The sequence below is a fragment of the Pseudoalteromonas sp. T1lg22 genome (assembly GCF_002964645.1).
Taxonomy (GTDB): Bacteria; Pseudomonadota; Gammaproteobacteria; order Enterobacterales; family Alteromonadaceae; genus Pseudoalteromonas.
The window spans coordinates 117431-175101 of record NZ_PQBY01000013.1 but is presented as its reverse complement, the minus strand read 5'-3'; the positions used below and the strand labels follow the sequence as shown (position 1 = coordinate 175101).

Genomic DNA, 57671 nt, shown 5'->3' with positions numbered 1-57671 from the left:
GGGTACCGAACCATTATGTAAAAACGGCGGTGTGGCCCAAATGCCTTCTAAGGGTCTGGCCTTGTAGATCATTTTTTGTTGCGGCAAATCCAAGGCGCCAAAGCCGTCCATACAGGCTTGCTTTTCCGGCGAGAAGTTTTTGTCTTGATAGTACTTCTCTCTTAAATAGATGCCGGTAATGTTGAGTGCTTCCCCCAGACTGAGCGTGTCCACACTGAGCTTGGCTAACGCATCGTCCAAGGAGCGCAGTTGCTGCTGAATTAGGGCGGTTTTGATGTCTTGCTGAACATCATTATCGCCTTGCTCAGCAATGAGCTGGTCCAAATCCGCTAACTTGGCATATTTGTTTTGCCAGTTGTTAAAGCGTTGCTCTATATCCTGGTATTGCTGCGGATGGTCGCTTATCCAGTTGGTAGTTAAGGTTAACGTCTCGGCTTGGGGCTCGGGTTGTTGCAAAAACTGCTCAAGGCGCGGCGATTTAAGAAGCACCTTGGCCAGTCGTTGTAACTGCCTGATATTCATTTCTCGGACTTTTTGCGCTATTTCGCTGTTACTTAAGCCTGTTTTACTGAGATCAAAACGGTAGTTTAGAAAGTTGTAGGCGGCATTGGGGTCTGTGCCGACCTCATTGACGGCCAGCTCGCTCATTATCCACAGTGGTTGCTCTTTGCCTTTTAACGGCGTTTCGATTTGTTTAACCAGGTCGCTGGCCGGGTGTGGACCATGACAACCGGCGCAATGGCGCTGAAAAAGATGTTGTCCCTCGGCCGCTTTGACTCTATCGACCGGGCCAAAAATATCTTCCGGCCACTGCGGAGGCGTGAGTTTTTGCAAGGTAGTTTCTATGGTGAAGATTTGCTCGGGCAACACCGAGGAATCGAAGCGCTGCTCAGGAGGTAATGGATTACCGTAGCTGTCGGTCAGTGCGATGTGCGCGCCGACCCCAAGCGCTTCACCCATATTGCGCGCCATGGGTTGTTTTACCGAGGCGCCATATTGCACCCAGTTAAATTTCCAGATATTCCAAAGCGGCGGGTAGTTAACCGGGCCGGTGGCCTTATGATAATTCTCTGCCGACAGATTATCGCCAAAAACGGTATTGCCGATGCGGGCCAGGGCATCGGTGCGGCCAAAGCCCTCGGTCACCGGATACAGGCCTTTACTGGTATCGTTAAAGCCCTGGGTTAAAAAGCGCATTAACACCTTGCCGAATTTTTTCCTGAGGACGGCCTTGTTGTGGTCGTTATATTGCTCGCCCAGTACCTGGGTAGCAAAGCGATCAAATTTAAGCGGGTTGATATAGGTACTGGTCATAGATGCCACCAGGGTTGGCACAAAGTGACCCAGTTTCATGGTGGTAAAGGCATGCATGGCCTGGCCGCCATCGATGCGCAGTGCATAATGTTTGCCGTCTTTTTTGTAGTTGAGCTGACCGTTATGACAGGCAGCGCAGCTTAAATCCAGCAGTTCACTGGCCGATGCCTGGTCGAAGTGCTTGGTAAAGCCCAAGGGGTATTGATAGGGGTTTTCAGGACTTGGGGTGTCATCGACGATAAAGCCGTAGGCCTTTAAATGTCCTGGCTCGGCAAATCGCGTCTCCCCCCAGGGCATTTCCAGGTGCGCCAGCCAGTCATATTCCATGCCCTTTAATCTGGTGCCCTGTGGTGTGTAATAGTAGGTTTGACGCTCGGGCGAATGTGCCTCGAGCCCCCAGCCCTGATCCAGATAGCGGGTTTCTTCTGTCGGCACATAGTCCGGGATTTGCGAGGCGGGATAATGCACCAAGGCAAATACACCAAGGCCAGCCAGTACGATTACACCCGTCACATAGACCAGGATACGCTTTGTTATTTTTATGAATGTCATTGTATTAACCAAGGTTAAGAGGAAGAGAGGGGAGCCCCTCCACCGAGTTATTCCCGAACTAGCCGTTAAACGCCAAGGTTAAACCGGCATTTTTCATTTGTGCTTTTACCAGCATGCCGCTGGCACCCAAGGTGATATAAGCGGTTTTATTGTCTTCGCCACCAAAGCAGATATTCGAGGGCAATGGCGCATACAAACCCTCGCCCAGATTGATCTCGATATATTCCAGTACCTCTCCTTCAGGAGATACGACGGTAATACCGCCATTGCTGTAGGGGTTATTGCCTTGCGGTAACATGGTGGCCAGATACAGGTTACCCAGCTCATCGACCGCCATGGAGTCATAAATAGCCTGGCCTTCAAAGCCTGTGAGCAGGTAAGTGCCATCGAGCGAGTTGGGGTTTGGGGCAATTTCACCGGGGGCGGACAGCTCCCAGTAGAGCAGTCGTCGTGTATAGGTCTCCACCGTGTACAGGCGCTTGCCATCGGGCGACAGGGCGATGCCGTTTGGTGCATTGAGCGGAAAGACCATTTGCTTGATGCTGGTGCCGTCGGCTGCGGCATAGTAAATGCCCGTGATATCGCGGGCACGGCCATCGTCTTTGCCCCAATCGGTAAACCACAGGCCGCCTTTGCTATCAAAAACCAGATCGTCCGGCCCGCGCAGCGCAAACTCAGGGGTAAGGGGCTGGTCCTGCCACTGCATCTTGATCATATTTAACCGCCGGCCGGTATGGCAACTTGTATAAAGAGTTTCAACGTTCGCCGTAGCCAGGTTGACCTTATCTATGCTGCCACCTTTATATTCGGGTGACTTTCCTGTGCCGATAAACAAGGTTTGTTTCGGCAGAGGGACCGGCAGCCATTCAAAACCGCCACTGTTACAGATATAGACCTGGCCATCCGGCCCTATGGCGGCACCGTTTGGGCCACCGGCTATTTTAGCAACTAGGGTTTTATCGCCCTGGGGCGAAACCCGGGTTAGTTGCTGGTTTTTGATTTCAACCAGCAGCACGCTACCGTCTTGCATATAGACAGGACCTTCCGGATAGCCGAGTTGATCACAAACGATTTCAAAGTTGGAACATAAAAGACTCGACATTATTGCTCTCCGCTGGTGGCCGTGGTCGCTAAATCAACCGACTTAAGCATTTGATGGGTAAGTTCGAAGCCTAACTCCCGGTAGGCTTCAAACTGCATTTCATCAAAAAATTGATTACTGGTGCTCTGATGTGGGAAATCAGGGTTTATGCGTTTATAACTTTTCAGCTCTTCATTCACATGTTGGATCATGCTGGCCTTCACATAGATAAAGCGGCCATAGCTGCCATCGTCGTAGGAAATTTTGCCTTCGGTCCAGGCAATATTAGATGTGGCCGCTTTTTGATTAATGGCACTGACATCGATGGCTAGCTTGGCACCAAAATCAACCCGAGCCAGCTTAATGAGTCTGGCCAGATCCTGGTATTGGTAGTTGGGATCGGCACCGGCATCGCAACACACGATAAGCTTGCATTTACGGCGGATTAGTTCGTAGCAGGCCAGGTTTTCAAAGTGGCCGCCATCGGAGAGATGGATGTAGGACTGGTGTTCATTCAAGCCCTGGCCGAACATATCCTTGAACATATACATGTACCACCAGGGTTTATTGAAAAAGTTTGCCGGTTTGGTGGGTTTATTCGGGTTTTTCAGCCAGCAGCCCAAACGCAGATTCAGCAGTGACATGATAAAGTTCAGCTGCTTAGAACGGGTCATGGGCGTATTGGTGGCGATGGCTGCGCCGGAAATAGCACAGGCGCTGGCCAGGTCTAACTTACCGCCCATGTAATCCTTGGTCGCCCTATATCCCGTGCTGTCGGAGCCCGAATATAAAGGCGTCAGGGTGAAGCAGTCGCCGCCGCGGTTCTTATATTTAGCATTGGTTGAGCCCAGCAATTCAATGTTGCAATTAATGATGGGAAAGGGCGCGTCTGTGGCTTTAAGCTCGCCCAACAATAGCTGCTTATCATAGTTGAGCGTTTGTTCGCACTGCTCGTCATTAGTATCGCGTTTGGACAAATGACAGGGCATAAAGGCGTCTCTTAATCTGTCTCTGTAGTAGCCGTGCATAGACACGGCATTGATATTACAGCCCAATACCAGGAACACAGATAAAAACAGTAAGGGATAAAATAGGGCGGGTAGCAATTCCCACTGCACTGCAAAGTGATAACTGATCATCACAAAGCCAAAGCAGGTCAGCAGTAGGCCCAAGTCTATCAATATGCTGGTCAGCGAATATTTAATATCGGCGCTGCCGTTTCTGTGCGCCGCATACCGGGTGATCAGCATACCAAGTAAAGAAATACTAAAGCTGGTGTGCACCAGCCACTCGGCAAAGCGCTCAAAAAACTTATGGAAAATAGGTATATAACCAAAGGCTAACATGGCCAAACCCAAGGGAAAGAGGTTACTTAAGTAATATCTGAGCGTTTCTGTGCGGTGGTTCGCCCGCGCAGACTCGAAGCCCGTGCTGATGGCGGTCAATAACATCAACCCAAAGCTGGCAATGAGTGTTATAAAGCCCGCGCCCCGTAACAAGGAAAAGCCATTAAAGGGAGCATGGATGGCTATGGCCCAGAGATCCGTAGAAAATTCATAACTTAATAGAAAGAGCAGCAGCAGGAGCACGGGCACCATGATCAACATATTGATCAGGGTCCCGGTTAAGATGGCCGTTAATAGCGAACTTTTATCGACGCCAAACCCGGGCGTTAAAAAGCTACTGTGCGCTCTGAGCCAACCAAGAATGTCGCTTGCGCGCTTATCATGGCGATTGGTGCTAAAGGGGAACTGACTGGGAAAACGGGATTTAAACCAGGTAAAGGAAGTAGCTATGTAACTGCCGCCGGACACCGAAGACAGGTAATCAAACTGCGTGAGTTGGTCGTTTTTCGCCAATGCCTGCAACACCCCGAGGTTGAAGGTCGCCGAGCGGATACCGCCGCCGGAAAACGCCAGTGCCTTGGTATCTTTGCTGCCGTCACAGCCTAGGTTGCAGGCGGCTCGTCGATCGCTCAGCCATTGCTGCTCCTGATTTTCAATATCCGGATTAAATGTTTCTTGGAAGGAACTCATTGTTAAGTTGTTGTTATTATTTTGCTTGTATTATCTATGTTTCCACAATTAACTCAAACGATACCTGTGTTTATTGTTATTAGTAGCGGGGAAAGGGCTGGAGTAGGGAAGGCCTGCCACGCAATTTAGCCACCAGAACTCAGAAGGCTGGTGGCTATTTACTTATGATTCGGCCGTATGTGAGCGGTTAAGGACTCTTCTATCAGAACAATGTAACCTAGCTAGTCCATACAAGCGTCGATGGAAAGACCCAGTTCATCGGCGACGAATTGGCCCAAGGCTTCCATGGTGTCATCATCGATAATTCCAGCTTCATAGAGTAGCCGCGCCAAATTACGTAAGCCCATTCTCGGTGTGGGTTGCTCACTGCTGTGCTCGCCCATAGCCCCGGTTTGTGCAAAGACCTTGGTTGCCTGTCCCCAGCATGCCTGTTGCGGATTTTTTGCCTCCGCAGCGACAGCAAACGACGACGCTAAAAGTACTGCTGATACCATGGTGTAAGAAATTATCTTCATTGAATTGATCCTTATGATGGGGGAAGTATCTGTACGTACTGCGCGTGTACGAATAAAAGAATAGACCATCACAGGAAGTCTGTTGAACCTGTAGAGTAGGCCGCAAGCTTGTGAGGTAAGTGTTCTTCGATTACTTTATGATTTAGCTTGCATCTTCTTATGAAAATTTTAATTGCTAAAAACTAATACGACTCAGTATATGACTTTTAACATGCTTGAAATCACCTTTCTTAGGCAAGGAGGAGGCTTGAATCCTCAAGGTTCCGCCATCATGATAGATATTTAGAAACCGGTTCCCTTTTACGCTAGTCTCTGTGTAATTATTTATATTTTCAAAATCAACAATAACTATTTTATTACTCGTTGGAGTTTTAGGCGCTTGGATATATTTTTCTGTAAGAAGTAGCTGGTTTTTTGATGTGATACTTTTGAAGATATTAAAAAAAGCAACGAGGGAGATAGACGCAAATAACGCTGAACAAGTCAAATATAATTTATTGGCACCGCCTGGAGATAATTTAATAAAACTAGTTAATATTAACGAGCTATCGTTATCAATAGTCATATAGTAATACCAGTACGAAAAAAACGACATAAACAGAAAACAAAATATGTTTAAAATTAAGTGAGGTTTATATGGGTATCTTATCTCGTTCACAACTTACTTTCCTTGTAATTGATAGTCTGTAGATAATTAGACTCACTTAATCGTTCTAGGTATAGTGAATACGAGGGTTTCTATCTAGATACGTCTAGTAAGTTAAAGTCTGAAGTTGTCGGTATTGACTTGGCAAAAAATGTTTTTTTCTAGTTTATGAATATGACAATAATTCATTATTTTTTAAAAAGTTAGTGATTTGTAACATTTTTATTTTTATTCATATAAAGAATAAAAAATATAGTCATGGACTACGGTGGAAATCTTCCCAAAGTTTTTTATTTTGAGTTTGAATTGGCCGTCGCTCATTCTTTGCGGGTTACGGCCTGCATGGTGCAGGCGCCATAGCGATTATTTAAAATTCGCACAAACCTGCCTGGCTATTTCCATATTTTGTTTAGTAGGTTCCTTTTCGTATAAATCATAATACGTTTTGCACATACTACTGCCATTGGCACTAAGGCCGTTTATGTCTGGATTAGACTCGACAGAGTTAAGTGTATCTTCAAATACGATTTTTATTTTTTGCCTGCGATCGAACTCAGGCTTTAGTTCTTCCATGCGCTTCTGAACTTGCTGCTCAAATGTTGGAGAAGTTGATTGGTAAATAGGGGTAGAAAACAATTGCTCAAGTTGTTTGAGTTCCTGTTTTTGAGTCTCATGTTTTACATATGCAAAAATAGCCAAGAGCAAAAGGCTAACCGATAAAACGGCTAAAAAGACGACTAGATAGAGCTTATTGTAATTTACAGGTTCACGTTCCATGTTTAATCCCCTTGTTAAGTTAGCTAAGAATAAACAAAAAAGAATAATACTACCAGCTAGTTAGCGGTTAAAAGGTCTTCATAAACTAATTGCTCGTCTTGTAATCAATTATCAGCCTGTGGCTGATGAGCAAGAATCTACACGGATAGGATTGCAATAAATATCATCTGGTTGCTTATCTATGTAAATTTTCGTCCGGCAACTTGATAAACCAACATTAAAGCAGGTACTAGATACCTAACCGCAGAGCAAGCTTTGTTCATTGCAAATGAAGCCAATCTGGCGAGCAAGAAGTAAAAATTAACCTGGACTTTGATAAATCGAAATCAGGAGAAGAAAAAATCGTTTACGAGGCTATTGTAAAATAGATTAAGCAGTCTCCGCATTATCGCTCATAAATTAGATTATGTTAAATGCTATATGATTCTATAGAATGCGGGTAAAGTATCAGAACGGGAAGCGCTAAGGCGCTGAATGAAAAAGGATAACACAAAAAAAAGCGGCCTATTTAATCTAAAATAGACCACTTTCCAACCATAAGACTTTAAAAATGTTAGTTTAGCTCATTATCTACCCAGAATTTAGTCCCTTTTAACACTGCTTGCAAGGCTAAACCGGTTTCGGTGAGAGAATAAACAGTCACATCATCAACAATGGCCTCGGCGGTAACCGCGCCACCATTGTCTTTATGCTTGGCCGCGGCATCGGCATTACCGCCAAACGCCCAACCATGATCAATAAATCGGTTTAATGCCGCTTCGGTGTGAAACACCATGACCACATTAAAATCTTTAACTCCCAGGCCCAGGCCTAAACCCGCCTCGCCCATGTTCATATAGGTCCATTTTCCGGTGCGGTTATTTTTTACCACACCATAGCCGCCGCCGAAACTAGCAAACAGAACATTGACGTTGGCATTATCGAATACCGCATAACCGGCACTGGTGGCAATTTGGTTTTGCACATCGGGTTTGCGCACATACAAGGTTTTCAATGTTTCGCTGCGCATACTTTGTACCATCTCTCTTTTTGCTTGCGGACTGGCATTGCTGGAGGTGGCACAGCCGTTTAAGGTAAGCACGGCAACCGCTAATAGCATGATGTGAACAAATGAAGCTCTAATTTTCATGGAGTACCCCTTCTTTAATGTCCAATACTAGACAGTATCGGACTTTGTGATAAGCTAAGACCATAAATTTTTTAGTTATTTATCTTATGCTTACCCCTTTAGTTGATACGTTCAAGCAATTGCGCTATCAAATCGCCCATCTTGAAGATGGCACCTTGAACAGCGAATATCCCGAACTAGCTTTATTTATAGACCAACAAAGCTTAAACCTTGCTGAAATTTCGAAAGATTTATCATTTATTTACCAATATTTGTATGTTTATGGCCGTAAATCCGATGCCACCTTTACCCGTTTTCGCAATGAAATAGAACGTTTTGCCCTTTGGTCCTGGCTGATCAAGGGGGCCTCTGTGCTGGCGCTAAAGCGAGAAGATATTGAGCACTACATAGATTTTGTTGTTGAACCCAGTGGTGACTGGTGCTCGGACTCGGTGCAGTGGCGCTTTAAACAAAAACTGGGTCAGCGTATCGCAAATCCCAAATGGCGCCCTTTTATGGCCAAGGAAACCAAGCCGAGCCAGCAAACTCTCAATTCAACCTTCACGGCGTTGAATGTGTTTTATAAATTTGCGATTTTAGAGGAACGCTCCTTTACAAATTTTGTTCCCGTGGTTAAAAAGAACTGCCCTTACCTGGTTGTTCAATCCCAAATAAATCAACCAGATACGCTAAGCGATCTGCAATGGGAATATGTATTGCGGGTGACCGAAGAACGTTGCGAAGAAGACCCGCAACTTGAGCGCAATCTTTTTGCCCTGGCCTGTTTAAAGGGTTTGTACTTACGCATCTCTGAATTATCGGAGCGCCCCAACTGGTCACCGGTTATGTCGCACTTTTGGCAAGACGCCGATGGCTTTTGGTTTTTGCGGGTCATGGGCAAGGGTAATAAGTTACGGGACGTGACGCTAAGTGAAAGTTTTACTGCCTACTTAAAACGCTACCGTTTATATCGAGGCCTCAGTGCCCTGCCTCGGGTCGATGAGCCCTACCCGCTCATTCATAAATTGCGCGGCAAAGGCGGTATGACGGTTAGACAAATTCGTCGTTTGGTACAGCAAAGTTTTGATTTGGCCACAGCCGCACTTCATCACGATGGTTTTACCGAAGAGGCTGAAAAACTCATGGCGGCAACCGCGCACTGGCTGCGCCATACCGGTGCTACCCATGATGCGCAAACCCGGCCATTAAAACATTTATCTGAAGATTTGGGTCATGCTAAGTTAGCAACCACAGATCAAATTTATATTCAGACTAATATAAAAGAACGAGCTAAGTCAGGCGTTAAACGTAAGCTTTAAGCACGCTTTAAGCATGCTTTAAGCGAACTGTGAGGACAAGCCATGGAATATTACATCGCAATCTTGTTAGCGCTGGCATTTTTTATCTACTCCATTTCATTTCGTCAGTTGGCGCGGGCCGAACTTACCGGTCCCATGTACTTTGTTCTGACCGGCATGGTGGTCGCGGCTATCTTTTTGGCGGAATTTAAAATCGGCCAACCCTTAGAGCAACTCTTACCTTTGGTGGAGTTGACCTTGGCTGTGGTGTTATTTTCAGATGCGGCGAAAACCCGACTGGCCATTTTAAAACGCGCCTATAAATATCCCGTGCTGCTTTTGTTTGTTGCCCTGCCACTTACCTTCTGCGCCACCGTGCTAACCGGATACCTGCTTTTTCCAAAGATGAGTGTATTGGCCTTGGCGTTATTGGCAATTATTTTAACGCCAACCGATGCCGCCTTAAGTAAAGGGATCTTAGAAGCCAAAGCTGTGCCGTTAAAACTCCGGGAAGCCATTAATGTTGAAAGTGGATTGAACGATGGCCTGTGCGTGCCGATTTTTCTATTTCTGTTTTTGTCCTGGCAACTGGGCAGTTGGCAACCGCCAATGAAGATGCTGGAGTTTATGTTTCGTGAAGTCGGGATAGCGCTTGGGGTTGCAACGCTTATCACCTGGTCAGCAACTTACTTAATACGATACAGCGCCCGACGTCATTTTTTTGAAAAGGCCTCCAGTCCATTTTTAATTTTGTCATTGGCGATTGTCAATTACAGTGTGGCTGAAGCCTTGGGCGGCAGCGGATTTGTGGCCGCCTTTGTTGCCGGTTTGCTGTTTGATTATTTGTATCGGCCGAGTAAGGATATGCAGCTGATCGAGGAAAGCGAGCACATTGCCGAGTTTTTTTCGTATTTGATTTGGTGTTTGTTCGGCGCCTACAGTTATTCGCAGTTGCAGAGCATGGATCTAAGCTGGAGCAAGTTGGCCTTTGCCCTGATAGCCGCAACCCTGGTGCGGGTTATCCCCGTTCTATTTAGTTTAATTGTATTTAACGGGTTAAATTTTAAAGAGAAATTCACCTTGGCCTGGTTTGGTCCGCGGGGCTTGGCATCCATCGTCTTTACCTTGATGGTGTTGGACTCCGCCGACGGTTTACTCAGTGAGTTGGCGACGCTGACCATAATGACCAGCGTCTTTATTCACGGTATTACCACTCGCCCCATCGCTAACTCTTTCAGAAAAAAGGGCGTAGCGAAACGAAACTAGTGCAACACTTTGGCCAGTACTTCGATGGGATGCTGCGGTTTATATTGGGCAAAACGTTTCACCTGGCTGCGGCATGAAAAACCCGTGGCCAATAACTGAGCAGGCTCTGTGCTTTCTACCTTGGCCTTCCAACTAAGATCATACAAGGCCCTGCTGTTTTCCTGGTTTTGCAGCTCGTGGCCATAGGTGCCGGCCATACCACAACAGCCGGTGGCTTGCGGATCCAGTTGTAATCCCAAGGCCGAGAAAATACTTTGCCACACCTTGGCGCTGTGCGGTAAGGCGGTGGTTTCGCTGCAGTGGCTCAGCAATATATAGCTTGCTTGCGGCTCGAAAACTTGTTGTTTAAAGGTCTGCTCGCCAAGCCATTCATGGGCCAGCAAGACATTGAAGTCCCCTCTTTGCTCGCCCAAAACCGTGTTGTATTCATCGCGATAACACAAAACCAATGAGGCATCGAGGCCAACCATGGGAATGTCCAACTCACTGACCTTCTCTAAAAATTTAGCACTGGTTTTAGCGGTGCGGGCAAATTTATCTAAGAAGCCTTTTACATGTTGTGGCTTGCCATTCGGTTTGAAGGGTAAGATGATCGGCTTTTTGCCAAGAGCCTGAACCACCTTGGCAAAGCTCTCAACTAGTTCGGCTTCATAAAAACTGGTGAAGGGATCTTGCACGATAAGCACATAATCTCGGCGCTGCTCTTCGCCTAGCCCTCAAGTTTATTAAGGTCGAATTTCTCTAAAGTCGCGGTGCGCGTAGCCAGGTTTGGATGACTCGGGGTCGGCGTATCCACATAACCCAGAGTCTTTTTAATGGCCCATTGTACAGGGGATGATTTAACCACTGGATTGGTAATGGCCGAGAACTTAGCCAGCAATGGCGCCGTCTGTTCTATGCCGGCAACCAGATAATCTTTTAACGGGCGGTTGTATTGGCTGTAGTAAAAATTCAAAAAGCGGGCACGGAATGTCGGCACATCCACCTTAATCGGGCAGGCCGTGGTGCAGGCTTTACAGGCCAAACACTCATCCATGGACTCTTTCACTTCGTGCGAAAAGTCATACTGACCCTTGCGCTTATTCTGAGTATTAAGGAAGCGCTCCCACCAGGTTGGACCGTCTTTTTTGCTGATCACCTTTTCTTCTTCAAGCAGGTCAACGCCCTGCTCCGCCTGCAGTCGCAGCCATTCGCGCATTAGTCCAGCGCGCCCTTTTGGCGAGTAACGGCGATCGCCGGTGGCCTTGTATGAAGGACACATGGGCGAGCTGACATCATAGTTAAAGCACAGGCCGTTACCATTACAGTTCATGCTGTTGGCAAAACTATCCCGTACCTGGACATCAATTTGACGGTCGAACCAGCCACGCTTTTTATCATCAACGCTGACCAAGTTGTCGTTACTTTCAAGTGGTGTACATATCTTGCCTGGGTTGAGCTTATTGTTTGGATCGAAGGCCGATTTAATGCGGCGCAATTCCTGAAACAGCTCATCGCCAAAAAACGCCGGGCCGTACTCACTACGATAACCCTTACCGTGTTCACCCCACATCAGGCCACCATACTTGGCGGTCAATGCCACCACTTGATCGGAAATCTGGCGCAGGGTTTTTTCTTGCTCCGGATCGCACATATCCAGTGCCGGGCGCACATGTAATACACCGGCGTCGACATGGCCGAACATGCCATAGTCAAGTTGGTGACCATCAAGTAACTCACGGAATTCACTGATAAAGTCGGCAAGATTTTCCGGCGGTACAGCCGTGTCTTCGGCAAAAGCTATCGGCTTTTTCGCACCCTTGGTATTACCAAGCAAGCCAACGGACTTTTTGCGCATGGCATAGATTTTTTGAATATCGGCAACATTATTGGTGAGCTGATAGCCAATCACCCCAGCTTCTTTATTGGCAATGAGGTTATCAAGCTTGGCACACAGGGCGTCAATCTTGTCCTTCATATCCCCTTCTTGCTCGGCATTAAACTCAACCATGTTTAAGCCTTGCATTTCTTGCCCGGGTACATCGGTAATTAAGTCCGATACTGAGTGCCACACTATGTCTTCGCGGGCCAGGTTTAATACCTTGCTATCAACGGTTTCTACCGAGGTCGCCTCGGCTGCCACTAAAAATGGTGAATTACGCAGGGCAGAGTCGAAACTGTCGTACTTAATATTGATCAGGGTTTTAAATTTAGCGATGGGCGTAATATTGAGCTTGGCTTCTGTCACTATGGCCAAGGAGCCTTCGGAGCCGGTCAGTACGCGGCCAATATCAAACTCGGTCATGGTCTCATTAAAGACATGCTCTAAGTCATAACCGGTTAAAAAGCGATTCAGTCGTGGGAATTTTTCTAAAATTAAATCGCGCTTACTGCTGGCCACATCCAAGACAGTTTTGTAAACCTTGCCAACAGCGGTGTCTTGCTCGGCAATTATTTTGGCTTTTTCGACACTCACCCCTTGGGTATTGAGCTCGCTGCCATCGGCAAGAAAGGCCTTGAGTGCCAGGGTGTGATCGGACGTTTTACCATAAACCAGACTGCCCTGACCTGAGGCATCGGTATTGATCATTCCGCCAACTGTGGCGCGGTTACTGGTGGATAAGTCAGGTGCAAAAAAGTAGCCATAGGGGCGCAAAAAGTCGTTCAGCTGGTCTTTGATCACCCCGGCTTGAACCCTCACCCAACCTTCTTGCTCGTTAATTTCCAGAATTTCGCGCATATAGCGGGAAAGATCGATAACAATACCCGGTGTCAACGATTGGCCATTGGTGCCGGTACCGCCACCGCGTGGGCCAAAGGTTAAAGACAGAAAAGGGTCGCGTGAAGCTATGTTCAGTGCCAGTTGCACGTCTTTATCGGTTTTTGGAAATACCACGCCCTGAGGAATAGTTTGATACACACTGTTGTCGGTGGCCGCTAACAGTCGCGTGCCATAGCTGGCATCGACATCGCCACTAAAGCCTTCAGCTTTGATTGTTTTTAGGTAATGTAATACCAGCTCAGAACTGACTTGCTCAACACTTAACTTTGCTATCATGGCCTTAAACCTCAGGAACGAACGGCGCTATTATAGCATGCTGAGCCCGCTTAGAAATTGAAGAATATACAGATTGTTACAATTTGAAATCACTTTGTAGCCGGCAATGCGCTATGTTCAGTTAATGAGCAACCATACCAATTCTGTTAAGTATGTGATCAGAGATAGCGCTGGATAAATGATGTGGTAACAAGACGGAATTTTTCGTATGTAGTAATTCTCGGCTTTGGCTCCTGCGCCGCTCTACCGCCTACATCCGTGTAGGCGTACATAGATAAATTCCAACGGAGTTAGCACGATATTTAGCCCGCTAGAATGATTAGCTATTTAAGTGAATTGGTATTATTTAGGTGATGTATGAAAAAGTGGTTAATGAATGCTGCAGCGGCACTGTGTTTTTTACTGGGATTGATATTTGCCGTGGTCCCCGGGCCCTCGGTGATCTTCTTTTTAACCGGGCTGACCCTACTGGCCGTGCACTATCCCCTTGCCCGTAAATATGTGCGGGTTTGCCAAACTACCCTAACGCGAGGGTGTCGATTGCTCGACAGCAAATTGGCGAAAAAATAAAAGGGCGAAGATTTCGCCCTTTTTCTTTGTCTTACTCAGTTACCGAACTTAGTTCGATTTAAGCTTTTCAGCCAGGTATAGCCAGGTTTCCAATACCGTATCTGGGTTCAATGACACAGAATCGATACCTTCTTGTACTAACCAGGCAGCAAAGTCTTCGTGATCCGAAGGACCTTGACCACAGATACCTACGTACTTGCCTTTTGCCTTGGCTGTTTTAATAGCTATAGACAATAGCTTCTTGATCGCTGGGTTACGCTCGTCGAACAGGTGAGCGATAAGACCCGAGTCACGGTCAAGACCAAGAGTAAGCTGAGTTAAATCGTTTGAACCGATTGAGAAACCATCGAAGTACTCAAGGAATTCATCGGCAAGTAGCGCGTTTGAAGGCAGCTCACACATCATGATCACTTTCAAACCGTTTTCGCCACGCTTAAGGCCTTGCTCTTCAAGAAGCTCAATAACCTTTTTACCTTCTTCAAGGGTACGTACGAACGGGATCATGATCTCAACATTGGTCAAGTCCATGTCGTTGCGAACACGCTTGATGGCTTCACACTCAAGGGCGAAACACTCGCGGAAGTCTTCACTGATATAACGAGAAGCACCACGGAAACCAATCATTGGGTTTTCTTCTTCCGGCTCGTATTGCTGACCGCCAACCAGGTTGGCATATTCATTCGATTTGAAGTCAGACATACGGACGATCACACGCTCTGGAGCGAACGCACAACCTAGCGTGGCGATACCTTCAACCAGTTTGGCGATGTAGAATTCACGCGGCGACTCGTAACCGGCGATGATCTCTTTAATTTCTGCCTGAAGTTCAGGAGATTGAGCATCAAAGTTAAGAAGCGCTTTAGGGTGAACACCGATCATACGGTTGATGATGAACTCAAGACGAGCCAGACCAACACCAGCGTGAGGTAAACGCGCGAAATCGAAAGCACGATCTGGGTTACCCACGTTCATCATGATCTTAAGTGGTAGAGCAGGCATTTCATCAACGCGTGAAGTCAGTACTTCATACTCAAGCTGACCTTCATAGATGAAACCTGTGTCACCTTCGGCACAGGAAACAGTCACTTCCTGGTCCGCTTTGATAAGGTCGGTGGCGTTACCACAACCTACTACCGCAGGAATACCTAGCTCACGGGCGATGATGGCCGCGTGACAAGTACGACCGCCACGGTTGGTAACGATTGCAGCGGCGCGCTTCATGATAGGTTCCCAATCAGGGTCAGTCATGTCGGTTACCAGGATATCGCCGTGTTGTACCTTGTCCATCTCGTCGATAGAGTTAAGTACACGTACCACGCCAGAGCCGATTTTGTGACCGATGGCACGGCCTTCGGCTACAACGCTTGACGTTTGCTTAAGCTGGAAACGCTCCATCACGTTCGCATCTTCGTTTGAACGTACGGTTTCTGGACGAGCCTGTACTATGTAAAGCTTGCCGTCGTTACCGTCTTTTGCCCACTCGATGTCCATTGGACGACCGTAATGCTTTTCGATGATAACCGCTTGCTTGGCAAGGTCCATTACTTCTTCATCTGTGATAGAGAAGCTGTTGGCTTGCTCAGGAGCTACGTCAACAATTTCAACCTGCTTGCCGTGTTCCTGGTCTTGTGAGTAAACCATTTGAATGGCTTTAGAACCGATGTTACGACGAACAACGGCTGGTTTACCTTTGGCTAGAGTACCTTTGTGAACATAGAATTCATCCGGGTTTACCGCGCCTTGCACAACCATTTCACCAAGACCGAAGCTTGATGTTACAAATACTACGTCTTCGAAACCTGACTCGGTGTCGATGCTGAACATTACGCCTGAAGAGGCCATGTCAGAGCGAACCATGCGCTGGATACCGGCAGATAGTGCTACACCTTTATGGTCGTAACCCTGGTGTACGCGGTAAGAGATGGCGCGGTCATTAAATAGAGAGGCAAAAACGTGTTTGATAGCAACCATTACGGCATCGATGCCGCGCACGTTTAAGAAGGTTTCTTGTTGTCCGGCGAATGATGCGTCTGGCATGTCTTCGGCGGTGGCAGAGGAACGTACTGCAAAGGATACGTCATGTGCTGGGTCAGCGTGTAGTTGGCCGTAGGCCTCGCGGATAGCCTGGTCCAATGAAGCTTGGAATGGCGTGTCGATGATCCACTGACGGATTTCGGCACCAACTTTGGCCAATTCATTGACATCTTCAACGTCTAGTTTGTCTAACACGTCGTAGATGCGAGCATTCAATCCAGATTGCTCAAGAAACTCGTTAAATGCGTATGATGTCGTTGCAAAACCACCCGGTACTTGGACACCGGCGTTGGCTAGGTTTGAAATCATTTCACCGAGAGAGGCGTTTTTGCCTCCAACTCTCGGCACATCTTGCATACCAAGCTCTTGATACCAGAGAACGTATTCTTGCACGGAACTTTCTCCAAAAAACATATTGTAAGTTTGGTCATCAAAACAATGACCTTTTAAATGAGGCGCTAACATTCTACACTGGCAAACACTGATGCGTAAACCGTAGCCTTACGGTTTATCAGGTTATTACATAAAAAAAGGACGCTTATGCGCAACGCATTTTATATTTCTGACGGCACCGCAATTACCGCTGAGGTCTTTGGTAATGCGACTTTGTCCCTCTTTCCAATGGAATTTGAACACACCACAATTCCCTTTGTTGAAACCAGAGAAAAAGCCTTAGAAGTTAAGGCGCAAATTGAGCAGGCAGCGGCCAAAAGCAATGAAAAACCGATTGTTTTCTTCACTTTTGTGAATCCAGAGCTCAGCGAAATCATCCTTGCGAGCAATGCCGTGTGCTATGACTTTATCAGCACCTTCAGCAGTCAATTGCAAAACGAATTGGGCGTTGAACCCGTGCCTAAGGTGCATCGTACTCACAGTATTCACGAGCAAAGTTACGACTTCCGTATCGCCGCGGTAAACTATGCCCTGGCCAACGACGATGGCGCCAATATCAAGGACTACCAGCAAGCGGATGTCATCCTGGTGGGAGTGAGCCGAAGCGGTAAAACACCAACCAGTTTATATTTGGCCCTGCAATACGGCATTAAGGCGGCCAACTATCCTTTAACGCCGGATGATCTGGACTCAGGCGAGTTGCCAAAATCTTTACAGCCATACAAAAACAAATTGTTTGGTTTAACCATTTCACCCGAACGCCTTGCGGCTATACGTAATGAGCGCATGGCCAATTCAAGATATGCATCTTTGCGCCAGTGTCGTATCGAAATCCGTGAAGTGGAAATGCTGTATAAGCGTTTTCGTATCCCCCACTACAATTCCACGCATCATTCGGTGGAGGAAATGTCAGCCAAGATTATGGCTGAGACCGGGTTGCAGCGCAGGAAATATTAAAAACTATCGAATAAAAAAAAGCGCCCTTGGGCGCTTTTCTTTTTACTCGTCTTATTTGCGGGCGTCTTTTAGTAAGTCTGCAACCAGGAAGCCGAGCTCAAGTACCTGATCGGCATTCAGGCGTGGGTCGCACTGGGTGCGGTAACGCTGAGCCAAATCCTCATCGGAAAGACCATAAGCGCCGCCTGTGCATTCGGTCACGTGCTGGCCGGTCATTTCTAAATGTACACCGCCGGCGTGTGAGCCTTCGGCCTTATGGACGGCGAAAAACTGGCTGATCTCACGCAGGATATTATCGAAGCTGCGAGTTTTATAACCCGAGCTGGCTTTTTCGGTATTGCCGTGCATGGGATCTGAGCTCCAAATCACTTTTCGCCCTTCTTGCTGTACGCGGCGTACCAGTGCTGGAAGTTTCTGTGGCAGCATATCGGCACCCATGCGGGTGATAAGGGTTAAGCGCCCTGGAATATTGTCCGGGTTTACCGCATCAATCAGTTCAATCAGCTCGTCCGGGCTCATGCCTGGGCCAACCTTTACACCTATGGGGTTTTTAATGCCGCGGAAGAACTCAATATGGGCGTGATCAAGCTGACGCGTACGTTCGCCAATCCACACAAAGTGCGCCGAGCAATCGTACCAGTCGCCAGATAGGTGATCACGGCGTGTCAGCGCCTGCTCATAACCCAACAAAAGTGCTTCATGAGAGGTATATAAAGAGGTTTCCGTTAACGATGGCGCATTGGTGGAGTTAATGCCACAGACTTCCATAAATTCGAGCGCGTCCTGAATGCGATCGGCAACCTCTTGATATTTATCTTTTAAGGGGTTGGCGGCAACGAAGCTCATATTCCAGCGGTTTACCTGATGTAAGTCGGCAAGACCACCTTGGGCAAAGGCACGCAACAGGTTAAGCGTTGACGCACTGTGGTGATAGGCTTTCATTAATCTTTGCGGATCGGGCACGCGCGCCTGCTCGGTAAATTCAGAGCTATTGATAATGTCGCCGCGATACGAAGGCAGGCTGACGCCGTCGAAGGTTTCAAAATCACTGGAACGCGGCTTGGCAAACTGCCCCGCCATACGTGCGATTTTTACTACCGGGCATTTACCACCATAGGTTAGTACCACCGCCATTTGCAGCAGGGTTTTAAAGGTATCGCGGATATTAGCGGCGCTAAAGTCAGCGAATGACTCGGCACAATCGCCACCTTGCAATAAAAAGGCGCGGCCTTCGCACACATCCTCAAGTTGCTTAAACAGGCTACGTGTTTCTTCGGCAAACACCAAAGGCGGTGCACTGTTTAGCTCACTTTCAACATTGGCTAAGACACTTTGATCCGGGTATGTGGGTTGCTGGACTATGGGGAAATCCCTCCAGCTATTTGGACTCCAAGGTTTCACTTTACAATTTTCCTCATTCCTAATTGTACCTCACTCACGAAAGTACCGAATGGCGGGCGCTAGCGCAAGGGTAAAAGGGGGCGATGGAGGAAATAAAGTATCCTACTTTTGTCGCGGTAGACCTTTATGTATATTGAACACATCATACTTATTGTGACAAACAGGCCACCTCAGCAATAACTTATCTCTTGTCCAATTCATTAAACAGGGTATCAATGGCCGTTTCGCACATGGCGATTACAGTGTCGAAACCTGCATGGCCACCATAATATGGGTCAGGAACCTGGGTTAATTCAGGGTCGGGATGGTAATCGAGCAGACGCTTGATCATTGCTGTTGCATCGACGGGTTGCATTGCCAGCACATCCCGGTAATTTTGTTCATCCATGGTGAGAATTAAATCTTGCTCATAGAAATCATCTTGGCTAAGTCTTTGTGCGATTAGCCGTGATAGATCATATCCGTGTCGCGCTCCATGTGAAATTGCCCGCTCGTCCGGATGCTCACCAACATGATAGCCAGAAGTGCCAGAGCTGCTGAATTCGATATAAGTTAAGCCCTGCTCCACTGCTCGCTTTATGGCAATTGCATGAGCGGTTGGTGAGCGGCAAATATTGCCTAAACAGACGTACATGATCTTCATAGGTTTTTCATCCTGCTTTTATGAACTCACTTAACTTTAGTGCCAGTTGGGTAAGAGTAAAGCCACAATGAACACATCATACTGTAATTAAACTCTAAATAACCTCAGCATTCTTAAATTTTTCAATATCTTGTTACACAGGGAAGTAACGAGCTAAACTAGCAAGATATTGTATGATGTGTTCTTTATTACTATGAGCAGTGTAAAACTACAGCTTCGCAGCATTTACGACCTGACGCAGGAGTATTTGCAGGATTTTACTCAGTTATTGGCACAGACCCAGTATCGCCAGGCGAGCTATTTTCAATTGCCCTTGCCAACACCTGAGCAAGAGCGAAACCCTTTAGCCGCAATTTCTGTGCAAGGCCATCGAGGTGATACGGCGCTGACACAAATTAAAAACAGCTTTTTAGATTTTCACAAAGACGGTGAACTCAGCGGGAAACTAGCTAAACGTCATCCGGGTATCGTCTTATTACCGCGAGCTTCTTTCGCTACTTTTGAGCCTTATCTGTTAAAAATCAACGAGCTTAAAACTGAGTTTAAGCAAAAGGTGCTGACCTTAGATAATAATGACGCCCGCTTCGATGCGGTTCACAGTGCCGTTCCCGGATTAATGACACTGGCATTTTATCGCCATATCCATTTTGAAGCTTACTCTCCCTACTCGGTGCGTTTTACCTGGATGCAAAAACATTCCACCAAATCTCTTACCCGTAAGTTAGCACTTACTATGTTAGAGCGAAGCAGTGCTTATTCTAATCCACGCATGATAGATCAACAGCAGTGGCAAATCTTAGTTGAGCAGGAAAAACGTAAGGTTGCGAGTTTGGCTGAAAACGAAAAGTTACGTATTCGTCGTCCTATAAGGGTCACGCCCGAAGTAAATGTGCGCTTCGCCGATAACCGCCGTTATCATGTTAGCGGTGCTTTACCCTTTATCGTGTTTGACGACAATCCTGAGATAAAACTTGGGGAACTCAAAGATTACCAACCTAAGGAAGATCCGCGAAAACGTGACTATGAATACCTGGTTGAGCGACTGTACTTAGCAAAAAGTGAGTAAGTACTCACATCAAAGTAGCCCGTATTCGTTATGTTAAAAAGCCCACAAATGTGGGCTTTTCTATTAGAGCAGACAAGGATTACTTTTCGACTATTTCTTCAAGCCTTTCTTCATCTATGATCTCTGCATTTTCGACAATGCGTTTGCCACCTTGTATTTCGATACGTTTGTTTTGCTTATTCAAAGTAAGAATTTCTTCGCAAAACTCATCGGACGGATGCATTTCGTAAACATAATCGATAATTTTCCCGGTTGAGTCCTCTTTCACATTGGAAATGCTGTAATCGGAAATGGCACCCTTGTCGATTAGGTCTTTCATGGTTGTAGTCATATCACGGCGCAGGGCTTTTAATTTATTGTCGGTAATCTTGTCATCGGCATAGATTGAGCCATATTTTTCCATAATAGACAGCAGACGGAAGTGGTAGGTCTTGCCCGGCGCTGCGTAGCGCCATAAGTGATACAGGCGCAACATCATCCAGCGCGATAATCCGCGTTTCAGTTCTTGCGCACGGTTAAAGTAATAACCTTTATATTCCAGGTTATCTATCATGTTGTGAACAAAAGCGTTTAAACAGGCCACACATTTTACATTGCCGCCCTGCCCTTTCTTACCGCTGAAATGTAATGAGGATAAGAAGTTCATATTCGACTCATAAAATGAATCGTCAATATTGGAATTCTTGGTATCGGTCGCCGTGTACTTAAAGGACAACTTGGAACCTTGCAGGGCTTCCAATGATTCTTTAATTTGCGGGTACGGCATCGACTGACCTACGGCCTTGAGCTCCTGGGCCAATTCATTCATCGAAAAGATAACCGCGTACTGGATACCCGATTTAAAGTTGATTTTGACAATCTTGCCTTTGGACGCCAATCGAATTAAGGCGCGCTCAACTTTTTCTTCTCTGTCAGATGGCCATACTAGGCATTCAACTTCTTCGCCTTCTTGACGAGTACTGACCACCGCCGGGGTAATTTTAATTTCCCCCTCATACAGTATGCCATCTACTTTTTCCGAGATTCGGCGAGTAATAATGGTTTTCTTCGGTGCATCTTCTAGCGGCAATTTTTTATGACCGGAACGGACGAAGCGCCCCCAAAGATCATAATGATTGAAGGTATTAGAGTAGGCTCTTAATCCATGTACAGAACTTTCGATTGAAATGCGCACATCTTTATTGTCGGTGAACAATGCCAGATTTTCGTTATCCGTTGCACTTTCAACGCCATTGATCTGGCCTCGCAAAGAGTCTGGTAAGTTTTCTACCGAGATATTAACCTTGCGGTTCATTGTTATTTTCCATTGCTATCGATGCCAAAGGTAATATCAACACATAATACGAAAAAAGTTAATCATCTATGTTAGTAAAAAACTGATCCAAGTTCGAGTTTCATGGTTTGGATCACTTTTTTACTAACCTTAGGCGATTAAACGTTCAGTTTGAAACTTTTGGGATCAGATTTTTATTAACTCATGGGTTATAGATCATCTTTTTACCAAGTGCGGCATCAGATTTTTTGTATTTTTGCTCTTTCATTTAAAAAATCGCGGTTTTTTTGGTCATTATTGGTCTTGTAAACGCCAGCCTTGTGTATAACTGAGCAAGCGCTTGGTAGAGATCTGATCTATAGCAGGTAAAGATCAGATCTTTACCTAGATATCAGTGCCTTAGTTACCTGATTATGTGTATAACTAGGAGCAAATGGTTAGTAAAAAAATGATCTAACCCGGTGTTTTTGTGAGTAACCTTGTACGTAAGCTGTGCATAACTTAAAGCGAAGATTTTCACTTACTATAATGTTGATCCATGACTTGGTAGGAATCAGATCTATACCAAGTAAAATGATGATCTAAGAAAAATAGTAATATCATTAAAAAACAATTAGTTAGAATAGATATTTCCTGCCTTAGCCTTTATATACCTATATATTTAAACGAATCTAATCTAGTTATTACCTTATAGGAAGTTTTCAATCAAAATGTCTTTCTTGTTTTTAATGCAATGTCGCCTAAAATATATGTTTACAGCTAAAGAAGTGGACATTATACTCATGGCTTAAACTTAGGGATGCAAGTATGACAATAAAACAAAGTGCGCTAAGAACCTACCAGTTACTTAAGGCTACGGCCGATGTTGCTGAAAAGTCACTCGAAGGACGTATTCAACATTATCGAGCCCATCTCAAAGCAGAAGAGAAAGAGCTTCGAACCTATACCCAAAAGGCCGCCGCCGATCTATTAGGTTGTAATAACCGTACCTTAAAACGACGTCATGATCAGGGTGATTTCGATCACATTGAAATTCGCCGTGGTGCCAATGGTCATTATGCCTACACATTAGCGAACATCTATCGCATGGCCGAAGTGATGGGCATTGATGCCGATCATCGTCAAGTTGATGATAAACTTCAGGTTATTGTTATTAACTCACTGAAAGGTGGATGTGGTAAAACCACCAGTATGGTTAACATTGCCGCCGCACTTGCAACCACGAATATTAAACGTTACCGCATTGGCATTATCGATTTAGATCCGCAAGGATCCTCATCAAGCTTTTTCCCACCGGGTGAACCCGATCCCATAACTGTGGGTGATCTGATGCGTGATTGTATCGAGCTTGATGAAGATGAAACCTGGGAAGGGATCGTCAGCGATGCATTTTTAAAAACCCATATCCCTAATATTCGCATCCTTCCATCGGGAATGGATGATTTTTACTTCGAGCACGAGACAGCAACGGCACTGCGTGAAAGTGGTGATTATGGGCAAACGCGCCATTACCATAAGTTATTGGAAAAGGTCATTGAGCCGGTACAGGATCAATTCGATATTATTTTGATCGATACGGCACCATCACTTAACTTTATGTTTTACAACGCATTAATGGCTTCAACTGCGATGCTTATCCCGGTGCACCCGGAAGCGGTCGACTTTGATGCGAACAATAAATACCTTAAGCGCCTAGGTGAGATTTATCACACCGTGGCCGCCCTAGGTCATGATGGTTGGGACTTTATGCAGTTCCTAGTTACCAACTATGTTAAAGGCAACCATTCCCAACGCGACATAGTTAAAGATGTGCGCTCTGCGTTCGGTCGTCAGGTAATGAGCTATCCGATAAACCATAGCAGTGCAATTACCGCAAGTTCTTCGTCGTTCAACACCATATTCGATCAGAAAACCTCTGACAGTTTGGCTAGCCGAGAGTCCTTGGTTAAGGCTCAGGAAAACGTGAAAGACGTGGTTGATGAATTAGAAATGCTTATTCGTTCCAACTGGGCATCGACACAATCACAACTTAAGGCAGCACAGTAAGGCATTATCATGGCAAAGAAACGTAAGAACGACACCCGCATAGACCCGTTTGCAACCGCAGTAGAAAGTAGCAGCCTGGATCAGTTACTGGCCCAAGCTCAGGCCGGGGATGTGATCAGTATGCCGGCGCCGAGCGATCCTAAGCGCACCATTCGCCTCACTTGCCAGGTGATTGCCCATCAGGATATTGAACAACGCACCAAGGTCTACGGCAAGAACCGCCGTGTCCAGGCGCTCCTGACAGAAAAGTCGGTGGCCGATATTCTTCCTGCCATTCGCGATGATGGCCGTAACCAGCACCCAGCACTGGCTTGGGAGCACAATGGCGAGCTTTTGGTTTTGGCCGGCTCGCGTCGTCGTAAGGCTTGTATGCTGGCACCGGCGGATTATCTGGTATTAAGCTCCAGCGATTTTAACGATGAAGATGCGAAGATCCTCGCGGTTTCTTCGGATCAATATATAGCCCCTAGTTTATGGGAGCTGGGCCAGGCCTATGCATCGACGCGTGAAGAGTTGAAGGAGCAGGGTAAGAAGGGCTCGTATCGTGAAATCGCTCAGTTAGAAGGTGTTTCACACACAGCCATTGCCGATGCCATTAAAGCCTTTGAATGCCTTCCTAAGGATGTGTTGGCGCTCTACCCTACCGCCAACCATGTTGGCCGTGAAGTGGCTAAGAAGCTTATCCAGGCGCAAGATAAAGACGGCAGTGCCTTTAACGAACGTGTTGCCGATTGCCGTGCCCAATTTGCACAAACCGGCTTCGATAGCGACGACAAGGCTGCGCTTGCGGTAACCAAATACCTGTGTGAAGCGCCGCAAGGGACAAAGCGCAACGAGGACATTAAACTCGCCAATGACTTTGTGCGGATCCAAAAGCACAGTAAAAATGGTGATCTAACGATCAAGATCGACAATAAGATAATGACAGAGAAGCGCTTTATGCAACTGGCTAAAATGCTGGAAAGTTTTAATTAAGCTACTTTGCCTTGTTGTTTTTAAGCCTGGGCTTTGAACCGGGCTTTTTTATGCCCTCAATTCGCCTGAGTTCCACGCTCTGGGGCTTTTTCACCATGTCGAAAAGCGATATACTGGCCTATTTCAGTAGTTGGGTTGGACTATGGCCGCATCGTTTACTAAAGAGGATTTGCTCGCTGTCTTTGCCGAGATCAATGCCGAGCCAGCTCCTTTGCCATTGTCCGAGCAGGCGCTGAAGCAGCTATTTAGCAAGGGGGTTTACAGTCGCGCCCAGCAAATGCTGCGTGATGAGCAAGTGCTTTGGGTAAAAAGCAACGAGGACTACAGCCGTATCGAGGCTCAGGTGCTCGATGATGACGGTACCACCTATGATCAGCATATCCAGCTTCAGTTTGGCGAGCACACTCAGATAGAAGCCCACTGTAGCTGTCAGGCCAAGGTGCGCTGCAAGCATGTGGCCAGCGCCTTACTGCAACTCAAACTCCAAAGTCAGGGCGAATTTGCTCACCAATATCAAATAGATGATTGGTTTTGTGTTTTGGCTCAGCATGACAGCGAGCCAGCCGAAGGCCAGCAACAGGTTTTGTTATTCGAGCTGCACCCACATCAGAATGAACTTCAACTTCAGGCCAAGATGGCACCCAATACCGAAGCGGGTTTGCAGTCTCAGGGCCGAGCGCTGAGCGAGCAGCAAAGCCATACTCAGGTTACCCCAAAAGGGCTTGATGAAGGCGATTTTCGTCTGTTTAGCTGGATACGTTCGCAAAACCTCCCCGGACAAGCCCTGCTTTATGGGCACTGGGGCGCCCGTGCCTTGGTGCAATTACTAGCCCGCGCCCGTCTGTTTTTTGAAAAGCAGCGCCAGCCACTGCTTTTGGGTAAGCCGCAGCAGCTGCAATACCAGTGGCTACGCCATGAGGGCAAGGCGAAATTAACCTGCAATATCGCCGACTTTGATGCCGACAGAGTATTTAATACCGCCCCGCCCTACTACCTTGATAGCAGCAAGAATCAGATAGTGGCCTTGCATACCCATCTGTCTGGTTCGCAGATCAAACAGTTGGCACGCTTTCCTGAGGTGAATGAGGAAGATGTTAGTGCCTTGTCACAGCGTCTTGACCATGAGCTCGCCCTTTCGTTGAGCAAAGGCGAAAAAAAAAAGCCTAAGCTAGGCTTTACCCTGCGCTTTATGCGCACATCTGCGCCTTATCTTATTGCCGTTGAAGGACAAGTACCAACTCAGGCCAGCCTGGCCAATTTAGGTCTTGAGCCATGTAAAGGGCCTTTACAGCAAGAGTATCAAGTAATTATTGCCGACACCTTGCAAGAGCAGCAATGGCTCTTTGAGCTTGAGCAAGAGGTTCAGAACTTGGGAGGAAAGGTGATTGCCTTGCCACGTCAGCGCCAGCAAACCAGCGCTGTGCTGACACCCCATCTGGTTATCGATAAGCTTCAGGGACATCGTTTCCTGGTGCGCTTTGAGTTGCATCACAAGCAAAAGGTCTTTATTTTAAGCGCCGAGCAACTGGCTAACAATGCCAACTATAGCGCTCATTATTGTTATTTAGAATGTGACGGCCAGTTATGTGTCATAACTAGTGAGGCCGCAAAACTGATGCTCAGTTATCTGCAACGTTTTGCCAGCGCTAAAGAGAAAAGTATTTGTTCCATTCCGCGCAGCCTGTATCCCCAGTTAACCGAGCAAGCTCACTGGCAGTTATCGGTTGCAACCTCTTTGGCACCCTTATTACAAAAGCCTACTTTGAGTTCATTGCAGCCGGTTAAACTGGCGCCCAATGTACAATTGCGAGAGTATCAGCAAGCCGGAGTCAACTGGCTGCAACTGCTTTCCTTGCAGGGGCTAGGCGCCGTGCTCGCCGATGATATGGGCCTGGGTAAAACCCTGCAGGTCATTGCCTATCTCAGTACCCTGAAACCCCGTGCCGGTCGACCACATCTGATCCTCTGCCCTACCAGTTTGATAGGTAACTGGTGTAACGAGATTAAGCGCTTTTGCCCACAATTGTCGGTGCAGGTGGTAGCTGGCAATAACAGAACCATCATGTTGCAGCAGTTGGCCAAGTATGAGGTGCTCATCACTACTTATACCCTGTTTAAACGCGACTTTGCCTTTTATCATGGGGTTGAGTATCACACCCTGGTCTTGGACGAAGCGCAGGCCATTAAAAACGCTCAGTCTCAGCTTAGTCAAAAGGTTAAGCAACTAAGGGGACAATTTCGTCTTGCCTTGAGCGGCACCCCCTTTGAAAACAACCTGCTAGAGCTTAAATCCGTATTCGATTTTGCCATGCCTAGCTTGCTTGGCTCTGATAACCAGTTTAAGGCGAACTTTTTAGACCTTGAACAGACGGGTAAAAATGCCCTTAAAGAAGCGGTGCGCCCCTATTTACTGCGCCGTGCCAAGGCAGATGTGCTGAGCGAACTGCCGAGCAAAACCGAGTTGGTTAAACAGCTCGATATGCTTGAAGATCAAGCCAATGTGTATCAGGGCTATCACAGCGCCCTGCACCAAAAGCTCAGTCACCTGGTTTCCACTCAGGGCATTGGCAAAAGCAAGTTGCAGTTTCTCGATGCGCTGCTAAAACTAAGGCAAATTTGCTGTCACCCGGGGCTGGTTGACCCTAGTTATCAAGGCGGCAGTGCCAAGTTGCAATGGTTGCAAACCCATTTACCCCAGATGCTGGAGCAAGAGCATCATGTGATTATTTTCAGCCAGTTTACTTCCATGCTCAGCCTTATTGGCGCGCAGTTACAGGATATGGGCATAGACTATGCGTTACTGACCGGGCAAACCCGAGACCGCCAGCGTCAGGTTGATGACTTCCAACAAGCACGTAAGCGGGTGTTTTTGATCAGTTTAAAGGCCGGTGGCAGCGGTTTAAACCTGACTCAGGCGGATACCGTGATCCACTTCGACCCCTGGTGGAACCCGGCGGTGGAGCACCAGGCTACAGACCGAGCCTATCGCATGGGGCAAGACCGCTCGGTATTCGTTTATAAGCTGATCTTGGCGGATTCTGTAGAGCAACAGGTACAGGCCCTGGCCGAGAAGAAACGCCACCTAGTGGATGAGTTCCTCAATGGTAGTTTATTATCAGATAAAAAAATTGATGATAATCAACTGCTTGAAATGCTGAATCTAGAAAAAGAAGAAAAAGTTTAAATTTTCCTGAACTTTCTCCCGCACCGGGACTCTACTATTATGCTTGCGATGCAAGCACCCTATGTTGATTTCCCTGATTATTATGATTTTAAGGCCAGCTTGATTTAGCTGGCTTTTTTTTGCCCCTTGGTCGGGATTTGCCGTTATGTATGCGTTAGTAGAGCAATGCAAGAGCAATTGCCGAGCGCTCGACAAAAATGTGATTTTGTTGAGGTGTCGGCGCAGAGCACCGACCTAGATACTTACTTTCCTGATAAAATTGGTATTATCACTCTATACATAACAATAATTAATGCGGGATCAATATGCTTTCCTTGTTTTCCCAAAGCTCACCTGTGTTGCTTGGCGCCCTTGCTGCGCTGGCTTTATCTTCGATGACCTTTGCCTTTGTATTGTTGCGCGTTCAAGGGCGTTTACGCGCTGCGTTGACTCATAACAATGAACTGCAACAGCAAGCGCACGGCGCCGAAGTGCGTACCTCTGAGCTAAGCCGTCAGGCGGCAAGCGAACGTGAAAAGGGCGAACAATTGCAGCAAAAAGTGACCTTGTTACACGGTCGCTATGAATCCCTCAAGGCAACCCTGGAGCAAAAGGAAACGCACTTTGCGCAGCAACTCAGCTTATTGCAAGATTCCAAAGAAACCCTGAAAAAGGAATTTGCCCTGCTCGCTAATCAGGTCTTTGAAGATAAGTCGCAACAGTTTAAGCACCTTAACCAGGAAAATATGGAACAGTTGCTTAAGCCGGTGCAGGGGGAGCTCAAAGGCTTTCGCGACAAGATGGAGCATATCCACGCCCAGGAATTGCAGCAAAGAGCCGCATTGAAAACCGAGCTGCAACATCTGCAAAAGCTCAATCAATCGATCACAGAGCAGGCGCAGAGGCTCTCTACGGCGCTACAGGGGCAAAAGAAGACACAGGGTAACTGGGGCGAACTTATGCTGGAGAACGTGCTCGACAGCGCCGGTTTGCGCCTTAATCAGGATTATCGCCGTGAGGTAAGCTTCGACTCACCCCTTGGCCGATTGCGTCCAGATGTGGTGGTGTATTTGCCGCAACAGCGCCATATAGTTATCGATGCGAAAACATCCCTTAACGCCTACACCCGTTATGTGAATGCCCAAACTGAGCTTGAAGCGCAGCAGGCCTTGGGTGAGCATGTGCAGGCGGTGAGCGAGCGCATTAATGAGCTCGCGAGCAAGGACTACCACCGCCTTGAGCAATTAAATTCGCCTGAGGTGGTGATCATGTTTATGCCCATCGAAAGTGCCTTTGTCGAAGCCCTTAAGTTTCAGCCCGACCTATATCAGCGCGCCATTGAAAAGAATATTCTGGTGGCCACCCCGACTACCTTGCTCACCAGCTTGAACATAGTAAAACAGTTATGGCGTTTTGAAGATCAATCCAAGCACACTCAAGAGCTGGCGAAACGCGCGGAGCGTTTTTATAGCAAACTCAATTCCTTCCTTGTGTCTATGGAAGGTGTGGGGAAACAGCTTGATAAAGCGCGGGAAACCTATGATAAGGCGTTTTCTCAGCTCTACAGCGGTAAGGGCAATCTGATCAAGCAAGCCAATGAATTTAAGGAGCTGGGTGTGGCGGTGCAAAAGGAGTTACCCGAGTCCTTGCGCGAAAAAGCCGAGCTTGAGCTAACACATAGCGACTAATGTATTTGTATGCCTGCCCTGCCTGTTTTGGTCAGGGTAGGTCATTGTGTGTGACGGAGGATAAAAAGCACCGCCAAATTTGGCGATACCCAAAGCAAACTCATCAATTTAGATAGTAAGCTCCATCCTTTAAATGTACATATTTTAGGTAATTTATTGATTTTCAATAAAAAGAGATAAACGTAAACCCCCTTTACGTTTCATAAAACTGTCATTTTTCTGTTTTATTCTTAGCCCCAAAATTGAACATGGGCTTAACACATGACATCAGCACATCAACAGAACTTCATCGCACAGCTAAAACAACTACAAAGCTTGGCGCAAAATAAATTTGGCATTGATATCGCTACGGAAAAGTTTATCAATGATGATAACTACCGTGATTTGGTACTTAACGAGCTGGGTTTGCTCGGCGACAGTGAACTTAATGCGGTTATTAATGCACTAAAACAACCCGCCGCTGCGGCTACCCAGGCTGAGCCAAAGGCGGAAAGCAAGAAGCCACTGGCTCTAATCTTTACTTCCATCACAGCAGCAATAGCCCTTGGCGTGGCCAGTTACACCATGTTTGCGGGCAAGCCAGAGGTTGTGGTGACACAGGCTCCAGTGCAAAGCACAGAGCAAGCACCTGTACAAACTCAAACCACCGCTACGGTAACCGCAGCCCCTGCGGCGCAGGTGCCGACAGAGCCGCAAGCACAATTGGCATTTCGTATTCACGGCTCTAACACCATAGGTGAAAAACTGGCGCCGGCGTTAATCGAAGGCTATTTAACAGAGCAAGGTGCCAGTGATTTCACTTGGCAACAAGGTGATGTGGCGGTAGAGCGTGAGCTTCACTATCGCTTAGCCGATAAACCTTACTATATTGAACTGCATGCGCACGGCTCAAGCACCGGCTTTGCCGATGTGCAGGCGGCCAAAGCTGATGTGGCTATGGCATCGCGCAAGGTAAAAGATAAAGAAGTGGCCAGTCTAAAAGATCAATATGGTGACTTCAGCCAGGTGGGTAATGAGCACATTATCGGCCTTGATGGTCTGGCGGTGATTGTGAATCAAAACAACCCTATCAGCCACTTGACCACACAGCAACTGGCGGACGTTTTTTCCGGCAAGATCACTAACTGGCGTGAGCTAGGCGGTGCTTCGGCGGCCATTAATTTGTATGCCCGTGATGCTAAATCTGGTACCTGGGATACCTTTAAAAACCTGGTTTTGAAAAAGCACAGCGCTAAACTAAGCAATAACGCCCAGCGTTTTGAGTCCAGCTCTGAGCTATCACAACTGGTGTCGCAGGATGAGCACAGTATCGGTTTTATCGGCCTTAACTACATAGTGCACAACAAAGCGGTAGCCATCTCTGAGGGTGAGCAAACTGCGCCTATCTACCCTACCCGCTTTACCATAGGTACTGAGGACTATGCCTTGTCACGTCGTTTGTATCTGTATACACCGACCACGGCTAACATGTTCGTTAAGAACTTTGCTCATTATGCTATCTCATACCCGGGTCAGGAAATTGTGGCCGAGACAGGTCTAATTTCACAGAACATCCATGTTGAGCGGGTACAGGCACCGCTTACAGCTCCTGCGGTTTATAAGCAATATGCCAGCCAGGGCCAACGTCTGTCTCTTACCTTCCGTTTCGAGTTCGGCAGCGGCCAGCTTGATAACAAGGGTAAGCGCGACTTACAACGTCTGCTTGGCTTCTTAGAAGAGCACCCGGAAAAGCGTGTGGTACTAATGGGCTTCTCGGATAATTCCGGTGACGACGTGAAGAATAAAACACTGTCAACACAACGTGCTCGTTCGGTAGCCACCGAGCTTAGCGCCCGCGGTATTGGCGTATTTGACACCCAGGGCTTTGGTGAAGCTCTGCCGGTTGCCAACAACAGCACGGTACAGGGGCGTGAGCGCAACCGCCGAGTTGAAGTTTGGGTTTTGTAATAAAAGTTTAACAGTCGTCTGCTAGACTGACGACTCTCAACAGGAGGGCTTATGTTTGCAATATTAACGGATCATCATAATCTTACTCGTGCCTTTGCGCGCTTAAGCATGCTTGAAGCTATTCGCGTCAAGCGCAATGTGGATCAGGTTTTTACCGACCTTAACATGCCCTCCGCAGCACTGATTGAAAAAATGCGTGAAGAAGGCTTGCTGGGCTCGCTGAGTACATCTATGTCGAAGCCGGACCACCTGACCTCACAGTCGGTCTTGCAAAACCATCTTAGCCAGCTGTTTTTGGATTACAGCAAGCTTAAGCAAACACTTGAACAGTTAAGCTTAGCCGAGAAGATCTGTTGTAAAGAAACTGTGGATATTGCCATGCTGGCGCTTAATCTGCCCTCGGACTCTTTAGCCGATATGATGGCGCAAGAAGGCGTGTCGGTAGATCATATTGCCCCGCAAGATCCACATCAGCAACAGCTTGATTCTGTGCGCGCTCGTTTAAACCAAGCGGCACAAAAAACCGCATCGCAGGACGCTCAGAGTGTGCGTGAGCGCCTTAACGCGCTTGCCCAAGGTGACAACCCAAAGCCTAGCACCGCCGAAGAAGATAATTCTGTGGTGCCTCTGCGTCGCCATCAAGCCTAATTTAAACACTTGCACTGGACCAAAAGGCCGTCATTAGTACGGCCTTTTTTAATGTCACCAGGATTGCTTTAGTAAAAAAACAGGTTAGTAAAAAAATGTTCCGGGATCCCCTGAGCAGTTAGTAAAATCTTGGTTTGTTCCTAAAAGTTATATCAAGACACTTGGTAAAATTTTGCTTTATGCTCATTTGCAGGGCCAATCAGCTTCTGTAGCGCCCCTTTGCTTTGGGCATTGCTCGACCTGGTTAAAAGCTGATCTCAATAAAAAAGGGCCATTCGGCCCTTTTGCTTGCAACACACAGTGGTTAGAACTGATTCATGGTATTGGCTTCACCGCCCGCTTTAAGCGCATTTTCACCGGAGAAGTACTCTTTATGGGTATCACCGATATTAGAACCTGCCAGGTCTTGGTGCTTAACCGAGGCCTGCTCGCGGCGGATTTCCTGACGTTGAACGTCGCGTACATAGGCCAGCATGCCCAAGTCACCGAAGTAACCTTCAGCAAGAATATCTGTGCTTAGTGCCGCCGTATGGTAAGTCGGCAAGGTGATCAGGTGGTGGAAGATACCAGCTTCACGGGCACCATCGCGTTGGAAGTTACGTACAAGTTCGTCGGCAGCAACCGCAAGCTCTGAGCTATCCAGGCTCGCATCCATCAACACCTTGGCATCCGCTGTTGGATCTGGGTAGGCGCTTAGATCGCGGCCTTCAGCCTGCCATTGTGCGAAAACCTGCTCACGGAACTTCAATGTCCAGTTGAATGACGGCGAGTTGTTATACACCAGCTTGGCATTGGGTACCTGCTCGCGAACTCGATTTACCAGTTCGGCAATTTGCTGCACATTTGGCTTTTCGGTTTCGATCCACAGCAGGTCGGCGCCATGCTGCAGGCTGGTTACACAGTCTAGTACCACGCGGTCTTTCTCTGTGCCGGCGCGGAATTGGTAGAGGCCATTGTCCAAACGTACCGGCTTGCATAGTTGGCCGTTCAGTTTAATCGCCATTTCGTTGTCTTCCAGGTCATCTGCACCACTGATAGGTTGAGCATCAAGGAAGTCGATGTACTGGCTGGCCAAGTCGCCCGGCTCTTTGCTTACCGGGATTTTCTGCGTCAGGCTGGCACCTAATGAGTCGGTACGGGCCACGATAATGCCGTCTTCCACGCCAAGCTCTAAGAAGGCATAACGCACGGCGTTGATTTTCGCTAGGAAGTCCTCGTGCGGTACGGTTACCTTACCGGCCTGGTGACCACATTGCTTGGCATCGGATACCTGGTTTTCGATTTGAATGGCACAGGCGCCCGCTTCAATCATCTTTTTGGCCAACAAATAGGTGGCTTCTTCGTTACCAAAACCGGCATCGATATCGGCGATAATAGGTACCACATGCGTTTCAAAATTATCGATTTGCGCTTCGATGGCCGAAGTGTCCGCACCGCTTTGCTGCGCCGCATCCAGGGCTTTATAGAGGTGATCCAGCTCACGGGCATCCGCTTGTTTTAAGAAGGTGTAGATCTCTTCAATCAGTGCCGGAACCGAGGTTTTCTCATGCATACTTTGGTCTGGAAGTGGACCAAACTCAGAGCGCAGCGCCGCTACCATCCAGCCGCTCAGATACACATAACTGCGCTTGGTGGTCTTTTGGTGACGTTTAATCGCCATCATCATTTGCTGCGCCGTGAAACCATGCCAGCAACCTAAAGACTGAGTATATTGGCTTGAATCGGCATCGTAAGCGGCCATGTCCTCACGCATGATTTTGGCGGTGTACTTGGCGATATCCAAACCTGTTTTAAAGCGGTTTTGCAGCTGCATACGCGCCGCATAAACAGGGCTGATGCTGTTCCAGCGTTGACCATTTTGTTGGCATAGGGTAGCCAGGCTGTCTATCTGTGCGTTGTACTGTTTCATAGTCGGTATCCTTTGAACGTGTAATGGTTATGTTTTGCAACACCCTGTGTATGAGGTGGTCGCCTTGTACTTTTACCCTAGGCCGTTTTTCAAAGATTTATTAAATTTATAGTTGTTATTACCGCTATATTTTTAGTGAATAGGTTTTGTGTTCACATTCACATATTTTCGTTTACAGTGAAATAACACTTGTTCGATTAAAGGAATTGCTCATGACTCAGCGCATCTCGCACAGCGGCCTGTCTATTGACGCCACGCTCTATGAGTTTATTACTCAAGAGGTACTGCCCCAGACCGATATAGACGGTGATACCTTGTTCGCCGGTGTTGCCGATATTATCAAGCGACTTACTCCCATCAACAGAGCCTTACTGGCCAAGCGTGAGACGCTGCAGCAGCAGATAGATGCCTACTATCAGGGCAATACCGAGCATAATCTTGATGAATATACGGCGTTTTTGCGCGAGATAGGTTATCTGGTTGATAGCCCGGAGTCGGTGAGCATAGAAACCACCAACGTCGATGCGGAAATTGCCACCATGGCCGGCCCGCAACTCGTGGTGCCGGTGAGTAATGCTCGCTTCGCCCTCAATGCCGCCAATGCCCGCTGGGGCTCTTTATACGATGCCCTATACGGCAGCGATGTGATCGCCGAGGAAGAAGGCGCTGAGCAAGGCGGTGGCTATAACCCGGTGCGTGGCTTTAAGGTGATGGCTTATGCCCGTCAATTCCTCGACCAAGCCCTGCCGCTTAGCAGCGGCTCACATATCGAAAGTACTGAATACGCCATCAACAATGGTGAACTGGTTGTGACCCTGGGAGATTCTCAGCAGGTAAGCTTGCAAAACCCGGCTCAGTTGCTCGGTTTCCGGGGCCAGCCACAGCGTCCTTCCGCCTTGCTGTTCTGCCATCATGGCCTGCATTTTATTATTGCCATCGACCCGCATCATCGCATTGGTCGTGATGATAAAGCCGGTATTAAAGACATTATTATGGAAGCGGCGCTGACCACCATTATGGACTGTGAGGATTCGGTCGCGGCGGTGGACGGTGAAGATAAAACCAATGTGTATCGCAATTGGTTTGGTCTTATGATGGGTCAGCTGAGCTGCAGCTTTAACAAAGGCGGCGAGCAGCTCGAGCGTACATTGAACCCGGATCACCAATTTACCAAGCTCGATGGCTCGCAACTCACCCTGCACGGGCGCAGCCTGATGTTTGTTCGTAATGTCGGTCATCTGATGACCAACCCGGCGATACTCGATAGTGAAGGCAATGAGGTGTTTGAAGGCATCATGGATGCCATCTTTACCAGCTTGTGTGCCCTGCCCGAGTATTACGGTCGTAGCAAGCTGGCGAACTCGCGCACCAAGAGCATCTACATTGTTAAGCCCAAGATGCATGGCCCAGAAGAAGTGGCCTTTACCGAGCGGCTTTTTAGCGAGGTAGAGCGTCTACTTGGACTTGAACAATACAGCATCAAAATGGGCATTATGGATGAGGAGCGCCGCACCTCGGTTAACTTAAAAGCCTGTATCGCCAGCGCCAAACAGCGGGTGGTGTTTATCAATACCGGCTTCCTCGACCGTACCGGCGATGAAATACACACCGCAATGGAAGGCGGCATCGTCTTGCCTAAGGCGAAAATAAAAGAGCAACCTTGGATTGACGCTTATGAAAAGCGCAACGTCAGCATAGGCCTCGAATGTGGCCTTAGCGGCAAGGCGCAAATTGGTAAGGGCATGTGGCCCATTCCAGATAAAATGGCCCTGATGATGGAGCAAAAGGTGGCGCATGTGCAATCCGGTGCTAATACCGCCTGGGTGCCCTCCCCTACTGCGGCGACCTTACATGCTCTGCACTATCATAAGCTCGATGTATTTGCGGTGCAAAAATCCCTGCCGCCACTAGGTGAGGATTCGTTGGCGGCCTTGTTGACGCCGCCCATAGACAACGGCCAGCAATTGAGTCCGGAGGATATTCAACTGGAGCTCGACAACAATGCTCAGGGTATTCTTGGCTATGTAGTGCGCTGGGTCGAGCAAGGCATAGGCTGCTCTAAGGTGCCGGACATTAATAACGTCGGCTTGATGGAAGACAGAGCGACCCTGCGGATCTCCAGCCAGCATATTGCCAACTGGTTGCGTCACGGCGTGTGCTCCAAGGAGCAGGTGCACAACACCATGGCCCGTATGGCCAAGGTGGTGGATGAGCAAAATGCCGGCGACCCCAGCTATATTGCCATGGCCGCTGATGAGCAGTCGCTCAATGCCAGCTTTGCCTTCCAGGCAGCCTTGGATCTGGTGTTTAAAGGCTGTGAGCAACCCAGCGGCTACACCGAGCCCCTATTGCATCATTATCGTCGCCTGTTTAAGGAAGAGTCGTAAGAAGTGTAAACCCCCTTTACACAAAAAAGCCGGATTAATATCCGGCTTTTCTTTTTTGCGTGTTGGACGCTATTAGTTGTTCACAATGGCATTGTGATAGATGTTTTGCACGTCGTCGCAATCTTCAAGCATGTTCATAAACTTCTCAAAGTTGGCGATATCGTCTTCATCGGTGATCTCGATATGTGTTTGTGGCACAAAGGTGATCTCGTCGATTTCAAAGTTAATGCCATCGAATGCTTCGGTAAGTGCGGTTTTCGCCTTAAAGTATTCGGTGTGCGGCGCAAATACTGAAACCTTGCCGTCTTCTACTTCTATGTCGGTCACGTCTACATCGGCCATCATCAGCGCTTCTAGCACGGCTTCGTCGTCATCGCCTTCAAAACCAAAGATCGCCAGGTGATCGAACATGTGTGCTACACAGCCCGGGCTGCCAATCTTTGAATCGGTTTTGGTAAAAGGAAGACGTACGTCCTTGATGGTACGGTTCGGGTTGTCGGTTAAACAGTCAACGATAACCATGCAGTTACCCGGGCCATAGCCTTCGTAACGAGCTGTTGAATAGTCTTCGCCAGCGCCGCCAGCGGCTTTTTCAATGGCTTTATCGATTACGTGTGCCGGTACCTGATCTTTTTTCGCTTTATCCATCAAGCGACGAAGAGAAAGGTTGGTCTCTGGGTCAGCACCGCCGTTTTTTGCTACGACGTAGATTTCTTTACCGTATTTTGAGTTTACTTTTGTTTTTGCCGCAGCGGTTTTCGCCATGGCGTTTTTACGAACTTCAAACGCTCTGCCCATTTTCAATCTCTCAAGTTTGAATTTAATGCTTTGCACGATTTTAACAACTCAACGCAAATTGGGCTAGTGTCATGTTTTTATAAAAGCAGTATAGCCAAGTGGTAAAACCTAAAAAACCACGCAATTTAACATAACTCAACGAGTGCGGGTAATTCACTAAAGCAACGGATCACATAATCCGCCTGGGCCGCATAGTCGGGAATGCTGTGCGGCGCGTACAAGCAAGCGCGCATATTTGCATTATGGGCGGCCTGAATATCGTATTTATAGTCGCCTACGTAAAGCAGGTGCTGCACCGGCATCTGCCAACGTTCGGCAATATGCAATAAAGCACTGGGATTGGGTTTAGCGGGGGCATCATCCCGGGTCAGTACCAGATCTATGGGAATGGGATTTCGGCTCATCTTTATACCCGTGGCCTGCTCCGAGTTGCGTGTGACTATGGCCATGGGGATCTGTGCCTTATGCAGGCTGGCAAGGGACTGGGCGACCTGGGGTAGCAGCACGGCTTGTTCGGCGTCTGCCAGTTCATGGTCGAGTATTACCTGCTCTGCGTGGCGCTGACCATCGCTATCCAGGCGGGTGATAAATTCGAGTATATCCTCGCCATGGGCGCAGTTTATTTGCTTACGAATAAGGGCAAAATCTAATTGTGAGCTAAATAAGGTGCCATCCATATCAAAAATAACGCCTCTTAATGGCACATTGTGGTATTTGCTCATAAAGATCCCCTAATACTAACTTCTGGTAAATGTTTAGCCGATACAGGCAATGTAGCAGTAACGGCTCTATATAGCGACCTTGGTTTTCATCCTTGCCAACCCTTCCCTTCTAAATCCTGTAACCGATAATAAAACCATATAAAACAGATGGTTATTTTTTAACTATTTACCTTATTCCTAATTGAGTTACAAAAAGTGTAAAGGGGGTTGCCAGTGAATTAAGAAAATAATTTCTGCAAAGGTTGCAATTGGTATTTAATTAATTTTAGAATCCCCCACTTTTTTAATTCGTGAACAATAAAAATGGACCTCGGCCAGCAAAATAATGCCAGGCGAGATATAAAAAAGCGATGGAATGTTCACTTGATTCGCACATAGCAAGGTGTATGTGGTGGTGCTATGGATTTTTATGTCCTTAAAAAGAAAAACGAGTTAATTGCTATTCCCGCCGATGAACAGCATTGTAAGCAGTACCTGGACAATGGCTACTTTTATATAGATAAGGTAGCTGCCTGTGACGAGCGCACGGCGATAAGTCATCTGCAAAGCAAATACCAACGTAGCATACGTATTCCCATGCTGGTTCTGGCCATTGCCATACCGATTTTGGTGATCACCTGGTGGCAATTTACCCATTAATACCAATTCACATAAATAGCCAACCATTCTAGCGGGCTAAATATCGTGCTCACGGCGTTTATCCAGCGCCATCTCTGATCACATACTTAACAGAATTGGTATAAAGCAATCGCCGCGATAACAAGTTTTCCATGATATAGTGAGGACATTATAAGTCTAATCACTTTATTTCATGCGCTTACTTCATACCTCTGATTGGCACCTTGGGCAGCTTTTCTACGAACATGAACGCATTGATGAGCATCAAGCGTTCTTAGCCTGGCTATTGACGCAACTGCGTGAGCAGGCTATCGATGTGCTGCTTATCAGCGGCGATATTTACCACACAGCGACGCCTCCTAGTCGCGCCGAAAAGCAGTTCTATCAGTTTATCGAAGCGGCAAAATCCGCTTGTCCTGAGCTGCAAATAGTAGTGATTGCCGGCAACCACGATTCCGCCAAGCGGATCACCACGGCTGAATCCTTACTGGCCCAGTTCGATACCCAGGTAATAGGTCATTATCAGCATCAGGCGCCGGAACTCAGTACGGTTAACATTACCAAGGGCGATCAGCAGTGCCTGATTTTAGCGCTTCCCTATTTACGAGCCTGCGATATCCCCAGCGCCAGCCTAAGCTACAGCACAGCTGTGCAGCAAGCCTACAGCAGTATGCTGGACAACAGCGAGTTTGATGGCCAAACCAATGTGATTGCCATGGGCCACTTGCATGCTCGTGGTGCTGCGGTCAGTGAAGACTCAGAACGCGCTCTGGTGATTGGCGGTGAAGATGCCATAGGCGCGGATGTATTTCCGGCTGAGGCCAGTTATGTTGCCCTTGGTCACCTGCATAAGGCGCAGACGGTAAATGGTCAGGAACGTATTCGCTACAGTGGCACGCCCTTCGCTATGTCTTTTAGCGAGCGTCATTACCGTCATCAATGCCTGCTGGTTGAAGTCACAGATGGTGCCCTGCAAAGTGTCAACCCCCTTTACATTCCGACATTCAGAAAGCTGCATCTGCTTCCCGAGGGTGAGGTAGTGCCGCTTACAGAGCTGTGCCAGCAGCTGAGCGCCCTGCCCGATGATAATGCGCAACCAGGTTATATCCGTGTGCGTCTGTCGAGCAAAGAGCTGAGCACGGATTTTCGTGAGCAAATAGATGCAGCCCTTGCCGGGAAAAACCTGCTGTTTTGCGGCATAGAAAGGGTACGAACGCAGCAGCAATCAAAGCAGGATGAAGTGGAATTTCAGGATCTCTCGCAACTTGAACGACTCGATGCTGATCATCTGCTATCCGTTGCCCTTGAGGAGCACAGCGAACTGAGTGAGCAGGATCTCAATGATGAAATTAAGACCTTGTTTTCCCAGTTGGTTGCCGACATTGAGCAGGAGCTAAGCCATGAAGATTAATCGCCTGCAAATTCATAATCTGGCTTCCTTAGTGGATGCGGATATCGACTTTACCAAGGCCCCCCTGAGTGACACCGGCTTGTTTGCCATTACCGGCGATACAGGTGCTGGTAAAAGCACCCTGCTCGATGCCCTGTGTCTGGCCCTGTACGACAAAACCGCGCGACTTAGCAATGAGAACACCCAGAAGGTTGATTTCAATGGCGATAATGTGCGTCTAAACGACCCGCGGCATTTGCTTAGGCGCGGTACCGGTGTTGGCTGGGTTAAGGTCGACTTTAATGCCATAGACGGGCAGCAATATCGGGCCTTATGGCAGGTAACGCGCGCGCGTAAAAAAGCCCAGGGGCGGCTGCAAACACCAACCCATGTGCTTTATCAATTGCCCAGTGAGCAGCTGGTAAGCGATGCCAAGTCGGAAACAAAAAAGCTGATCGAGCGCTTAGTCGGCCTTAATTTTGATCAGTTTTCCCGCGCCGTGATGCTGGCGCAAAACGAATTTGCCGCCTTTTTACGGGCACAAGGCGACGAGCGCGCGGCGCTGTTAGAGCGATTAAGTGGCACACAAAAGTATTCCCTCGTTGGTCAGCGCGTTTTTGAGGGCTACAAGGCCAAACTCAATGAAGTAACCTTGTTCCAGAGCAATATGAAAGCCGTGCATTTGCTCAGCGACGAGGAACTTGCCGCTTTGCAGCAACAGCAGCGAGAACAGAATGCACTCCAGCAAAGCCGTAAACAAAAAAGTAGTGCTTACCAGATGCAATTGCAGTGGTTTGCCAACGAGCAAAGCATCACCGCCGAGCTGCAGAATTTGCAGACGCAACTGACTCAGGCCACTGAAGAGTTACACTTAGCCCAAGGTGCTTTTAAACAGGCTGAGCTCAGCGCACGTTGTCGACAAATTAGCGACAATATAAATAATACCGAGCGCTTGAGACAGCGCTTACAGCAAGATGAGCAGCGAATTGTTGCTTTGCAAGACTCAGACGCTCAGGCTCAATGCGAGCAGGCGCAGCAGATACAGCAACAGGCCGCATCCATCTATAGTCAGGCTCAGGCTCGCCTGAGTGAGCAAAAGCCGGCGCTGCAGCAAGCCATTACCCTGGACGCTCAGGTACAGCAATTGCGCCAGGGATTAGCACAGCAGCAAGAGCAAATAGTCGCTCAAAGCCGCGAGCAGCATGAGCTACAAGGACAAGGTGCCAAGTTGCAACTTAGTGTCGAGCAATGTCAGGCGCAGTTACAACAAAAATTGACGCAGGCGAGCGCTCAACCCTGGCTTGTGGAGTTAGTAAAAAATCGCTCTCACTATCAGCATCTATGGCAGCCAATCACCTTGCATTCACAGCTCAGGGAACAAAAAAATACCCAGTTACAAGGGCATCAGTCCGAGCTGACGAAACTTAACACTCGCATTGCGGAACTTACCGAGACGCTCACACGCACTCAGGAAAAAAACCTTGGCCAGGAGCAACGCATTGCGCAACTGGAGCAAGAGCTACAACACCAGTCTCCTGGGGCATTGCAGCAAAATATAGGCAGGTGGCAACAGGGTCTACAGCATTATCGTCGCTGGCACGACTTGGGGCTTAAAATTGCTCAGTGGCGCCAGCAACAAGCGCATAATCAAGGGCAATTGGCGCAGTATCAGCAGCAGTTGAACGAGCGTCAAACCCAGCAGCCACTCTTGCAGCAAGAGGTAACCAATACTGAGCAGGCCTATAATCAGGTGCAGTTGCGTGCCAGTGAAAAGATCAGTGTTTTACGTACTCAGTTAAATGCCGGCGAGCCCTGCATGGTGTGTGGCTCCTGTGAGCATCCTTTTGCAGTGGAAGCGGGCGAAAGCAGCCCCTTCGATGCCCTACTGGCGGACTTTGCCGCCCAGCTTAAGCTGGCTAAAGATAATTTGGATCAGTATTTAACCCACTGCCATGAGCTACAAACCTCGGCCCGATTAGCTGAGCAAGAGCTTAGTACTCTAGCCGCAAGCCTTATTCAAGCCCAGCAAGAGCAAGACCAGTTAGGTGCGCAGTTGGCACACTTTTGCCCTGAGCAGGGGCTGGATAAGTTGGCCGAGCGATACTTTAGCGACCAATTGCAAAGCTTGAATGACCAGTACCAGAGCGCCACGGCACTTGAACAGGAGTTAGTAAAATTGCGATCTGCGTTGCAGCAAGGGCGAACGCTTGCCGAGCAACAACAGCAGCAACAGCGCCTGTGTGAGCAGCAAAGCCAGCACTTACAGTTACAGTATCAACGCCTTAGTGATGAACTTGAAGCTGAGCAGGAGCGCAGCCAGGACAGTATTGCGCAATTAAAAGCGGTATTTTGCGAGGCGCCTTGGTGGCGTGATGAGCCAGCGTACCTCGCCTCCTGCTGGCCACAGCTGCAATTGCAGCTGCAAGAGTATGATCAGGAACAGATTAAAATTTCGCAACTAGAACAACAGGTTAGTGATACTAAACTGGAGCTGGATCAGATTTTTACCAAGTTGTCTGCCTGCACCGCTCAACTGCAGCAATTAACGCGGCAAGAGCAACACAGTGGCGAGGAGATCAGGAATTTACTAACTCGTCGTCATGCCCTGCTCGCTCCCCAATTGCAGCCCCAGCAATTACTGCTTCAGCTTGAACAGGCCCTCGAACAAGGCGCTACTAGTCTGCAAGGGGCGCAGCAAGAATTGCAGCAGGCGCAAAGCAGGCTTGAGCGCGAACGCAATGAATATGAGCACTTGGTAAAAAATTGTTCTCAGTTACAGCAGGACTTAAGCGAACTGGAAATGGCCTTTAGTCATTGGTGCAGCGCCAATTTTGCTCCCGAAGACGAAATTGGCCGCGAGCAGATCCGAGTTTTACTAAGTCGCGATAGCGCTGAGGTCGATGCCCTGCTCGCTCAGCAGCAGACGTTGCAACAACAGCAGGTGCGCCTTGAAGCGCAATTGACACAAACGCAGCAGCGCCATAGTGCGCATCAGCAAGTGCGTCCAGAGCAAGCACAGAGTGATATAGAGGCACGCAAAGCGGCGCTTGATAATGACTATGAGCAGACTCAGCAAACACTGACTCTGATCGCCGCCAAGCTTGAGAATCACCGTCAGAATCTTGCCCAGCTGGCCGATCAGGCCGAGCAACTGCAGCAGTTACAAGCCCAGCTGAAGACCTGGGCCACCCTTAACAGCGCCCTCGGTGATGCGCAGGGTAAGCGTTTGCGTAATCTGGTTCAAAGCCAGACTCTGACTATTTTGCTCGCCTATGCAAACCAACATCTGCACTCCTTGTCGAAACGTTATCGTCTTACCCGTATCCCTAACACCCTGGATATTGCCATAATTGATCAGGATATGGCGGATGAGCAGCGCAGCGTTAATACTCTCTCCGGCGGCGAATCCTTCTTGGTATCGCTGGCGCTGGCACTGGGGCTCGCGTCCTTATCTTCGAACAAGGTTAAAATAGAGTCCTTGTTTATTGATGAAGGCTTTGGCACATTGGATGCTCAGACCCTGAGCGTTGCCATGGATGCGCTCGACAACCTGCAGGCGCAGGGGCGCAAGGTGGGGGTGATCTCCCACGTTGCCGAGCTCACGGAGCGGGTGGCCACGCAAATCAAGGTGGTAAAACGCCCAGGCGGATATTCGCAGATACGCTGTGAATGAGCTATAAGCTAAAAAGAGCCAAATTAAGGAACCAATATGCCCAGTTTTTTAGGTGACGAAGCCACTCACTACGACCAACGAATTCATCGCTTGGTGCCTGGCTACGATCTATTACAGCAGTTGACTCAGGCTCATGCCAGGCGGCGCTTAGCGAGGACGCTGAAGTGCTTGTGGTCGGCGTCGGTACCGGCTCTGAGATTCTGGCTCTAGCCAAGGCCAAACCAAAGATGCGTTTTGTCGTCCAGGATATTTCTGCCGATATGCTCAGCCTGGCGCAAAAGAGCTTCGAGCAGGCGGGAGTGAGCGACAGGGTGCAGTGCCATTGTGGTAGCGTGGCGGAAATCGAAGGTAACTTCGATGCGGCCTTGTGTTTGCTGGTGCTGCACTTTGTTGCCGACAATGGCGATAAGGCCGACTTATTGAGCGCCGTACGCCAAAGGTTAAAGCCAAGTGCCTGGCTGTGGTTGGCGGATTTAATGAAGCCGCAAACGCCCTTCGAGCTAGACGCTCAGTTTGTCGTTTGCCAACAATTGGGACTGACTGATATAGGTGTAAAGCGCACCCGGCATAGCTTTGAACATGAGTTTTATCCGCTTGATCGTATTCGCCTTGCTGAGTTGTTGGATCAGACCGGCTTTGGTACTGCTCAGTGTTACTTTAAGGCCTTGGGCTTTACCGGCTATGCGATACGTTGCCAATAGCCTGATTTAGATGTAACCCGGAACCAGCTCCCGGATCAGCTGGCAGAGCTTATCGATTTTTACATTGCTAAGCTGACGATAGTCGAAATAAGGGCAGACCAAAACCCGGTTTGCCTGATCCACTGCAAACTCTTTGTCCAGCCAGATCAGATTTATACCAAGTGAGGGCTGTGCAGCCAGCTCCTGAGCATAGGTGCGACCGGCGATCACATGCAGGGCAGGGCTATTAAACTCGGGCGTACTGAACAACAAAGCCGTATTGCTGTGCTGGCGCAGCAGCAATTGATCCCGCAGTTGTTGCCAGCTTTGAAATTCCCCCAATCCCCCTTGCGCACCGTGCAAGGCAAACAGCCACTTGGCGTAGACATTAAACACCTTACGCCAGCCATTGCCCGCTTCGGCATTGATCTTCTCTATGGCCTCTTTGTCTAAAGGCAACACGGTGTGCAGTTGTTGAAACTCGACAAGGGGAGGGCGATTTTTCACATAAACGCGGATGGCTGCTTCTGTGGCGCCAAACCCTATAGCCTGCGGCATTATTTTCGCCTTGATGTTAGTAAAATAGCGATCCAATTATACCCCTGAATGCGTACTCATCTAAAGTGATTACTAAGACTTATAAGCAAAGGAAAAACAATGAAAATCACCATAACTAATAAGATCATTATTTTACTAACCCTGTTACTGAGCGCCTGTACTTCCATGCCTGAGCAGGTAACGCCGGTTAGCCCGTTTGAGCTTTCCCGCTATAGCGGAACCTGGTATGAAATTGCCAGAATGCCGCATTCCTTTGAAGAAGGACTGTCAAAGGTCACCGCAACCTATAGCATAAATGACGATGGCTCGGTAAAGGTCTTAAACAAGGGTTTTAATGCCGAAACGGGGCAGTGGGCCAGTGCCCAAGGTAAGGCTAAATTTGTCGATGCGAGCGATGTTGGGCACTTAAAGGTATCGTTTTTTGGTCCCTTCTATTCCTCGTATGTGGTATTTAAGCTCGACCAGGAAGCATATCAATACGCTTATATCAGCGGCTATAACACAGACTATGCCTGGCTTTTGGCGAGAACACCAAGCGTTGATCCGGCCCGTGTTGAAGACTTCAAAAGAGAATTAGCTGCGCGAGGCTTTGCTGTTGATAAGCTGATTTTGGTGTCGCAGTAAGTAGTTGAGGGGATCGGTATAAAGTTGTAAAGGGGGTTTACAGATCATTATTTTACCAAGTGAGGCTTGTTGAGTTAGTAAAATATTGATCTTCACCCTGGGCATAAGCAGGATAAAGGCAGTTGCTTAGATAAATTCGGTTAAAGAGATCCAAGAGGTGCAGTCGCTTTCTATAAGCGAAGGGGGTTATACGCAGGCAACTGCCCGTATTACAGGTGTTAGAGCCATTTTTGTTACCTATTTAGCTGCCGATCAGCGGCTTTGCTCCTGATCAGTTGGTAAAAATCTGATCTGTGTTGAGATGAATATTTTACTAACTAGGTCATCAAGTTAGTAAAACTATGATCCCAATAATAACAATACCTTGTATTGCCAGCCTATTTTGCTTGTCGCTGTCCCGCGCTATCAGCTAGGCTGTAATAAAGCCTTTGATCAGTCTACGCATGGATTTACTCGATAAAATACGCGCCTGCACCTTGTGCAAGGCGTATCTGCCCTTGCCGCCCAAACCCGTGTTGCAGCTTCACTGTGATGCAAAAATACTGATCGCCGGACAGGCGCCGGGGATCCATGCCCACAATGCCGGACGGCCTTTTGACGATGCCAGTGGTGTGCGGCTGAGACAATGGTTGGGGGTAACGGAGGAGGACTTCTACGATGCGCACAAGTTTGCCATTGTGCCCATGGGATTTTGCTATCCCGGCACAGGTAAACAAGGCGATCTGCCACCGCGTCCTGAATGTGCTGCAACCTGGCGTGAGCAGGTGCTTGAGGCCTTACCACAACGGCAACTGACCCTGGTGTTAGGCCAGTATGCCATGCGTTATCATTTGCAAAAACGCTATAAAACCGTCACAGCTGCGGTACAGGACTGGCGTAGCCAATGGCCGGATACGCTGGCGCTTCCGCATCCTAGCCCGCGTAATAATATCTGGCTTAAGCGCAACCCCTGGTTTGAACAAGAGCTCTTGCCGGAGCTGAAAACCCGCGTTGCTACAGTCCTGGCGTAATAGTTTCCTTAAATCACTAGATCTTTAGCATTCGCTCCAGGGCTAGGCTTGTTGCAACAAGCCTAGTGCGGCTTGCTTGCCATTGGCAGCGATGCGTTGGCCTTCGCCATAGGTCGCTTTTACTATGGCTCCTTCAACGAGCAGGGCGATTAATGGGGCTTTGATTGTTAACTCTGGGGTAAGCAACGTCGCGATAAAGGCTTCCACTTCGGCTTTATGCGCTGCGCAATGGCGCAAAATCTCGGTATGGCTGGCATCAAACTCGCCCTGGCTATTAATAAAAAAACAGCCTCGGTAGGCGCCTAACGCCTGCACTTCACCGCGAAACCATAGCGCTAAGGCGTCGAATAGGGCGGCGATTTTCTCTTCTGGCTCCTGGCCTTGAACGGCGCCGCTAAGCCAGTGCATAAAATTGTGATGGCGCACGTCTAGAGTGGCAAGGATCAGCTCATCCTTACTATTAAAGTGATGATAGAGGGTCTTTTTTGCTACACCGGATTCCGCTAATACCTGGTTAATGCCGACGGCGCGTATGCCGTGGCGATAAAAAAGCGTCAACGCCGTGTCTATCAGCACCTGCCTTTTGTCTTGCATGATTCAGTTCCTACAGCTTGCGGCGCTGATATCTGGCGCCGAATGAAAATAGCTTGACACAGGTAGACCATATTGTCTACCTTAAAAAGTAGAACGAGTTGTCTACTTAAAGGGAAAAGGAAGTGAATACAATGATAAAGCACGTTATCGCTGGCTTTGGTGCGGCCATAGCAATCGGGCTATTGGCCTATTTGGATAGTTTAAACACGCAAATGCTGTGGTTGATGGCGCCCTTTGGCGCCACGACAGTGCTGGTATTTGGTGTGCCTAATAGCCCATTAGCCCGGGCAAAAAATGTTATTTTGGGGCATCTTGTCACCGCATTTATTGGCGTGGTATTTAGTTTGTATGCGCCTATCGGGCCCCTAAGCATGGCCATAGCGACGGGACTGGCGGTGAGCTTGATGTTGGTGAGCGATACTACCCATCCTCCTGCCGGTGCTAATCCCGTGCTGATCATGCTGGCGCAACAAGGCTGGATGTATTTGTTGTCGCCGGTTTTGATCGGCGCCGTGTTAATCGTGCTCCTGGCCTCAATTCAGCGCCGGGTAGTGGCGCGTTTTGAGGCCTTACCCCAGCATTAGGGTGTGAGCGGCCAATAAAAAGGGGGTGTAAACCCCCTTGCCAAATTCAGCTTTGCTTGTTGAAGTACTTTTCGTTAAGTACCAGCGCCGCCATAATGATGCCGCCGCCCAAGGTGAGGCGCCAGATATCGGCGTCGCGGTTCCATATCAATACATTAACCAGGATCCCCGCTGGGATAAGCAGATTGTTCATCACCGCCAGGGTACCGACATTGACCAGGGTCGCGCCCTTATTCCAGGCAAAATACCCGAGCCCGGAAGCGACCAAACCGAGATAAACCAAAACCTTCCATTGCGTCGTCGTTTGCGGCAGCGCTGTGGTATCGCCAAACAAGGCATAACAGCTTAAGGCCACCACCAAGGCGCCAATATAAAAACAGGCAAATATTTGGTGCTGAGCCAGGCCTGGGTTTTGAGCCATAAGGCGTTTATACAGCACCTGACCGCTGGCAAAACACAGGTTTGCCGCCTGGACTATGGCAAAACCAAGGATAAAGCCCTGATTAATGCCATCGAAGCGAATAGCCACGGCGCCGACTATGGCCAGCAGCGCTGCCATAAAAAAGCCCGGGTTAAAACGTCCGTCCAAGGCATCATTGAGCAAGGTCACATACAAGGGCGTCATTACAGTAAATAGCAGCACTTCCGGCACGGTTAAGTACAAAAAGGAGTGATAGTAAAACGCGTACATCAGGCCTAATTGCACCGCACCTATGGCCATCAGCTTGCACGTCATAGCAAGTGTCAGCTGTGGCAGGCGTAAAAAGGGTAGAAATACCAAGGTCGCCAGGGCGATACGTGTCAGCACGGAAAACCAGGGATCAACCTGACCGGCCAGATACACGCCAATCAGGCTAAATGAAAATGCCCACAGCAAGGTGGTGGCGAGAAGATAGGTCATAAGGAGTTATTATTGCCATTGTCATGGCGCTATTATGACGCGGAAGACGGAGACTGCGAAGAGGGGAGGGAGTTTTGTTTAAAAGGGTGCTGAAAATAGGGCGTAGACAGGCGTCTACGCCTTTTTTTTTGCGGGTACTATTGTACGTAGGCGCTAAACAGCTGCTGCAGCTGTGGCATATATTCGCTGACAATAGCGAGGTTGTTATCGCTAATCTCTTCCTTGCTCGCCTCATTGGCCTTGCCCAGGGCGCCTAGGAGCGAATTGCTGTCGCTGCTCTTGCTGCCGGAGAGGCTTTGCAGACCACCCATTACCTGGTCTACACGCTTCTGGTTTTCGGCAGAAAGGCTGCCTTTCATATTGGCCAGGTAGGCGCTGCTGATCTCACTGCCCACGCTGATAAGCTGCTCTGGAGTAAAGCCATAAGCGCTTAGCATGGTGGCAAACTCCTGATACATGCCGTTGTCTTTTAACATGGTGATAGCGCTGTTCATCATGGCATTATTCGTTGTGCTCGCATCGCCTTCTTGTTCCTGTTGGGCGCCAAGCAGGGCACCAGCGTCAATACCGCCCTGGTAATCCGCCCAATCGGTCACCGTGGGAGCGGCTTTAAGAAATTTTTCTACGTCCTCAGTGGTAAGCTCCAGTGCCCATGCCTGAGCCGAGCTAAGCGCCGCAGATGCGGCCAGGGTAAGTGCGATAAATATCTTTTTCATTGTTATCTCCATTAATAAATCTTGATTTGCGTCGCGCTCGTCACCATTTTAGAGTGGAAGCCTATTTGGATTACACTGTTTGGGTCACATTGATTGGGTCACATTGACTCTATGATAGACTCTAAAGGCGATGATAATAGGCTAGAGCCTTTAAGCTAAGATGAACAGCTAAGTTGAACAAGTAATGCTACAAATTTCCAACTCCGTAACCATAGATGAATGGGAAGTCGAACTCAGTGCGATCCGCTCACAAGGAGCCGGAGGCCAGAACGTCAATAAGGTGGCGACAGCCATTCATTTGCGTTTCGATATCAAGCGCTCAAAACTACCCGACTTCTATAAAGAGCGGCTCTTGGCGTATCGCGACAGCCGTATCACCAAGGACGGCGTCATAGTGATCAAGTCGCAAAGTCACCGCACCCAGGAGCAAAACCGTGAAGAAGCGCTAGCAAGGCTTAAAGAGCTTATCTTAGCCGCGACCAAGGTTGAGAAAGCGCGTCGCGCCACCAAGCCCACTCGCAGTTCTCAGCGCAAGCGGGTCGACCAAAAAGTGCAGCGTGGGCGCACCAAGGAATTAAGGAAACTGCCAAAGATCTAAGGCCCTCACCGGCCTTAAGTCACAATCTCAACGTGCGGCATGTTTTGTTGAATATAGGCTTTTAAGTCGTCCAAATAACTGCCGTCGAACACCAGCTGCACCTGGCCGCCACTATTGTAGGCAAGCTGGAACAGTCCCTTATCATCGCAGCGCTCAATCACCACCTTATGCACTTCATAAATTGGCAAAGCGACCTTACCCACTTTGAGAAGCTGCCCTTCAACTTTTATTTTTGCCAAAGGGTTAGTGGTATTTATCTGAGGTGAAGAAAAATTGAGGCGCAAAATTAGCGCCAAGTTGGCGAGCATGGCTAGGGCGAACAGCAGATTACTCCCGCTGATAAAGCTTCCAATCAAAGCGCATACGGCCACTGCCGCAATAGCGTATACCCACCAAGATTTCTGTTCCTGTTTTAAAGAGACCTTGTGCATCATCATCCTTGTTGTCCCTGTTTTAGCGTGATTGTAACCTTGAATTCCTAAAATAACCTTAAAAATAAGTATGATGGCGCGTCGCACTAAAGCGGTTGAGCAAGTGATGTATTAAATAAACCAGGCATAGGCTGACGGCGATGGCCACGAAGACCGAGCTAAAGCGATACAGGGCGCTGTAGATTAAATCCTGATCTGGTGCCAAGAGGGGAGGCTATAGGTCAGTCTAGCCTCACTCGCTTAAACCCTGCATCCACAGCTGGCTTAACTGCTTGGCATCGGCGCTGAAGGTAGCTGGGGCCGACTGTTCCATGGGGCTAAAGATGGCCGCCGCGACATTTCTGCCTATGGCTTGCGCTAGGCTGGTTTTGTCAATGCGCTTTTGGTAAAAAGCCGCGAGTCGCTCGCTAAGCGGCCCGTCGCTACGCACTAATAAAGACAGATGCCAAGCGTCTTCAAGGGCTTGGCAGGCGCCTTGTCCTGAAGTCGGTAGGGGAGCGTGGGCGGCATCGCCTGTCAGCACCACGTTGTCTTGATGCCAATAGGGCAGCGGGTCTATATCATGCACATGTATGCCTTTTACACTGGATTTTTCCCGTGTATTTAATACCGCATGGATGGCCGTAGCCCAGTGTTGAAAACGTTGTTGTAGCTGCGTGAGCCATTGCTCTGGGGTGCTATGACACACTTCCTTAGCGTGCCAACCCGCCGCCCAAAAGCACAGCTCGGCATTGATTGGCACGATACCAAAGCGCTCACCGTCTCCTCGGTAGTCGGCAATCACAGGATCTAATCCCAAGCTTGGGCTGCGACTAATGCCAATAACATTGACAAAATGTTGATAACGATAGAGTTGTTGCCCAGGGTAAAGGTGCGCTCGCACCGCTGAATGCATCCGCCCGTCGGCACCCACAACAAGGGCATACTGCTGTTTTAACGCGGGGATATCCGCCGCAGATATGTTGCTGTTAAAGTGAATTTTTACACCTAACTGCGCCACTTTCGAAGCCAAAATACGCACCAGATCACGGCGTAAAATGGTAACACTGGCATGTTCACAAAATCTGTTGACTGCGCTGATGTCAAACTCGCCTTGCTGAATACCTTGCTGATCAAATTGCCGCATCGCCTGTGGTTGACCACCTGCTTGGAGTATGTCGGCAGCGAGCCTCAAACGCTGCAAAACCCACATGGCATTAGGCCACAGGGTGACGCCTGCGCCCATGCTGGTGATGTGTTCGCCGCGCTCGAAGAGGCTGACTTTATATCCATGTTGGGCTGCGGCAATGGCAAAAGCCATGCCGGCGATTCCCGCACCGACTATGGCAATGGGTTGCTGAGTGTTCATTGTGGCTGTTCCTCATTGGCTTATTGAGGTTATGATTGTTGCAAAGAATTTTTTTGGGATAAATATGGGGATTATGCAATCTGAATCCCATATTATGGGTTAATAGATGATCGAAAATATTGAAATACAGTGGTTGCTGAGCTTTCAAGCCGTGTACGAAAAAATGAGCTTTAAACAGGCGGCACAGCAGTTACAATTGCCCTCATCCAATGTTAGCCGTCATGTCGCGCTGTTGGAGCAGCAATTGAATATGCGTTTGTTACAGCGTAGCACACGCAAAATGACAGCCACCGTTGCTGGCAGTCAACTGTATGCGTCTTTGACTCCGTTGTTGGCGGCTATGGATCATGCCATTGACGAAGTGGCGCTGCATGGTGATTCATTGCGTGGCGTGCTCAAGATCATCAGCCCAGATCTACCGTTTCTCGCCGATATATTTACCGATTTTTGTGTTCAGCACCCCCATCTACAACTGCAGTGTGACACCCAATTGAACCCCCAACAGGGGATGATTGAAGGATTTGATGTGGTGCTGCGTTTTGGCCGTGGACGGCTCAGCGATTGTGCATGGGTAGCTAAGGAAATGATCCGTTGGCCGAGTTGTGTGGTGGCAGCCCCTGTTTTATTGCAGCGCATTTGTGCACCTAGCACTGTGGCTAAACTAAGCCGCCTGCCTTGCATCAGCAGCTTTTCGGTACTTGAGGGCATGCCATGGCGTTTTAAAGGGGGGCACATTGCTCAGGTTGATGCCAGTTACAAGGTTAACAGCGGCCACATAGCTATGGCTGCGGCCTTACGTGGTCTCGGTTTGGCGATTTTGCCAAAGCACGCCTGTGCGGACGCATTGGCGGCGGGCACCTTAGTGGCGCTGGAACTTGACCAAGATCCCGAAGACCTCGTGCTTTATGCTTACTACGCGGGAGGGCAATTTGCCTTGCAAAAGGTCAAGGTATTTTTGCGCCACCTAGAAACGCAGCTTGCCAATGTGCAGTCGTGAACTCGGCGCATCTATTTGTGCTCACGACTGCTGCGGCTGAGGGGAAAAATAGTGCGTACAGACTTGGATCTATACATGATGCCTAAGTCGGTACCCTGAGCGCGACATGGGCTAAAAATAAGTATGATGGCGCGTCATGCTAAAGCGGTTTAGGAAATGGTGTATTAAATAAACCAGGCATAGGCTGACGGCGATGGCCACGCAGACCGAGCTAAAGCGATACAGGGCGCTGTAGATTAAATCCTGATCCGGTGCCAGTGACTGTCCGAACAAAATACCGAAGGTGGTGATCACACCAAAGCCAATTCCCGGCAGTCCACCGCCAAGCACATGGTAGCGACTGAACACAAAGGTTAAGATCCATAGCACCAAGATCGGAAACAATAGAATCTGGCTGTAGTTAAACAGCAGAATTTGCGCCCCTAATGCCAGGTTACAGCCTATCAAGGTGCCAATGATACGCTGCCAGCCCGCCATGCCCGCCGCCTTCCAACACAGCGGCAGGAGGATCAGGATAGAGGCGGCCTGAGCCGATACCGAGTCTTGTAAGTCCAAAACCTGAAAAGTAATAAAAGACATTGTGGTGACGCTGGCACACAAAAGCACTTCATGGCGTACGCTGGCATTGTCTTTCGCTGGACGCTGAGGCAAGGTGCGTGGCGCTACGTCCGGGAACAACCAGTGCATCAAATAGGCGCTGCCCAAACTGACACTTACGGCCAGTACATTGCTAAAAATAAGCTCATACAGATCTATGCCCGCAGGGCTATAACTGGCGAAATGCCACTGAATCGACAACCCCACCACGCTGAGCGCCCCGAATAAGAAATTCACGCCACGACTCATCTGGTAAAACAAAAAGGCAAAGACCAAAAATGCCGCCAGCGACATGAGCACAGGGTGAAACCCCAGCAGACCTTGCACCATAAGAACTGCAAAGGCACAAAAGAGCGCGCTGGCGACAAACTGGCGGGCAATATGGGCATTGATCACAGGTACCATTCCCAGCAGCAGCATGGGGTAAACGGTAAAAAAGATGCCCATAGGCCAGTTGAACAGCTTACTCAGGGTAAAACCTAGGGTCGCACCACTGGCGATACGCAGCATTTGTCGAACATCGTTGGCAGTCAGCATCATAATTCCACCTCGTCCATCAATAGATGTAGTGCATCAGGCTGACGAATTTAATTTGCACCTTGGCGAGGGCGGCGCGAATACCGCCGTCGGGAATAATCTGCACCGTAGCGCGGGAGCCGCTTGGTAAGTAGGTTAATTTAGCGTTTGATTGCGGCTCAAGTTGCAAATGGATGCGCTGGCGCTGTGCGTCGCGTACCCAGCGATTTGACGTTTCTACCTGAGCCAGGGCGCCGTTAGCATTAAGCTGACCATCGCTGGATCCGGCGGAAAATTCGCTGACATGGGCGCTAAAAACCTGACCGGGCAGGGCGTCGAAGCTCACCAATGCCGTCTTGCCAACACGCACATGGTAGAGCGACTTTTCGCGAAAATCGGCGGCCAGATCCAGGCTGTTGGCAACCAGGCCTGTCATGGCCATGCCAGCCTTGGCATAGGTGCCTGTGGTCACCTGCAGGTTGCTGATCACGCCATCATGGGGCGCTAGTACCTGGGTATAGCTTAGGTTCAATTGGGCCTGGGCCAGAGCGTTTTTAGCCTGTTGCAAGGCAACATTGTTGTCGCCGTGCTCGCCACGCTTGATTTTGGCAGCCTGGATTTTCGCTTTAATGGCACTGACCTGGGCCTTGGCGGTGGCCAGGCTAGCGGTGATTTCATCGCTTTGCTGCTCGGAAATCGCTTTGCTTACGAGCAGGGCGGCACTGCGCTTGTGTAAACGTTGCTGTTCATTGAGCCTGGCCTTAGCGGCGCTTAAATCGGCGTTTAGGGCGCTAATGTCGGCATCGAGCTGCTGATTTTGCAATTGCACCTGCGCCAGGGCTAACTCGGCTTGTTGCACCGCTAACTCAAACGGGCGGGGATTAATACGCATCAGCAACTGGCCGGCTTTTACCCGCTCGTTATTACTTACTTCCACCGCGACGATATCGCCGTTTACCTGGGGTGTGATCTGGGTTACCTGATGGTACACCCGGGCCTGTGGGGTCATCGGCATATAAAGGTCGGCGACGATAAAATAGCCAAAACACAGGATAAAAAAGCCGATGGCGATTTTTACGTATCGGGCAAATTGTTGATCTGGGGTGCGGGGCTGGCTCACAACTGCTCCTCCTGTATTAAATTAAGGGCATTTTCTTCAAGTTGGATCAGGCCTTGGGCAAGGCCGTTGAGTTGCTCGTCGCTGAGGTTCCTATAGAGCTGAGTTTTAATCTCGGCAATACGGGCGCGCAACAGCACCATTTGCTGGTGTCCTTGCTCGGTAAAATACAGGCGTCGACAACGTTTATCCTGACTATCGACTCGGCGTTCGATAATCTCACTTTGCTCCAACTGCTTAAGGGTGCGCGTCAGGCTTGGCATTTCGAGCCCCAAATTAGTCGCTAACTCATGCTGAGTACAGCCCTCACCTAGGTGCTGGATATACATCATGGCCGTCCACCTTGGCTGGGTAAAACCCAAAGGCTCCACCGCCACCGTGATCGCCTGCCGGCAGATACGGTGAACGCGACCCAGTTGTCCACACAGGCTTAAATCCAGGGTTTCATGAAAAGGGGTATCGGACATGAGCAACAATTCCAAATTAGTTAGCGTGCTAATTAGTTTAATTTAGTTAGCATGCTAAGTAAATATTGTTTACTGCTTAAATCTATGTGCTAAGGCTAGCTTCTTGATAGGAAAATAAAAAAAGGGCTCTCAGGAATACTGTAAAGCCCGCTTACATAGCCAGTTATTGCTGCTTAAAGGGGAAGAACCTCGAATACCACCACATAGCTGCCGCGGCGCATGGTCGCCGGTGCCTTGCCTTGATTGTCCTCATATTCGGCTTCGAGCCAATACATGCCCGGCTCGCTAAACTCCAGGGTGAATTTACCGTTTTGGTCGGTGCTGAGTTCGGTAGCCACCTGTTGATCGCGATAGCGCTCATCCTGACGTACCAGGGTTATGGTCGTGCCCGGTGCGGCTTCGCCATCCATTAGAAACTGCATGGCGGCGGCTTCTCCCACGTATAAATCGTTGGGGTGGGTGAGGGCGTTGAGTTCCAGACCTTGCCCCGTAGGCTCAAGGGCCACGGCATTCGGTGCTCCTAAGGTGACAAAGGTTTCCATGCGGCGCGCTACCTCACTGACTTGCAAATCCTTGGCGTTTTTCGGCACCTGCTCGGCGAATTGCTCCACCGTGCCCGTTTTTCCGCGTCCAGGCCACCTTTGCTCTTGTCCTTGAGCGTCGACCCAGCGCGCCATGAGGGAGCGGCTGGCGTTGAATATCCGATAGGTACCGGCGTTGCTCAGGTGCAGGTCAAACACGCTGCGATAGCGCAGTTTGGCGCTGTTTTGCAGGGCCACCGCTTTGCCGTCTGGCCCTACTGCGGACAGGCGTTGCAGCGGGTAGGCATGGTGATCCGGGTTGAAAATACCATTGGCTATGGCCGCATCGAAGGTGATCCAGGCCTCATCGCCGGATACTACTGTGGTGTTGGGTTTTAGCCAGGCGCGGTGGGCGTGGGCGTTGTTTCCGAATAAAACGCTGGCACTTAGGCTGGCGCAGATAATAAGGGATGATAATTTAACTAGCTTCACAGCTTGGGCTCCATGGTTAGGGTAATAGTGCCGAGCTCGTGCTTTCCTTGCTCGGTGAGAGTGATTGATTCGCCGCTGGGCAGGGCGATGGGTATTTGCACTAATTCACGACCACCCAGTTCACGGGCCGCTTCAATATTCAGGCTGTAATTGCCATTCGGCAGGGCTTTTATATCCGTCATAAAAGGGCTTAAATCCAGTGTTACCGTGCCCGGTCGGCGAGTGGCGCCGGTTACACCATCTACCGGTAGGCTTAGGCTGCGGCCGCTGCGACGCCACCATAGGCGTAAATCTTTAAGCCATTTCTCGCCTTCGCGGTCGGCCATTTTGGTGTCGTACCAATGCGCCAGGTTTATCACCGCCTTGCCTTGCTCGTCGGCCAGCCAAATGGCGACATAGGGCGGGTGATACTCGGCCACCGTCAGTCTGGGGATCTCCACCTCTAGCTGGCTTTTTTGCGCCGCGTGCGCGGGTATGGCCAGTACCAAAGCGGGAATGCCAAGCCCCGCCAGTACCAGGGGCCAGGTTGACTTGCGGCCCTTGGCATAGCGTTTAAGCAGCAGCAATCCGGTGAGTGAAAAGACGATACAGGCAATGGAGAAGAGATCGAGAAACAGACTCCACCAGATACCGGTGTTGCGGCCCTTATGCAGGTCGTTGAAATAAGCGACCAGGCCACGATGTGTCGCTTCCTGGTAAAACTCTCCGGTGTCCAAAGCTACGGTAAACCAGCGGTCACTGCCCGCATTCGGCATGGCGACGTAGAGCTCAAAGTCGCTCCACTGTATTTGCGCATTGGCGGCTAACCTTTGCTTGGTTTGCCGCGTATACCAGGTGGCAAAACTTTGTGGCAGTTGCTCATGCTGATTGGCAGCGGCGAGCTGGGTTAAAATTGCACCGGGAAGCTGGGCTTCGAGTTGCGTTACCTGCGCCTGGCTTTCAATGCTGCCGGCGTGATTGAGGGTGATACCCGTGATGGCGAACAACAA

At 48.8% G+C, this 57671-nt stretch carries 45 protein-coding genes and 3 pseudogenes (2 of these 48 running past the window's edge); 21 read left to right on the top strand and 27 right to left on the bottom strand.

Going from position 1 to position 57671, the window contains the following annotated elements; all coding sequences use genetic code 11:
• The 7 genes from C2M24_RS07835 to C2M24_RS07805 form a co-directional block, all read right to left on the bottom strand.
• Nucleotides 1–1866: the 5' portion of a di-heme-cytochrome C peroxidase gene (locus C2M24_RS07835; protein ID WP_105213980.1), read on the bottom strand. The gene continues 351 nt to the left of window position 1, outside the view; 1866 of the gene's 2217 nt are visible here — the first part of the coding sequence; its start codon is at nt 1864–1866; the stop codon falls past the left edge of the window.
• A 58-nt stretch (nt 1867–1924) separates the two neighbouring features.
• Nucleotides 1925–2968: an SMP-30/gluconolactonase/LRE family protein gene (locus tag C2M24_RS07830; protein WP_105213978.1), complete on the bottom strand. Its 1044-nt coding sequence runs from the start codon at nt 2966–2968 to the stop codon at nt 1925–1927.
• Nucleotides 2968–4983 carry a patatin-like phospholipase family protein gene (locus tag C2M24_RS07825; protein WP_105213976.1) on the bottom strand — a complete coding sequence of 672 codons (2016 nt, stop codon included), beginning with the start codon at nt 4981–4983 and terminating at the stop codon, nt 2968–2970. Before C2M24_RS07825 ends, C2M24_RS07830 begins: the two co-directional genes overlap by 1 nt.
• Nucleotides 4984–5204: 221 nt before the next feature.
• Nucleotides 5205–5498 carry a hypothetical protein gene (locus C2M24_RS07820; protein ID WP_105188907.1) on the bottom strand — a complete coding sequence of 98 codons (294 nt, stop codon included), beginning with the start codon at nt 5496–5498 and terminating at the stop codon, nt 5205–5207.
• 175 nt (nt 5499–5673) lie between these two features.
• The gene (locus tag C2M24_RS07815) at nt 5674–6063 is read right to left on the bottom strand and encodes a hypothetical protein (protein WP_158683719.1); all 390 of its coding nucleotides are present in this window, start codon (nt 6061–6063) and stop codon (nt 5674–5676) included.
• Between the two features lie 444 nt (nt 6064–6507).
• Nucleotides 6508–6921, bottom strand: a complete 414-nt coding sequence (locus C2M24_RS07810; RefSeq protein WP_105213972.1) for a hypothetical protein — start codon at nt 6919–6921, stop codon at nt 6508–6510.
• A gap of 553 nt (nt 6922–7474) precedes the next feature.
• Nucleotides 7475–8050 (bottom strand): YSC84-related protein, encoded by a 576-nt coding sequence (locus C2M24_RS07805; protein WP_105201342.1) that lies wholly within the window; start codon nt 8048–8050, stop codon nt 7475–7477.
• Nucleotides 8051–8136: 86 nt separating this feature from the next.
• On the opposite strand from C2M24_RS07805, the gene C2M24_RS07800 reads away from it, so the two are divergent.
• Both C2M24_RS07800 and C2M24_RS07795 read left to right on the top strand, forming a co-directional pair.
• Entirely contained in the window at nt 8137–9348 is a 1212-nt protein-coding gene (locus C2M24_RS07800; protein WP_105213970.1) for a tyrosine-type recombinase/integrase, read from the top strand.
• 42 nt (nt 9349–9390) lie between these two features.
• Nucleotides 9391–10593, top strand: coding sequence for a cation:proton antiporter (locus C2M24_RS07795; protein WP_105213968.1), 1203 nt, complete (start codon nt 9391–9393; stop codon nt 10591–10593).
• Here C2M24_RS07795 and ydiJ read toward each other — a convergent pair.
• Nucleotides 10590–13630: pseudogene (ydiJ, locus tag C2M24_RS07790) on the bottom strand (D-2-hydroxyglutarate dehydrogenase YdiJ). The gene C2M24_RS07795 and the pseudogene ydiJ sit on opposite strands and share 4 nt — an antisense overlap.
• Nucleotides 13631–13987: 357 nt before the next feature.
• Between ydiJ and C2M24_RS07785 the strand changes: the two are divergent.
• Nucleotides 13988–14200, top strand: coding sequence for a hypothetical protein (locus C2M24_RS07785; RefSeq protein WP_105213966.1), 213 nt, complete (start codon nt 13988–13990; stop codon nt 14198–14200).
• A 48-nt stretch (nt 14201–14248) separates the two neighbouring features.
• Here the strand turns inward: C2M24_RS07785 and ppsA are convergent, their stop codons facing one another.
• On the bottom strand, nt 14249–16627 hold the full coding sequence (gene ppsA, locus C2M24_RS07780; RefSeq protein WP_105214552.1) for a phosphoenolpyruvate synthase: 2379 nt from the start codon (nt 16625–16627) through the stop codon (nt 14249–14251).
• 147 nt (nt 16628–16774) lie between these two features.
• Here ppsA and ppsR point away from each other — a divergent pair, with 147 nt between their 5' ends.
• Nucleotides 16775–17584 (top strand): posphoenolpyruvate synthetase regulatory kinase/phosphorylase PpsR, encoded by an 810-nt coding sequence (gene ppsR / locus C2M24_RS07775; RefSeq protein ID WP_105201338.1) that lies wholly within the window; start codon nt 16775–16777, stop codon nt 17582–17584.
• A 51-nt stretch (nt 17585–17635) separates the two neighbouring features.
• Here ppsR and C2M24_RS07770 read toward each other — a convergent pair whose 3' ends face one another.
• Nucleotides 17636–18985, bottom strand: coding sequence for a class II 3-deoxy-7-phosphoheptulonate synthase (locus C2M24_RS07770; protein ID WP_105213964.1), 1350 nt, complete (start codon nt 18983–18985; stop codon nt 17636–17638).
• A 181-nt stretch (nt 18986–19166) separates the two neighbouring features.
• The gene (locus tag C2M24_RS07765) at nt 19167–19628 is read right to left on the bottom strand and encodes a low molecular weight protein-tyrosine-phosphatase (protein ID WP_105213962.1); all 462 of its coding nucleotides are present in this window, start codon (nt 19626–19628) and stop codon (nt 19167–19169) included.
• 193 nt (nt 19629–19821) lie between these two features.
• Here C2M24_RS07765 and C2M24_RS07760 point away from each other — a divergent pair, with 193 nt between their 5' ends.
• Entirely contained in the window at nt 19822–20694 is an 873-nt protein-coding gene (locus C2M24_RS07760; RefSeq protein ID WP_105213960.1) for a DNA replication terminus site-binding protein, read from the top strand.
• Between the two features lie 79 nt (nt 20695–20773).
• On the opposite strand, the gene C2M24_RS07755 is transcribed toward C2M24_RS07760, so the two are convergent.
• Complete coding sequence (locus tag C2M24_RS07755) at nt 20774–21988, bottom strand: replication protein A (protein ID WP_105213958.1); 1215 nt, start codon at nt 21986–21988, stop codon at nt 20774–20776.
• Nucleotides 21989–22774: 786 nt separating this feature from the next.
• On the opposite strand from C2M24_RS07755, the gene C2M24_RS07750 reads away from it, so the two are divergent.
• From C2M24_RS07750 to C2M24_RS07725, 6 genes are all read left to right on the top strand, one after another.
• The gene (locus tag C2M24_RS07750) at nt 22775–24013 is read left to right on the top strand and encodes an AAA family ATPase (RefSeq protein ID WP_105213956.1); all 1239 of its coding nucleotides are present in this window, start codon (nt 22775–22777) and stop codon (nt 24011–24013) included.
• 9 nt (nt 24014–24022) lie between these two features.
• The gene (locus C2M24_RS07745; RefSeq protein ID WP_105213954.1) at nt 24023–24988 is read left to right on the top strand and encodes a ParB N-terminal domain-containing protein; all 966 of its coding nucleotides are present in this window, start codon (nt 24023–24025) and stop codon (nt 24986–24988) included.
• Between the two features lie 142 nt (nt 24989–25130).
• Nucleotides 25131–28172, top strand: coding sequence for a DEAD/DEAH box helicase (locus C2M24_RS07740; RefSeq protein ID WP_105213952.1), 3042 nt, complete (start codon nt 25131–25133; stop codon nt 28170–28172).
• 374 nt (nt 28173–28546) lie between these two features.
• Nucleotides 28547–29839, top strand: a complete 1293-nt coding sequence (gene rmuC, locus C2M24_RS07735) for a DNA recombination protein RmuC (protein WP_442792510.1) — start codon at nt 28547–28549, stop codon at nt 29837–29839.
• Nucleotides 29840–30100: 261 nt separating this feature from the next.
• Entirely contained in the window at nt 30101–31786 is a 1686-nt protein-coding gene (locus tag C2M24_RS07730; RefSeq protein WP_105213945.1) for a substrate-binding domain-containing protein, read from the top strand.
• Between the two features lie 51 nt (nt 31787–31837).
• Nucleotides 31838–32434 carry a hypothetical protein gene (locus tag C2M24_RS07725; protein ID WP_105201328.1) on the top strand — a complete coding sequence of 199 codons (597 nt, stop codon included), beginning with the start codon at nt 31838–31840 and terminating at the stop codon, nt 32432–32434.
• A 304-nt stretch (nt 32435–32738) separates the two neighbouring features.
• Here the strand turns inward: C2M24_RS07725 and C2M24_RS07720 are convergent, their stop codons facing one another.
• Complete coding sequence (locus tag C2M24_RS07720) at nt 32739–34343, bottom strand: isocitrate lyase (protein WP_105213943.1); 1605 nt, start codon at nt 34341–34343, stop codon at nt 32739–32741.
• 212 nt (nt 34344–34555) lie between these two features.
• Between C2M24_RS07720 and C2M24_RS07715 the strand changes: the two genes are divergently transcribed.
• On the top strand, nt 34556–36730 hold the full coding sequence (locus tag C2M24_RS07715) for a malate synthase G (protein ID WP_105213940.1): 2175 nt from the start codon (nt 34556–34558) through the stop codon (nt 36728–36730).
• Nucleotides 36731–36802: 72 nt separating this feature from the next.
• Here C2M24_RS07715 and C2M24_RS07710 read toward each other — a convergent pair whose 3' ends face one another.
• Complete coding sequence (locus tag C2M24_RS07710) at nt 36803–37528, bottom strand: YebC/PmpR family DNA-binding transcriptional regulator (RefSeq protein WP_105201325.1); 726 nt, start codon at nt 37526–37528, stop codon at nt 36803–36805.
• Nucleotides 37529–37653: 125 nt separating this feature from the next.
• Nucleotides 37654–38250, bottom strand: coding sequence for an HAD family hydrolase (locus C2M24_RS07705; protein ID WP_105201324.1), 597 nt, complete (start codon nt 38248–38250; stop codon nt 37654–37656).
• Between the two features lie 399 nt (nt 38251–38649).
• On the opposite strand from C2M24_RS07705, the gene C2M24_RS07700 reads away from it, so the two are divergent.
• The 4 genes and pseudogenes from C2M24_RS07700 (at nt 38650) to C2M24_RS07685 (ending at nt 44632) form a co-directional block, all read left to right on the top strand.
• Nucleotides 38650–38889: a hypothetical protein gene (locus tag C2M24_RS07700; RefSeq protein WP_105201323.1), complete on the top strand. Its 240-nt coding sequence runs from the start codon at nt 38650–38652 to the stop codon at nt 38887–38889.
• A 172-nt stretch (nt 38890–39061) separates the two neighbouring features.
• A complete protein-coding gene (locus C2M24_RS07695; RefSeq protein ID WP_105213938.1) occupies nt 39062–40279 on the top strand; it encodes an exonuclease SbcCD subunit D C-terminal domain-containing protein in 1218 nt (405 codons plus the stop codon).
• A complete protein-coding gene (locus tag C2M24_RS07690; protein WP_105213936.1) occupies nt 40269–43931 on the top strand; it encodes an AAA family ATPase in 3663 nt (1220 codons plus the stop codon). The genes C2M24_RS07695 and C2M24_RS07690 overlap by 11 nt, the downstream gene beginning before the upstream one ends.
• A gap of 36 nt (nt 43932–43967) precedes the next feature.
• A pseudogene (locus C2M24_RS07685) lies at nt 43968–44632 on the top strand (class I SAM-dependent methyltransferase).
• A gap of 6 nt (nt 44633–44638) precedes the next feature.
• Here the strand turns inward: C2M24_RS07685 and C2M24_RS07680 are convergent.
• On the bottom strand, nt 44639–45169 hold the full coding sequence (locus C2M24_RS07680; RefSeq protein ID WP_105213934.1) for a DUF6942 family protein: 531 nt from the start codon (nt 45167–45169) through the stop codon (nt 44639–44641).
• A 99-nt stretch (nt 45170–45268) separates the two neighbouring features.
• On the opposite strand from C2M24_RS07680, the gene C2M24_RS07675 reads away from it, so the two are divergent.
• Together C2M24_RS07675 and C2M24_RS07670 are read left to right on the top strand one after the other, a co-directional pair.
• Nucleotides 45269–45793 carry a lipocalin family protein gene (locus C2M24_RS07675; RefSeq protein ID WP_105213932.1) on the top strand — a complete coding sequence of 175 codons (525 nt, stop codon included), beginning with the start codon at nt 45269–45271 and terminating at the stop codon, nt 45791–45793.
• 443 nt (nt 45794–46236) lie between these two features.
• Nucleotides 46237–46803 carry a uracil-DNA glycosylase family protein gene (locus C2M24_RS07670; RefSeq protein ID WP_105213930.1) on the top strand — a complete coding sequence of 189 codons (567 nt, stop codon included), beginning with the start codon at nt 46237–46239 and terminating at the stop codon, nt 46801–46803.
• Between the two features lie 42 nt (nt 46804–46845).
• On the opposite strand, the gene C2M24_RS07665 is transcribed toward C2M24_RS07670, so the two are convergent.
• The gene (locus C2M24_RS07665) at nt 46846–47397 is read right to left on the bottom strand and encodes a TetR/AcrR family transcriptional regulator (protein ID WP_105213928.1); all 552 of its coding nucleotides are present in this window, start codon (nt 47395–47397) and stop codon (nt 46846–46848) included.
• A gap of 131 nt (nt 47398–47528) precedes the next feature.
• On the opposite strand from C2M24_RS07665, the gene C2M24_RS07660 reads away from it, so the two are divergent.
• Nucleotides 47529–47981: an HPP family protein gene (locus C2M24_RS07660; RefSeq protein ID WP_105213926.1), complete on the top strand. Its 453-nt coding sequence runs from the start codon at nt 47529–47531 to the stop codon at nt 47979–47981.
• Nucleotides 47982–48027: 46 nt separating this feature from the next.
• Here the strand turns inward: C2M24_RS07660 and C2M24_RS07655 are convergent, their stop codons facing one another.
• Together C2M24_RS07655 and C2M24_RS07650 are read right to left on the bottom strand one after the other, a co-directional pair.
• Nucleotides 48028–48882: a DMT family transporter gene (locus C2M24_RS07655; RefSeq protein ID WP_105213924.1), complete on the bottom strand. Its 855-nt coding sequence runs from the start codon at nt 48880–48882 to the stop codon at nt 48028–48030.
• A gap of 137 nt (nt 48883–49019) precedes the next feature.
• Nucleotides 49020–49598 (bottom strand): short-chain dehydrogenase, encoded by a 579-nt coding sequence (locus tag C2M24_RS07650; RefSeq protein WP_105213922.1) that lies wholly within the window; start codon nt 49596–49598, stop codon nt 49020–49022.
• Between the two features lie 184 nt (nt 49599–49782).
• Between C2M24_RS07650 and arfB the strand changes: the two genes are divergently transcribed.
• Nucleotides 49783–50196 (top strand): alternative ribosome rescue aminoacyl-tRNA hydrolase ArfB, encoded by a 414-nt coding sequence (gene arfB / locus C2M24_RS07645; protein ID WP_105213920.1) that lies wholly within the window; start codon nt 49783–49785, stop codon nt 50194–50196.
• Between the two features lie 14 nt (nt 50197–50210).
• Here the strand turns inward: arfB and C2M24_RS07640 are convergent, their stop codons facing one another.
• The 3 genes and pseudogenes from C2M24_RS07640 to C2M24_RS07630 form a co-directional block, all read right to left on the bottom strand.
• Nucleotides 50211–50714: a hypothetical protein gene (locus C2M24_RS07640; protein ID WP_158683718.1), complete on the bottom strand. Its 504-nt coding sequence runs from the start codon at nt 50712–50714 to the stop codon at nt 50211–50213.
• Nucleotides 50686–50832 (bottom strand): annotated as a pseudogene (locus tag C2M24_RS16155) (DUF2955 domain-containing protein); the annotation flags it as partial. The gene C2M24_RS07640 and the pseudogene C2M24_RS16155, both read right to left, overlap by 29 nt.
• 27 nt (nt 50833–50859) lie before the next feature.
• Entirely contained in the window at nt 50860–51975 is a 1116-nt protein-coding gene (locus C2M24_RS07630; protein ID WP_105213916.1) for an FAD-dependent monooxygenase, read from the bottom strand.
• 106 nt (nt 51976–52081) lie between these two features.
• On the opposite strand from C2M24_RS07630, the gene C2M24_RS07625 reads away from it, so the two are divergent.
• Nucleotides 52082–52972 carry a LysR family transcriptional regulator gene (locus C2M24_RS07625; RefSeq protein WP_105213914.1) on the top strand — a complete coding sequence of 297 codons (891 nt, stop codon included), beginning with the start codon at nt 52082–52084 and terminating at the stop codon, nt 52970–52972.
• A 111-nt stretch (nt 52973–53083) separates the two neighbouring features.
• Here the strand turns inward: C2M24_RS07625 and C2M24_RS07620 are convergent, their stop codons facing one another.
• The 5 genes from C2M24_RS07620 to C2M24_RS07600 form a co-directional block, all read right to left on the bottom strand.
• Nucleotides 53084–54109 (bottom strand): DUF2955 domain-containing protein, encoded by a 1026-nt coding sequence (locus tag C2M24_RS07620; RefSeq protein WP_105213912.1) that lies wholly within the window; start codon nt 54107–54109, stop codon nt 53084–53086.
• A 16-nt stretch (nt 54110–54125) separates the two neighbouring features.
• Nucleotides 54126–55205, bottom strand: coding sequence for an HlyD family secretion protein (locus C2M24_RS07615; protein WP_233999521.1), 1080 nt, complete (start codon nt 55203–55205; stop codon nt 54126–54128).
• Nucleotides 55202–55669, bottom strand: coding sequence for a MarR family winged helix-turn-helix transcriptional regulator (locus C2M24_RS07610; RefSeq protein WP_105213910.1), 468 nt, complete (start codon nt 55667–55669; stop codon nt 55202–55204). The genes C2M24_RS07615 and C2M24_RS07610 overlap by 4 nt, the downstream gene beginning before the upstream one ends.
• A 173-nt stretch (nt 55670–55842) precedes the next feature.
• The gene (locus C2M24_RS07605; protein ID WP_233999520.1) at nt 55843–56682 is read right to left on the bottom strand and encodes a DUF4198 domain-containing protein; all 840 of its coding nucleotides are present in this window, start codon (nt 56680–56682) and stop codon (nt 55843–55845) included.
• Nucleotides 56679–57671: the 3' portion of a PepSY-associated TM helix domain-containing protein gene (locus C2M24_RS07600; RefSeq protein ID WP_105213908.1), read on the bottom strand. It continues 75 nt past the right edge of the window; 993 of the gene's 1068 nt are visible here — the last part of the coding sequence; the start codon falls outside the window, past its right edge; it ends in the stop codon at nt 56679–56681. Before C2M24_RS07600 ends, C2M24_RS07605 begins: the two co-directional genes overlap by 4 nt.

Coding starts and splice junctions, on each gene's coding strand:
- C2M24_RS07690 (WP_105213936.1), top strand. CDS start 40,269: ATGAAGATTAATCGCCTGCAAATTCATAATCTGGCTTCCTTAGTGGAT.
- C2M24_RS07745 (WP_105213954.1), top strand. CDS start 24,023: ATGGCAAAGAAACGTAAGAACGACACCCGCATAGACCCGTTTGCAACC.
- C2M24_RS07760 (WP_105213960.1), top strand. CDS start 19,822: ATGAGCAGTGTAAAACTACAGCTTCGCAGCATTTACGACCTGACGCAG.
- C2M24_RS07730 (WP_105213945.1), top strand. CDS start 30,101: ATGACATCAGCACATCAACAGAACTTCATCGCACAGCTAAAACAACTA.
- C2M24_RS07630 (WP_105213916.1), bottom strand. CDS start 51,975: ATGAACACTCAGCAACCCATTGCCATAGTCGGTGCGGGAATCGCCGGC.
- C2M24_RS07705 (WP_105201324.1), bottom strand. CDS start 38,250: ATGAGCAAATACCACAATGTGCCATTAAGAGGCGTTATTTTTGATATG.
- rmuC (WP_442792510.1), top strand. CDS start 28,547: ATGACCTTTGCCTTTGTATTGTTGCGCGTTCAAGGGCGTTTACGCGCT.
- arfB (WP_105213920.1), top strand. CDS start 49,783: ATGCTACAAATTTCCAACTCCGTAACCATAGATGAATGGGAAGTCGAA.
- C2M24_RS07660 (WP_105213926.1), top strand. CDS start 47,529: ATGATAAAGCACGTTATCGCTGGCTTTGGTGCGGCCATAGCAATCGGG.
- C2M24_RS07810 (WP_105213972.1), bottom strand. CDS start 6,921: ATGGAACGTGAACCTGTAAATTACAATAAGCTCTATCTAGTCGTCTTT.
- C2M24_RS07825 (WP_105213976.1), bottom strand. CDS start 4,983: ATGAGTTCCTTCCAAGAAACATTTAATCCGGATATTGAAAATCAGGAG.
- C2M24_RS07675 (WP_105213932.1), top strand. CDS start 45,269: ATGAAAATCACCATAACTAATAAGATCATTATTTTACTAACCCTGTTA.
- C2M24_RS07795 (WP_105213968.1), top strand. CDS start 9,391: ATGGAATATTACATCGCAATCTTGTTAGCGCTGGCATTTTTTATCTAC.
- C2M24_RS07805 (WP_105201342.1), bottom strand. CDS start 8,050: ATGAAAATTAGAGCTTCATTTGTTCACATCATGCTATTAGCGGTTGCC.
- C2M24_RS07695 (WP_105213938.1), top strand. CDS start 39,062: ATGCGCTTACTTCATACCTCTGATTGGCACCTTGGGCAGCTTTTCTAC.
- C2M24_RS07720 (WP_105213943.1), bottom strand. CDS start 34,343: ATGAAACAGTACAACGCACAGATAGACAGCCTGGCTACCCTATGCCAA.
- C2M24_RS07625 (WP_105213914.1), top strand. CDS start 52,082: ATGATCGAAAATATTGAAATACAGTGGTTGCTGAGCTTTCAAGCCGTG.
- C2M24_RS07785 (WP_105213966.1), top strand. CDS start 13,988: ATGAAAAAGTGGTTAATGAATGCTGCAGCGGCACTGTGTTTTTTACTG.
- C2M24_RS07715 (WP_105213940.1), top strand. CDS start 34,556: ATGACTCAGCGCATCTCGCACAGCGGCCTGTCTATTGACGCCACGCTC.
- C2M24_RS07725 (WP_105201328.1), top strand. CDS start 31,838: ATGTTTGCAATATTAACGGATCATCATAATCTTACTCGTGCCTTTGCG.
- C2M24_RS07610 (WP_105213910.1), bottom strand. CDS start 55,669: ATGTCCGATACCCCTTTTCATGAAACCCTGGATTTAAGCCTGTGTGGA.
- C2M24_RS07750 (WP_105213956.1), top strand. CDS start 22,775: ATGACAATAAAACAAAGTGCGCTAAGAACCTACCAGTTACTTAAGGCT.
- C2M24_RS07650 (WP_105213922.1), bottom strand. CDS start 49,598: ATGAAAAAGATATTTATCGCACTTACCCTGGCCGCATCTGCGGCGCTT.
- C2M24_RS07800 (WP_105213970.1), top strand. CDS start 8,137: ATGCTTACCCCTTTAGTTGATACGTTCAAGCAATTGCGCTATCAAATC.
- C2M24_RS07765 (WP_105213962.1), bottom strand. CDS start 19,628: ATGAAGATCATGTACGTCTGTTTAGGCAATATTTGCCGCTCACCAACC.
- C2M24_RS07620 (WP_105213912.1), bottom strand. CDS start 54,109: ATGATGCTGACTGCCAACGATGTTCGACAAATGCTGCGTATCGCCAGT.
- C2M24_RS07820 (WP_105188907.1), bottom strand. CDS start 5,498: ATGAAGATAATTTCTTACACCATGGTATCAGCAGTACTTTTAGCGTCG.
- C2M24_RS07700 (WP_105201323.1), top strand. CDS start 38,650: ATGGATTTTTATGTCCTTAAAAAGAAAAACGAGTTAATTGCTATTCCC.
- C2M24_RS07665 (WP_105213928.1), bottom strand. CDS start 47,397: ATGCAAGACAAAAGGCAGGTGCTGATAGACACGGCGTTGACGCTTTTT.
- ppsR (WP_105201338.1), top strand. CDS start 16,775: ATGCGCAACGCATTTTATATTTCTGACGGCACCGCAATTACCGCTGAG.
- C2M24_RS07710 (WP_105201325.1), bottom strand. CDS start 37,528: ATGGGCAGAGCGTTTGAAGTTCGTAAAAACGCCATGGCGAAAACCGCT.
- C2M24_RS07670 (WP_105213930.1), top strand. CDS start 46,237: ATGGATTTACTCGATAAAATACGCGCCTGCACCTTGTGCAAGGCGTAT.
- C2M24_RS07815 (WP_158683719.1), bottom strand. CDS start 6,063: ATGACTATTGATAACGATAGCTCGTTAATATTAACTAGTTTTATTAAA.
- C2M24_RS07740 (WP_105213952.1), top strand. CDS start 25,131: ATGGCCGCATCGTTTACTAAAGAGGATTTGCTCGCTGTCTTTGCCGAG.
- C2M24_RS07830 (WP_105213978.1), bottom strand. CDS start 2,968: ATGTCGAGTCTTTTATGTTCCAACTTTGAAATCGTTTGTGATCAACTC.
- C2M24_RS07680 (WP_105213934.1), bottom strand. CDS start 45,169: ATGCCGCAGGCTATAGGGTTTGGCGCCACAGAAGCAGCCATCCGCGTT.
- C2M24_RS07655 (WP_105213924.1), bottom strand. CDS start 48,882: ATGACCTATCTTCTCGCCACCACCTTGCTGTGGGCATTTTCATTTAGC.
- C2M24_RS07755 (WP_105213958.1), bottom strand. CDS start 21,988: ATGAACCGCAAGGTTAATATCTCGGTAGAAAACTTACCAGACTCTTTG.